Below are 55,678 nucleotides of genomic sequence, written 5' to 3' on the forward strand. Positions count from 1 at the left end.
CTGATCCACCCCGAAGGGCTTCACCGTTCGACTTGCATGTGTTAAGCACGCCGCCAGCGTTCGTCCTGAGCCAGGATCAAACTCTCCGTGAATGTTTACTCGGCCCCGCAATCAAGCAGAGCCGGTCCACACTCGCGTTGAGCGGCACGGCAACCACCGGAATAGGGTGATCCCGCGCACTGCGTCCTCGCTAGTGTTTGTTTCAAAAGGAATCTCCAACCCCAGTCGCAATGACCGAGGCCGGGGATGTCAACATATCTGGCGTTGACTTTTGGCACGCTGTTGAGTTCTCAAGGAACGGACGCTTCCTTCGGACTGCCTTCCAGCAGGCCCTCCGGGCTTCGTTCTTTCGTGTTTCCAGCTTATCAGATGTTTTCCGCTCCGTTTTCCGGAGTTTCATTCATCGGATTTCCCGAGCTAGCCGGGCTCGCTTTCGCGACGTCCACCACATTAGCGCATTCCGAGTTTCATTCGAAATTCACTCCCGCTCCTGTTGGCGGCTACGCCAACGACCCCATCTTCATGGGGATCAGAGTGAGAGTTGGTCTTGCTGAATGGGGTGGCCGCTCCAGCGACTCGTTCAACACTAGGCCACCCGGACGACATCGTCAAACGTCGAGGGCCGGATCTGTCCAGATCCGGCCCTCGGAGCTCTGAATCACAGGTCAGAGCAGGTGTGTTTTGGCCAGGCATCAGCCTGACCGGTTCATCGACCGGTCAGCCGGCGGTGACCAGTTCCACCGCCGCGAGGTTTCGCTTGCCGCGCCGCAGCACGAGCCAGCGACCGTGCAGCAGGTCGGCCTCGGTCGGCGCCGCCTCCTCGTCCGTCACCTTGACGTTGTTGAGGTAGGCGCCACCCTCCTTGACCGTCCGGCGGGCGGCCGAGCGGCTCGGCGAGAGACCAACGGCGACCAGCAGGTCGACCACCGACTGGAGTTCGGACACCTCGGCCTTCGGGACCTCGGCCAGGGCTGCCGCCAGGGTCGGGGCCTCCAGATCGGCCAGGTCGCCCTGGCCGAACAGCGCCCTGGACGCGGCGACCGCGCGCTCGTACTGCTCCGCACCGTGGACCAGCGTGGTGAGCTCCTCGGCGAGGGCGCGCTGGGCGAGACGAGCAGCGGGGCGCTCGGTGGTCTCGCGCTCCAACTCCTCGATCTCCTCCTTCGAGTGGAAGCTGAAGATCCGCAGGAAGTTGGGGACGTCCCGGTCGTCCGCGTTCAGCCAGAACTGGTAGAAGGCGTACGGGGTGGTCAGCTCGGGGTCGAGCCAGACCGTTCCGGACTCGGTCTTGCCGAACTTGGTGCCGTCGGCCTTGACGATCAGCGGCGTGGCGAGCGCGTGGACGGACTTGCCGTCGGCCTTGCGGATCAGGTCCGCACCGGCGGTCAGGTTGCCCCACTGGTCGCTGCCACCGGTCTGCAGGGCGCAGCCGTAGCGGCGGTTCAGCTCCAGGTAGTCCATGCCCTGGAGGATCTGGTAGCTGAACTCGGTGTAGCTGATGCCGGCGTCGGAGTTGAGCCGTCGGGCGACGGCCTCCTTCGCGATCATGTTGTTGACCCGGAAGTACTTGCCCACGTCGCGCAGCAGGCTGATCGCCGACATCCCGGACGTCCAGTCCAGGTTGTTGACCATGCGGGCCGCGTACGGGCCCTCGAAGTCGAGGAAGCGCGAGATCTGGCCACGCAGGCGCTCGACCCAGCCGGCCACCGTCTCGGGATCGTTGAGCACGCGCTCGGCGGTGGGCTTCGGGTCACCGATCAGGCCCGTGGCGCCGCCGACCAGACCGAGCGGGAGGTTCCCCGCCTGCTGGATGCGGCGCATGGTGAGGATCTGGACCAGGTTGCCGAGGTGCAGGCTGGGGGCCGTCGGGTCGAAGCCGCAATAGAACGTGACCGGGCCGTCCGCGAACGCCTTGCGCAGTGCGTCCTCGTCAGTGGACAGGGCGATCAGCCCACGCCACCGCAGCTCGTCGACGATGTCCGTCACGGTCACGCTTCTCCTTCGATCGGGCGCCCGCCCGGCGACGGCCCGGTTCGATCGGGCCCCGGGTCGGTACGACTCCAGCCTGATAGAGCCTACGCGGTTCCTGCCAGCGAGTTTTCCCCGAGGCACCCCCGAGACAGTCGCAACGCGCCCCTTCGGACACCCCGTCCGCTCCCCCGGTCCCCTCTCCGATACCGGAAATTCCGTTGTTCGACGGCTGCGGGCCCATTCAGAGTGGTTCCACCGCCGTGCGGCGGCAGTGACGTGTGTGGAGACGGTCGTGCCGCCGTGGCACGCCCGCGGGAAGGGTGTGCCGAGTGCGCAACACGCTGGTTCTGAACGCGAGCTACGAGCCCTTGACGACGGTGTCGCTCCAGCGCGCCGTCGTCCTGGTGCTCCAGGACAAGGCGGTGGTGGAGCAGGCGCACCCGCTGCGCTCGATCCGCGGTACGGGCGTGGTCGTCCCGGTGCCACGGGTGATCAGACTGCAACGGTACGTACGGGTGCCGTTCCGACAACAGGCTCCGTGGTCGAGGCGAGGTGTCCTGGCCCGTGACCAGCACCTGTGCGCGTACTGCGGCCGGCGGGCCACCACGGTGGACCACCTCCAGCCCAGGTCCCGCGGTGGTGCGGACAGCTGGTTGAACACTGTGGCCGCGTGCGCGGAGGACAACCAGCGCAAGGCGGACCGCACGCCGGAGCAGGCGGGGATGAAACTGCTCCGCCGCCCGTTCGTACCGACGCCGCAGGCCAGCCTGATGCTGGCGCTCGGTCTGCGCGGCTCGGAGGTCCGGGACCTCGCCGACTGGCTGCCGGCCGTACCGGGCCGACCCGTCTCGGCGGCCTGAGGTTCCAGCGGGATCGAGAGTTCTCTCGACGTGATCGTGCTCTAGCGGTGAGAACGGCGGCGGGCGGGAAGGCGGTGGTGCGAGAAGGGCGGCAGGTCCGGGAGGCCGGACGGCCTCAGCCCTTCGCCTGGTAGCCCGCCGCCGTGCCGTAGTTGGCCGAGTGCTCGGGCACCACGACCACCTGGCCGCCGCCGATCAGCACCCGTCCGGAGATCAGCAGCGAGCCGGTGCCCGGCGGGAAGTTTCCGCCGGTCGCCTCCTCGCCGCCGACCAGGGGGAACCTGCTGAGGCGGGCGGGCTGGTCTCGGCGCTCGTCGGCGGCGAGCACCAGCGATCCGCCGTCGATGCCGACCGCCCGGGCGGCGCCCTTGGCGGCCGTCGGCGCTTTCCAGCGCTGCTTGCCGGTGTCCAGGTCGTAGCCGACCGCGGACACCGGTCCGCCGCCGCTCGGCGGGCCGATGGTGGTGACCATCGTGCGGCCTACGAAGTACACGCCGGGAGTGGCCGAAAACGCACCGTGCGCGACGTCCAGCCGGCCGCCGTCGACGGCCACGGGGATCTCGGCGGCCGGGTCGCCGGCCGCGCCCCAGGCGAACACCCGGTCGTTCTCGGGCTTCTCCCCGGTGGTGAGCACCACGGCCGGCTCGGCGGAGAGCACCGTCACCGTCTTCGGCTGGTTGTTCAGGCCCCGCCACCAGCTGACCTTGCCGTCCGCGACGTTCAGCGCGACGGCCTGGTCGGCGGGGGTCGAATCGGCACAGGAGGAGGCGACGAGCACGGTCTTGCCGCTGACGCCCCCGGAGAGGGTGCAGAACTTGCCCTGCCCGGTGTACTGCCAGACGTCCTTCCCGTCCGTCGCCTCCAAGGCCAGCGCCCGGTCGTCGCCGATGGCGACCACCTTGTCCTCGGTGACACCCACTCGGGCGGAATAGGTGCCCTTGGTGTCCGAGAGGGTCTTGGTCCATACGGTCTTGCCGGTCTTGGTGTCCACGGCGGCCAGCAGCGTGCAGGGGGTCTTCGGATCGGCCTGCGGACGGAACAGCGCCGCTCCCAGGCCCGCCTGGTTCACCCCGGCCGACAGCCCGCACGGGACGGCCCCGGCCGCCGGCGGCTCCACCGACCAGGTCGGCTTGCCGTTCTCCCGGTCGTACGCGTGCACCCCGGAGCCGTCGGCCCGCACCACGGCGTCGGCCAGCAGCCAACTGCCGATCAGCGTGTCGTCGCCCGCGGACGCACCGGCCGCGGCGGGCTGCGCGGCCCACGCCCGGTTGTGCGCCACCGCGAAGCCCGGCTCGCCGCCGCTGCTCGCCGCCGCGCTGCCGCCGCTCTCGGCACCGACCATCAGCCCCGCTCCCACCAGCACGCCCAGCGCGGCCACCCCGGCGCCGGTCCGCACCAGCAGGGCCCTGCGACTGGGCACGTGCTCCCCGGTCAGCACCGCGTCGGCGGCCTTCCGGGCCGTGGCGGAGAGCGATGAGCCGGAACCGGAACGCGAGCGGGAACCACCGTCGGCACCTCGCCGAGCAGCGGCCCGCGACGGCGCGACGGGCTCGGCCGGGAGCCCGGAGGGCTGCTCCGGAGACGTCACCTCGGGCTTCTCCGGACCGGGGGCGGACGCCGCCCCGACCTCCTCGATGCGCACGTAGCCGTCCGCCGAGTACTCCGCGCCCTCCGGGAGGTACAGGCCCTCCCCGGCCGGCTGCCCGGAGCCGACGTACGGCGCGTAGGGCTGGTTCTGCTGCCCGTGGTCCGGGTACTGCGGATACGGCTGGTACTGCTCCTGGCCGACGTACTGGTTCTGGACGTGGCCGCCCTCGGCATAGCCCGTCCAGCCGTATCCACTCTGGTCGTAACCGGCCTGGTCGTAGCCGGTGTACCCGTGTCCGTGGACGTCTTGGCCGTACGGCGGCAGCTGCTGCTGCCCGTACTCGACCGAGTCGTAGGCCGACTGTTGCGGCCACTGCGTCGACTGCTGCGGTGTCTGCTCCTGCTCGGAGTGCCCGCCGTATCCGCCGTGCTGCCAGTCCGGGTGGCCTTGAGACTGCCCCGTCTGCTGGGAGTGGGCGTCTCCGAAGGGCTCCTGCGCCATCCGTTCCGTCCCTCCCGAACCCGCCAGTCTGCCTGCCGATGCGGCAGTCAGCATCTCACGCCCACCCGAAGGCGCGGGCCCGGCCCTCCACCGTACGGTCCACAGCTCTCGGTCGGACCGCGTCAGACCGCCGACTCCGCGTGCAGGGCCTCGTCGATCCGGGCGGCGAGAGTGAAGTCCAGACCGGTGAGGCCGCCGGCGCTGTGGGTGGACAGGACGAATCGCAGCGTGCGCCAGCGGATGTCGATGTCGGGGTGGTGGTCGAGTGCCTCGGCCTGCTCGGCGACGGCGACGACCACCCGGATCGCCGCCGGGAAGTCCGGGGCGTCGGCGTCGCGCGAGATGCTGTCGCCCTCCCGCGTCCACCGGGGCAGTGCCGCCAGGGCCGCCGTGATCTCGTCCTCGTTCAGCCGTGCCCTGCTGCTCATCTCCGCGCTCCTGGTGGCTCGTCGGTCAGGGGGCCAGGACTCCCGGGTGCTCGGAATTCCTGGGTCAGGCGGCCTTCCGGCGCGGACGGGCCACCAGCTCGCCTCCGCAGTTGGGGCAGGTGGCGGCCATGGCTTCGGTGCAGTCCGGACAGAAGGTGCACTCGTAGGAACATATCGAGGCGGGGCTTTCGGCTGTCAGCGACACCGCGCAGCGCTCGCAGGTCTCACGCATCTCCAGAGCCATGACGCATTCCTCCGATTCCCAGCCAGGCTGACAGTCGTTCAATTCACCACCAGCTTGGTGACGGCCGCGAGGCCGACCACCACGATGACAACGCGCAAGGCGGTCGGCGGGAGACGACGGCCGACCTTGGCGCCGACCAGGCCGCCGACCAACGAGCCCGCCGCGATCAGGCCGGCCGCGGCCCAGTTCACGGTCGACGTGAACAGGAAGAAGAGCGCGGCAACGCCGTTGACGATCATCGCCAGGGCGTTCTTCACCGCGTTGATCCGCTGGAGGTCCTCCTGGAGCAGCATGCCCATCAGAGCCATCAGCAGCACGCCCTGCGCGGCGCCGAAGTAGCCGCCGTAGATGCCGGTGAGGAACACCCCGACCAACAGCACCGGGCTGCCGTCCGGGTCCCTACCGGGGCGGCGACGGGCGGCGACGGCCTTGGCCACCCGGGGCTGGATCATCACCAGGACGAGCGCGAGCAGGATCAGCACCGGGACGATCGCGTCGAATGCCCCGTTCGGCAACTTGATCAACAGCAGCGCGCCGACCAGTCCCCCGAGCAGCGACGCGCTGCCCATGCGCAGCACGCGGCGACCCTGACCGGACAGCTCACGGCGGTAGCCGATCACACCGCTGAGCGACCCGGGCACCAGACCGAAGGAGTTGGAGACGTTGGCCGTGACCGGCGGGATGCCCACGGCGAGCAGAACCGGGAAGGTGATCAGAGTGCCGGAGCCGACGATCACATTGATCATCCCGGCGCCGACACCGGCCACCAGAACGGCGATCGACTCCCAGAGCGTCATGGGTCACCTCTCCTCTCGGTCCTGTCCGAGGGGATCATGCCGGACCGCCCGGCGGGCCGACCAGAGCCGCCCACGTTTCGGGACACACGCCACAGTGCCCCGGCCCGTGCGCTTCGGCACCGCGAGAGGCCGAGGGCCCGCCACCTCTCGGCGACGGGCCCTCAACGAAGCACGATCCGAACGATCACTCCGGGTCGATCTTCGGGTATTCACGCACCGGGTCCACCCGGGGGCGGGCGGCACCCTTCTCGGTGTCGACCGGACGCGGGCCGGACGCCGGGTCGAGCGGCACCTGGGTGGCCGCCGGGGCCGTCTGCGGCACGCTGGGCGCGGCGACCGCGCCACCGTTCATCCCGCCGTTGCCGGTCAGGCCGGTGAACGCGCCACCGAGGCCCTTGAGCGCGTCGCCGACCTCGCTGGGGATGATCCAGAGCTTGTTGGAGTCTCCCTTGGCCAGCTCGGGCAGGGTCTGGAGGTACTGGTAGGCGAGCAGCTTCTGGTCGGCGTCGCCGTCGTGGATGGCCTCGAAGACCGTACGGATCGCGGCCGCCTCACCGTCCGCGCGCAGGACCGCGGCCTGCGCCTCACCCTCGGCCTTGAGCACTTCGGCCTGCTTCTCACCTTCGGCCTTGAGGATCTGGGCCTGGCGCTGACCTTCGGCGGTGAGGATCGCGGCGCGCTTGTCCCGGTCGGCGCGCATCTGCTTCTCCATCGAGTCCTGGATGGAGGTCGGCGGCTCGATCGCCTTCAGCTCGACGCGGTTGACCCGGATGCCCCACTTGCCGGTGGCCTCGTCCAGGACGCCGCGCAGACCGGCGTTGATGACCTCGCGCGAGGTCAGGGTGGACTCGAGGTCCATCGAGCCGATGATGTTGCGCAGGGTGGTGACGGTCAGCTGCTCGATCGCCTGGATGTAGCTGGCGACCTCGTACGTCGCGGCCCGGGCGTCGGTCACCTGGTAGTAGATGACGGTGTCGATATTGACGACCAGGTTGTCCTGGGTGATCACCGGTTGCGGCGGGAACGGCACGACCTGCTCGCGCAGGTCGATCCGGTTGCGGACGCGGTCGATGAACGGGACGACGATGTTCAGCCCTGCGTTGAGCGTCCGGGTGTAGCGGCCGAAGCGCTCCACGATCGCGGCGCTGGCCTGCGGGATGACCTGGATCGTCTTGATCAGCGCGATGAAGGCCACCACGACCAGGACGACCAAAACGATAAGGACGGGTTCCACGGACTCTCCCCTAGACGACCAGGGCGGTCGCGCCCTGGATTTCGACGACGTCGACCTGCTGCCCAGGTTCGTACACCTGGCCCGGGTGGAGCGCACGGGCCGACCAGATCTCGCCGTTCAGCTTGATCCGCCCGCCCTCCCCGTCGACGGTTTCCGCGACGACCGCGGTGGCGCCCTGGAGCGCCTCGATGCCCATCTTGACCTGCGGACCCTTCTCCAGCTGCCGGCGGGCGATCGGGCGGACGAAGACCACCATCGCGGTCGAGACCGCGACGAAGGCCAGGGTCTCCAGGACCACTCCGCCACCCAGTGCCGCCACGCCGGCGGCGAACAGAGCGCCGACCGCGAACATGGCGAACTCCGGCACGGCGGTGAGCACCAGCGGTATGCCAAGCGCTGCGGCGGCCAAGAGCCACCAAATCCAGCTGTCCACACGTCCATCCTAGGGAGCGAAGGCCTTCGAAGCGGACAGTTCCCGCAGGTCGAGCGGTGGAAACCGGTCGCGCGTGCGACCGGCTTCCGACAGCCTTCCGAATGCCGGGCGGACTGGGCCTCAGCCCAGCGGCAGGCCCTGGGCCGACCAGCGGTCCCCGTGCCGCTCCAGGGTGAGCGGCAGTCCGAAGCACTTTGAGAGGTTCCGGGCGGTCAGCTCGGTGTCGATGGGACCGGCCGTGAGCACCTTCCCCTGGCGAATCATCAGGACGTGAGTGAAGCCCGGCGCGATCTCCTCGACGTGGTGGGTGACCATCGCCATCGCCGGGGCGAACTCGTCCTGGGCGAGCGCGCCGAGCCGGCGGACCAGGTCCTCCCGGCCGCCGAGGTCCAGACCGGCGGCGGGCTCGTCGAGCAGCAGCAGCTCGGGGTCGGTCATCAGGGCTCGAGCGATCAGGGTGCGCTTGCGCTCGCCCTCGGAGAGGGTGCCGAACTTGCGGCCAGTGAGATTGGCCATACCGAGGCGGTCGAGCAGAGCGAGGGCGCGGGCCTCGTCCGACTGCTCGTAGCTCTCCTGCCAGCTGACCGTCATGCCGTAGGCCGCGGTGAGCACGGTCTGGAGCACCGTCTGCTCGGCGGGCAGCTTGTCGAACATGGCGGCACCAGCCAGACCGATCCGGGAGCGCAGTTCGAAGACATCGATCTCACCGAGCTTCTCACCCAGGACCGTGACCTTGCCCGAGGTCGGGAACAGGTACGACGAGGCGATCTGCAGCAGCGTGGTCTTGCCGGCGCCGTTCGGGCCCAGAATGACCCAGCGCTCGCCCTCGGAGATGGACCACGAGACCTGGTCGACCAGCGCGCGCCCCTCCCGGACCACGGATACGTCCACCAGCTCCAGCACGTCGCTCATGCCTATGCCTTCCCCAAAAAACAAGATTCTCGGCCGTCGGTGCGGGCGGCGAGCCTACTCCGGCAGCCGGTGGGCACGGGGTGGGTGCGCCGCACACGCATGGGCAAACCTACGCCACGCGGATGACCGCCGATTCCGTAGGCTGGCCGGATGCTCGCGACTCCTGCCGACAATCCGTACGAAGAGCCCCGTTCGGGGCGGCTCACCGCATGGGGCAACGCCCTGCTGGCAGGTCTGGTGCCTCCGGACGACGCCGCTACGGCCGTCTTGGGCGGGGACGAGTCCCACCGGGTGGCCGGGCTGCCGGGTGACGAGCCCGGCGACCGGCATGGGCTGACCTGGGCGCTGGGGCGGCTTCGGGTGCTCGGTGTGAAGGGCCTGCGTCTCGCGCTGCCCTCAGCCGGGCATCCCCTCGGGCTGACCGGCCCGCAGGCCTTCAACGAGCGGGCCATGGGTTCGGGCGAGGCCGTCCTGGCCGTGGGCGCACCGCTCGGGCTGGTGCCGGAGGTGGAGGTGTACGGCCCGGTCGGCGATCGCTCGGCCACCGTGCTGTGGCGCTGTTACGAGGTCAACGACACACCGCCGGCCGATGTACCGTCGCTGCACGAGGCCGAACGTGAGCTGGCGGACGGGCTGCGAGAGGCAACCGTCATGCTCACCCGTCTCGACGTGGCCGGTGCCGGGCCCGAGGCCCTGCGTGCCCTCGACGCTTACCGCCGTCGAGGCCACAGCGAGCTGCTCGCCCCCGGCTACCCGCCCCGGGCCGTTCGCGTCCTGGAGTCGGCCCGTCAGGTGGCCGCCTTGCTGTCGATCGCCTCCGGCGGGCACGGGGCTGCCGTGAGCGCCTCCGAGATGGCGGCCCGCCAATCCGCCCTGGCCCCGCTGCGGCGCACCGCCCGGCGCGCACAGGTGGCCGCCTACAACGCCCTCGTCGACGAGCGAGACGACCGCTGAGAGCTGCTGGGGCCCGGCGTCGGCGGCGAGCGCGATGACCTCCGCGCGTTCGTACCTGCCGTCGGGGCCGGCGGTCAGGTCTCCGTGCACCGTGGCGGCCGACAGCCGGCACCGGGACCACCCCGGGATTCCGGCTGTGTCCGCCGCCGAGTAGCTCTCCGCAAGCCGCCGCTCCAGAGCCTCGGCCGCAGCCCGCGCCGTCGCTGCGGCCTTGCGCACACGCTCCATGACGACATGCTCCACCGCGGTGTACGGGACAGCGGCCAGGGCCTCCCGGCTGTACGTCGGCCAGCCGCGGTATCCGCCGCAAGGACGGAGTTCTCCTGCGGCGGCGAGCCGCCTGACGTCCTCGGCGATCACCAACAGGCCGGTGGTGTGGCCCAGTACCGTGGCCGCTTTGACCGCGCCCACTGGCGGGACAGCCCCTAGAACGCGGATGATCTCCTCAGCGCGAGCGTTCAGCTGGACCTCCACGACCGCTGACCACGCACCGCTGTCGAGGTCCGGCTCGGGGATCAGTTCACGCTCCCTTGCCAGGTTGAACTGCCAACGCCGCATCCGCAGTCGGCGCCTCAACAGCTCAGGCCCATAGGACTCCCGGTCCTGGACTGTCTCCCGAGTCGATCCCGCCCGACACTCGATGCCCTCCGCTGCACGGACATCGGCTCCCGCCTGCCGGCATCCGGGCAAGGAGCCGTCGGGCCCCAGCCCTCCGCCCCCGGCAGGAGCTTTGGTGCTGGGCCTGGGCATTGGGGGTTCGTCGAACAGTCGGCACGTCAACTCAAGCTCGTCGGCCAGCACGGCAGGCCCGCACTCACGGCGCATCGCGTTCACTCGGCCCTCCCTCGGGATCGGTGTCGGCAGTCAGCCTGACACAGCCGACTGACGGCACATCACCATAATTCGGACCATCCCTGCCGAACGGCACATGCCGGACTGCCGTTTGGCGCCCGCCACGACCGAAAACCTGCCAATCGGCACGGCGTGCGCACCGGCTTTTCGCGCCCCCAGCGCACTACCCCTCTCGGGTCTCCCCGTGGCGAACAGCCCAGAGCGCCGCCTGGGTTCGGTCGGCCAGGTCCAACTTCATGAGGATGTTGGACACATGGGTCTTCACCGTCTTCTCGGAGAGGTTCAGGCTGCGCGCGATCTCCCGGTTGGAGCGGCCGTCGGCGATGTGGCCGAGCACCTCGCGCTCACGCTCGGTGAGGGTGCCGCCGCGACCCTGCGGGGCGCGCGGGCCTTCGTCCGAGAGCAGGGCTTCGGCCAGCTCGGGCTGGAGCAGGACATGGCCGGCGTGAACCGAGCGGATCGCCCCGGCCAGCGCTTCCGGGTCCACGTCCTTGTAGACGTAACCGGCCGCACCGGCCCGCAGAGCGGGGACCATCGTGCGGTGCTCGGTGAAGCTGGTGACGATGAGGATCCTGGCCCGGCTGCCCTCCCCTTTGAGCGTGCGCAGCGCCTCGATGCCGTCGACGCCCGGCATCTTGAGGTCCATCAACACGACATCGGGGTCGAGCTCACGCGCCCGCTCGACGCCTTCTGCCCCATCGGCCGCCTCCCCGACCACCTCGATGTCGTCCTGGACCTCCAGGAAGGTGCGCAGCCCACGCCGGACCACCTGGTGGTCGTCGACCAGTAGGACGCGGATCGACGGTGTGCTCTCAGGCACCGGGGACCTCCATCTCGACGAGCGTCCCCCGGCCGGGGGCCGATTCCAGGGTGAGCGTGCCGCCGACGGCGGACGCGCGGTCGCGCATCGAGGCCAGGCCCAGATGGCGGCCGGCTCGACGAACGGACTCCGGATCGAAGCCACGCCCGTCGTCGTGCACCCGCAGCACTGCGCCGCGTGTGGGCGTCCCGGACAGGGTGACGATGACCCGTCGGGCGTCGGAGTGCCGCAGCGCGTTGTGCAGCGCCTCCTGCGCGACCCGTAGCAGTGCGGCCTCCTGGGCGGGTGGCAGCGCCCGGACGCCGTCGGCGGTGAAGGTGACGTCGGCGGCGTGCGCCCGGTCGAGGACCTGGACCTGGGAGGCGAGGGTGGCGCTCAGCCCGTCCTCCTCCAGCGCTGCGGGACGCAGCTCGACAACGACGGCACGTAGTTCGTCGGCGGCCTCCGCGGCCAGCCTGGCGACTTCGGCGAGTTCAGCGCGTGCCCTGGCCGGGTCGCGGTCGACGAGCTTAGCGGCGGCCTTGGCGGTGAGCCGGAGCGAGAAGAGTTTCTGCGAGACGGCGTCGTGCAGATCGTGGGCGATCCGGGCGCGCTCACCGGCCAGTGTGAGTTCGCGGCTGCGTTCGTACAGTCGGGCGTTGGACAGGGCGAGAGCAGCGTGCGCGGCAAGGATCCGCAACAGCTCTTCGTCGTGGTCGGTGAAGAGGCCGCCGCCACGCTTGTTGGCGAGGTAGATGACGCCCATCACCTGTGGCTCGTCCTCGGCCGCGTCGGTGTCCAGGATCGGCATGCCGAGGAAGGCGTCCATGTCCGGGTGGGCTTCGGGCCACCCTTCGAAGGCGGGTGCCGTGCGGACGTCCACGAGCCGGGTGGGCCCGGTCTCGTGCAGCATCGCGGCGAGGACTCCGTGTTGCCTGGGCAGTGGGCCGATCGCCCGCCACTGCTCGTCGGTGACGCCGTCCACCACGAACTGGGCGAAGCCACCGTGGTCGTCGGGCACGCCCAAGGCCGCGTACTCGGCGCCGAGCAGGCCTCGGGCGGAGGCGGTGATGCGGCGCAGCACCTCGCGGACCTCCAGGTGCCGGCTCATGGCGAGCAGCGCCTGGCTGACGGCCTCGATCCCCGCCAAGCAGGGTTCGCAGGCGGGCAGCGGGCCCTGGTAGGCCCGGTGGTCTCCGGTGGTGCTGGACATACCGCCAAACTACCGCCGCCGCGAGGACCGCCGCGTCCGTCCACGGCCGCCCCGGGCCCAGGTCCGGGGACCTAGGCCGCAGGGCCCGCCCGGAGCGGTACGAGACCACCCGAACGCCGAGGGGCGGCTCTCCCCGGTGGGAGAGCCGCCCCTCGGACCGACGTAGAAGCTCAGCCCTTCTGCATGACCTCGGGCTCGTGCCGACGCTGGAGCCGGGTCACGACGACGCCGATGACGACCGAGATGACGACCAGAACGCCCGCGTCGATCGCCCACTGGGCGACGCTGTGATTCCAGAGCGGGTCGTAGTTGGGATTCTGGAAGTCCTTGTTCCAGGGCCCCATGAGCGTGGACAGGTCGAGCGTGGTGGCGACGATGCCGGTGCCCCAGCGGGCCGGCATCAGCCACGCGCCCTGCTCCAGCCCGGGCTTGCTGAAGATCTGGAAGAGGCAGCCGGTGAAGACGACCTGGATGATGGCGAACATGACCAGCAGCGGCATGGTCTTCTCGGCGGTCTTCACCAGGGCCGAGATCATCAGGCCGAACATCATCGCGGTGAAGCTGAGCAGGATCATGCCGATGGTCATCTCGATGACCGGCAGGTTCTTCACGATCAGGCCGGTGTCGGGGAGCTTGCGCGGCAGGAAGCCGACGGCGGAGATGATGGCGCCCTGGATCACGCTGAAGAAGCCCAGCACGATGACCTTGGACATCATGTACGCCGAGCGGGAGAGCCCGGTGGCTCGTTCTCGCTCGTAGATCGCCCGTTCCTTGATCAGTTCTCGGACCGAGTTGGCCGCTCCGGAGAAACAGGCACCGATCGCGAGGATCATGATGATCGTCGCGGCCCCGCTGTTGAGATGGAGCTGTGTCTTGGGATTCGGCGCGAGCCCTGCCTCGTTCGGCACGAGCACACTGACCGCGCCGATGACGGCGGGAAGCAGCACGGACAGCGCGAGGAAACCGCGGTCCGAGGCGAGCACCGACATGTAGCGGCGCATCAGCGTCCACAGCTGCGAGCCCCAGCTCTGCGGCTTCGGCGGCCTGACGGCCTCCTGGGCGACCTGGGCGTGCTGCACCTCGCCCGCGTCCACGGTCGGCGCGGAGTACTGCTGGTAGTGCACGGAGCCCCGGTAGCGGCCGGCCCAGTCGTGGTCCGGGTAGTTCTCGAAGGCCTGGAAGACGTCCGCCCAGGTCTCGTACCCGAAGAAGTGCAGCGCCTCGTCCGGCGGGCCGAAGTAGGCCACCGAGCCGCCCGGTGCCATCACCAGCAGCCGGTCGCAGAGTGCGAGTTCGGCCACCGAGTGGGTGACGACCAGGATCGTGCGGCCGTCGTCGGCGAGGCCGCGCAGCATCTGCATGACCTCTCGGTCCATGCCCGGGTCGAGGCCCGAGGTGGGCTCGTCCAGGAAGATCAGCGAGGGCTTGGTGAGCAGTTCCAGGGCGACCGAGACGCGCTTCTGCTGGCCGCCGGAGAGCGCGGTGATCTTGTTGTCGGCGCGCTTGTCCAGGCGCAGCTCGTACAGCACCTCGTCGATCCGGGCGTCGCGCTCGCGGGCCTCGGTGTCGCCGGGGAAGCGCAGCTGGGCCGCGTACTTGAGGCCCTTCCGAACGGTGAGCTCGCGGTGCAGGATCTCGGACTGCGGCACCAGGCCGATGCGCGAGCGGAGCTCGGCGAACTGCTTGTAGAGGTTGCGGCCGTCGTAGAGGACCTCGCCGCGGTCGGCCGGGCGGTAGCCGGTGAGGGCACGCAGCAGCGTGGACTTGCCGGAGCCGGACGGGCCGATGACCGCGACCAGGGACTTCTCCGGGACGCCGAAGCTCACGTCGTTGAGCAGGATCTTCTTGCCGCCCTTGTGCTCGACCTCGACGGTCAGGTGGCGGGCGGAGAAGGAGACCTCGCCGGTGTCGACGAACTCCTGGAGCTGGTCGCCGACCAGGACGAAGCCGGAGTGGCCGACGGTCAGCCGGTCCTGCGGGCCCATCAGCTGGCGCTGCACCCGCTGGCCGTTGAGGAATATGCCGTTGTGGCTGCCGAGGTCGACGATCTCGTAGCGGCCGTCCGGGAGCTGACGCAGCTCGGCGTGGTGGCGGGAGACCTGGAGGTCGGACACCACGATGTCGTTGTCGAGCGCACGGCCGATCCGGACGGTGCGCATGGCCGACGTCAGGCTGCGGATGATGGTCGGCTGCGGCCCCCCATCGCCACCGTGCTGCGGCGGCGCCTGGAAGCCCTGCTGCGGGAAACCGCCGTGCTGGGGCTGCTGCGGCGCCGGCTGGGCCTGCGGTGGCGCGTACTGCTGCTGCGGGAACGCCGGCTGGGCCTGCGGCTGCCCCTGCCACGCCTGCTGCGGCTGCTGCTGGTGCTGCGGCTGGTACGGATCGTGCTGCGGCCAGCCCTGCTGCGGGGCGGGCTGCTGGGGCGTGGGCACCGGGCCGCGGCTGGTGACCGCCTCGTGCATCGGGGTGGCCCGCGGAGCACCGGCCTGCGGGGCGGCGACGTGCGCGGGTGCGGAAAAACCGAGCCGGGGGCCGTTCTCCGGGTTGCCGAGGTTGACCACGGCACCGGGGAACAGCTGGGCCTGCATGGTGCGGGCGCCGGCCACGTACGTGCCGTTGGTGCTGCCGTGGTCGTCCAGCTGCCAACCGCTGCCGTTGAAGCTGATGGTCCCGTGCTGCCAGGAGACCCTGGCGTCGTCGAACAGGAAGTCCGACTGCGGGTTGCGCCCGATGGTGTAGGACCGCCCGGGCTCCAGAGTCCGCTGCTGTCCGTTGATCTCTATGACGAGTTGCGGCACTGCTCGCCTGCCCCGCTCTCTCGGTTCCCCCGAATTGTGGCCCCCGGCCGGGGGTGCGCTGTTCCTCTGACTGACGGGGGGAATCATTCCAGCCTGCCGACCACCGATGAAAGTCACCCCGGGTGACTGTGACCAGGCTGCTACCGACCCTGGAGCCCCCTCGTCCCGCGAGGTGGGACGGGTGCTCCCGGGCCGCCGGGCGCCCGGTAGCGTGGGAGGCACCATGAACGCATCGCCCCTGGCCGCTGAGCCCCTCCCCGCCGCCCAGCACCGGACCGCGGACGAGCGCACCCTGCTCGTCAAGGTGTTCGGCAAGGACCGCCCCGGCATCACCGCCGGCCTCTTCGCGACGCTGGCCGGTTTCGGCGTCGACGTCATCGACATCGAGCAGGTCGTCACCCGTGGCCGCATCACGCTGTGCGCCCTGGTCACTCCTCCCCCCGCACCCGGCGCCGAGGGTGGGCTGCGCGCCACCGTCCACCGCTGGGCCGACGAGCAGAAGCTCCAGGCCGAGATCCTCTCCGGTATCGGTGACAACCGGCCGCGCCGCGAGGGCCGCTCGCACGTCACGGTGCTCGGCAACCCGTTGACCGCCGCCGCCGTCTCGGCGCTCACCTCCCGGATCACCGCTTCCGGCGGCAACATCGACCGTGTCTTCCGGCTCGCCAAGTATCCGGTGACGGCGGTCGAGCTGGCCGTCTCCGGTGTGGCCACCGACGAGCTGCGGGCCGCGCTGGCCCAGGAGGCGGCCACGCAGCGGGTGGACGTCGCGGTGGTCGCCGCCGGGCTGGAGCGCCGGGCCAAGCGCCTGGTGGTCATGGACGTCGACTCCACTCTCATCCAGGACGAGGTGATCGAGCTGTTCGCCGCCCACGCGGGCTGCGAGGAGAAGGTCGCCGAGGTGACGGCGGCGGCGATGCGCGGCGAGCTGGACTTCGCCGAGTCGCTGCGGGCCCGCGTGGCGCTGCTGGCCGGGCTGGACGCCTCGGTGACCGAGAAGGTGCGCGCCGAGGTCCGCTTCACGCCGGGCGCGCGCACCCTGATCCGCACGCTCCAGCGCCTCGGCTACCAGGTCGCGGTGGTGTCCGGCGGGTTCACCCAGGTCACCGATCACCTGGTGGAGCAGCTGGGACTGGACTTCGCGGCCGCGAACACCCTGGAGGTGGTGGACGGCAGGTTCACCGGCCGGGTGGTCGGCGAGATCGTGGACCGGGCGGGCAAGGCCCGTTGGCTGGCCCGCTTCGCCGAGCAGGCGAAGGTGCCGCTGGAGCAGACGGTGGCGATCGGTGACGGCGCCAACGACCTGGACATGCTGAACGCGGCCGGGCTCGGGGTGGCGTTCAACGCCAAGCCGGTGGTGCGCGAAGCCGCCGACACCGCGGTGAACGTGCCGTTCCTGGACACCGTGCTGTACCTGCTGGGCATCACCCGCGAGGAGGTCGAGGCGGCCGACGCGCTGCACGGCACCCCGACCGAATAGAGCCGGATCGAAGCGGGACCCTCCCGAGAGGGCTCGCCCCGGTCAGGGCCGATGGAGTGAGGCCCGCCCGAGAAGGTGCCTGCGGACAAGCCCGAGGGGCGCGCGGATTCGATCCGCGCGCCCCTCACGGACGTTCCCGGGCCCGCCCCTCGTGAATGTGCCCGGGCCCGGCCCTCACGGATGTCGCCGGGATCAGTCCTGCGGTGTGTGGTACGAGACCAGCTCGGCCACGCCCGGTTCGACGCCCTTCCAGGAACCGTTGAAGCTGAGCACCGCGATCGCCGCCGTCGGGAAGCCCCCGAGCCGCAGCCGCTCCAGCGCGTCCGGGTCGCCGGCGTCCCCGGCCAGCACCTGGGTCAGGCCCAGCACGCCCGGGTTGTGGCCGACCAGCACCAGGTCCGAGTACTCCTCCGGGGTCTCCTGGAGCACGGCGATGATCTCGCCGGGGCTGGCCTCGTAGACCCGGTCCTCGTACACCGTCTTGCGGGCCCGCTTGGGCAGCTCGTGCGCCGCCAGCTTCCAGGTCTCGCGGGTGCGCAGCGCGGTGGAGCAGAGCACGTAGTCGGGGTTGATGCCGGAGTCGACCAGCCAGCGGCCGGCGTCCGGGGCCTGGTGGCGGCCCCGGTCGGCCAGCGGCCGCTCGTGGTCGTCCACCCCGTTCGGCCAGTCGGCCTTGGCATGGCGGAGAACGATGATCCTGCGGGGTGTGTCGGCGCTCATACCCAGCAAGCTTGGCAGAAAAGCGGCCCGGGGGCGCGATGCTCCCGGATGCCGCCACTCCATGGGGCGACGAGTGCCATCACGCCCCCGTTCGGCAAGGCGTCAGGCGGCGTACGGGCCAGGTACGTACAGGCCGGCTACGTACGGGCCGGGTGCCGTACGGGCCGAGCGGCGTACGGGCCGGGTACGACAGGCCAGGCGGCGTACGGGCACCCGTCAGCCGATCGAGGAGGCGACGGTGGCGATGATCGACACCAGCACCGCGATGGCGACGATGGCGAGGGCGATGCGGCCGAGCTGCTTGCGGCCGTCGGTGGGGTTGGGATCGAGAACGGGCATGTCCGGGATTCTTCCATCCCGAACACGCCCGCCGTCCGCTGGCCCCGCCGCCTTGGCAGGGCCTTGACCTTCGCCGCCGGGCCTTGACCTTCGTTGTCAGGTCCCGGCCCTCGCTGTCAGGCCTCGGCCCTCACCATCGCGTCCCGCCCGTCGGCGTCACGCCTTCGCCGGCTCCACCGGGTGGACCGCCTCGTCCTCGATGTGCCGGGCCCGCGCCGCGCGCAGGCCGAACAGCATCTGCGGCACCAGCAGCAGTGCGAGGAAGCCCAGCGGCCAGTACCACTGACCGGTGGCCTGGTACATCCGGCCGATCAGGATCGGGCCCGGGACGGAGATCAGGTAGCCGACGCCCTGGGCGAAGACGGACAGCTGCGCCACCCCGCCCGCGGTCCGGGCACGCAGCCCGATCATGGTCAGCACCAGCGGGAAGGCGCAGTTGGACAGGCCCACGAGGACCACCCAGACCCACGGCGCAGCGGCCGGGGCGAGTGCCAGTCCGGTGTACCCGGCGATGCCGCAGGCGGCCAGCACCACCACGAACAGCCGCTGGTCGCCACGCCGGGCGGCCAGGTTGGGCAGGACGAAGGAGACCGGCACGCCGATCACCATGGTGACCGCGAGCAGCACCCCGGAGGTGCCCTTGTCGACGCCCGAGTCCTGGAAGATCTTCGGCAGCCAGCCCATCACCACGTACGCGCCGGTGGCCTGGAGGCCGAAGAAGCCGGCCAGGGCCCAGGCCGTACGGCTGCGGGTGATCGGCAGCTTGACGGGGGCCGCGGCACCGTCGGCGCGCTCGCCGCGCTCGCGCTTGGCCATCAGCAGTGGCACCCAGAGCACCAGGGCGAGCGCGCCCAGTCCGGCCCAGACGCCCAGGCCGTAGCGCCAGTCGCCGCCGAGCGCGTTGGTCAGCGGGACGCTGACGAGGGCGGCCAGCGCGGTGCCGGCGGAGAGTGCCATGGAGTACAGGCCGATCATCGGACCGACCTTCTCCGGGAAGTACCGCTTGATCACCACCGGCAGCAGCACGTTGGAGACCGCCACGCCCGCCAGCGCGAGCGCGGTGAAGAGCAGGAAGACCACGGTGCCACCGGCGAAGGAGCGGGCCAACACGCCCGCGGTGATCGCGCCCATGCCGGCCGTGATCACGGCGATCGGGCCGATCCGGCGGGCCGCGGCGGGCGCGGCGAAGCCGAACAGCGCGAAGCAGAGCGACGGGACGGCGGTGAGCAGCCCGGCGAGCGTCGGGTTCATCCCGAGGCTGGCGCGGACCGGGTCGAGCATCGGCCCGAGGCTGGTGACCACAGGGCGCAGGTTCACGGCGGCGGCGGCGATCGCGACGGCGAACAGCACGCCCAGGTACTTGGCGGAGCCGGAGGCGGACCGCTCGGTCCGCGGTGGCGGGGTCTCGGTCCGGGAGGAGGAATCGGTGGTGTCAGCTGCGGGCATGAGGGTCATCATAGAATGATGGGATGAATTGATGCATCCTGGAATTGGCATGATGTGCCGACCGTTCTCCACCGGCCACCTTCCACCCAGGCCCCACCCGAGCCGTAGTCGCAAGGAGTCCCCCGTGGCGCTGTCCTCGCCGAGGCGCACCCCGCTGTCCGATCAGGTGATCGCACAATTGCGTGCCCAGATCACTTCCGGGGAGTGGCCGGTCGGCTCCCGCATCCCCACCGAGGCCGCGCTGGTCGAGCAGCTCGGCGTCGCCCGCAACACCGTCCGGGAGGCCGTCCGCGCCCTCGCCCACAACGGCCTGCTCGACATCCGGCAGGGCTCCGGCACCTACGTACTGGCCACCAGCGAGCTGGCCGGAGTGATGCACCGCCGCTTCGCCGACGCCGACCAGGCGCAGGTCGCCGAGCTGCGGGCGGCGCTGGAGACCTCGGCGGCGGGCCTCGCCGCCCACCGCCGCACCGCGCGCGACCTGGAGATGCTCGACGGCTCGCTGGCCCGCCGGGAGGCCGCCTGGCACTCCGGTGACGCCGAGGACTTCATCCAGGCCGACGCCGCCTTCCACCAGGCCGTGGTGGCCGCCGCCCACAACGACGTCCTGCTCGCCGTCTACGCCGACCTCGGCGAGGTCACCCGCGAACATCTGCGGCACGACGTGGGCCCTGAGCTGATCGCCGAGCGCTACATCGGCCACCACACCATCCTGGAGGCCATCCGGGCCGGCGACGCCCAGCGCGCCTCGGTCGAGGCCGGCCGGGCGATCGGCGCCTGTGCCACCGCCGAGGTCTGACCACCCACCCCCGGCCCACCCCCGGCGCAGGGCCGCACCCGGGCTCCTGGCTTCGTCCCCGGTGCCGGCACCGGCACCGGCACCGGCCGACGAAACACCGCTGCCCCGGCCCTCCCGCAAGGGAGCGCCGGGGCAGCGGTGTACGGGCGGAGCGTCAGGCGCCGATGGCGTGCAGACCGCCGTCGACGTGGACGATCTCACCGGTGGTCTTCGGGAACCAGTCCGACAGCAGCGCGACGATGCCGCGGCCGGCCGGCTCCGGGTCGCTCAGGTCCCACTTCAGCGGGGAACGGTGGTTCCAGGTGTCGGCCAGCTCACCGAAGCCCGGGATGGACTTGGCTGCCATCGAGCCGATCGGACCGGCCGAGACCAGGTTGCAGCGGATGTTCCGCTCGCCCAGGTAGCGCGCCAGGTAGCGGTTGGTCGACTCCAGGGCGGCCTTGGCCGGGCCCATCCAGTCGTACTGCGGCCAGGCGAACTGCGCGTCGAAGGTCAGACCGACCACCGACCCGCCGTCCTGCATCAGCGGCAGCAGCGCCGTGGTGAGCGACTTCAGCGAGTACGCCGAGACGTGCATCGCGGTGGCCACGGACTCCCACGGGGTGTCCAGGAAGCTGCCACCCAGCGCGTCCTGCGGCGCGAAGCCGATGGAGTGGACGATGCCGTCCAGGGTCGGCAGGTGCTCGCGGACCTGGTCGGCGATGCCGGCCAGCTGCTCCGCGTTGGACACGTCCAGCTCCAGCACCTTGACCGGGTGCGGCAGCTTCTTGGCGATCCGCTCGGTCAGGCTCGGACGCGGGAAGGCGGTGAGGATGATCTCCGCGCCCTGCTCCTGCGCGAGCTTGGCGGTGTGGAAGGCGATGGAGGACTCCATCAGCACACCGGTGATCAGGATCCGCTTGCCTTCGAGGATTCCACTCATGATCAGTGACCCATGCCCAATCCGCCGTCGACGGGAATGACGGCTCCGGTGATGTACGCGGCCTCGTCCGACGAGAGGAACCGCACGGTAGAGGCGACCTCGGCGGGCGCCGCGTAGCGGCCCAGCGGCACGCCCGCGACGATCTCCGCGCGGCGCTCGTCACTGAGCACAGCGGTCATGTCGGTGTCGACGAAGCCGGGGGCGACCACGTTGACGGTGATGTTGCGCGGGCCGAGCTCGCGCGCCAGCGACCGGGCGAAGCCGACCAGGCCGGCCTTGGAGGCGGCGTAGTTGGCCTGGCCCGGGGAGCCGGACAGGCCCACCACGGAGGAGATCAGCACGACGCGGCCCTTCCTGGCCCGCATCATCAGCTTGGAGGCGCGCTTGACCACCCGGAAGGTGCCGGTCAGGTTGGTGTCCAGGACGGAGGTGAAGTCCTCCTCGGACATCCGCAGCATCAGGGTGTCCTTGGTGATGCCCGCGTTGGCGACCAGCACCTCGACCGCGCCCTGCTTCTGCTCGATCTCCGTGAAGGCGGCGTCGACCTGCGCGGCGTCCGTGATGTCACAGCGGACCGCGAGGACGTCGTACTTGGCCAGCGCCTCGGGCACCTCGCCCGAACGGCTGGTGATGGCCACCTTGTCGCCCGCTTCGGCGAAGGCCTGGGCGATCGCGAGGCCGATGCCCCGGTTTCCTCCGGTGACGAGAACCGAGCGGCTCAACGATCCACCTCTCTCCGTGTCTGAGCACGTACGCAGGATCGCGTACGCAGTGTGACGCTATCGGGCGGTCGGCGGCGGCGGCGCATCGGGCTCCCACAGCGCCGCCCCGGCGGATCTGTCGCAATCCGACAATCCGCACCCGCCCGGGCCACCCCGGTGGCGGACATCGCCCAGGCCCGGGCGTTGCCCGGATCGGGGCGACTGTACGGGAACAACACGGACCGGCGCACCCGTTGCCCCCGTGGTGCTGGCCGGCCCGGGATCGGCCGTACCGATTCCCGACCATCCCGGCGAGCGACGAAGGCAGAGCGGATGACCAAGGCACGGCCCGGGAGCACCCACCGACGCGGACGACTGCTGGCCCTCACCGCCGTGGCGGCCGGCCTCGGCGCGGCCGCCTGGTCGCTGCGCGACCTGCCTGCGGCGTTCGGGCGGCGGCCGGACGGCGAGCGCGAGGAGCGGGTGCGCAACTCCCCGCAGTACCGCGACGGCGTCTTCCACAACGCGCCCTCCACGCTCGCCCGCACCGAGGGGGCGCCCGGCTTCGACGGCGCCACCGCCCGCCGGATGCTGTTCGAGCGGGCCGGCCGCGTCCCCGCCCACCCGGTGCCGACCGTCCGCCCCGCCACCCCGCCCGGTCCGGCCGCCGAGGGCGTCGAGGTCACCTGGTACGGGCACGCCTCCGCACTGGTGGAGGTCGAGGGCTTCCGGGTGCTGCTCGACCCGATCTGGAGCGACCGCTGCTCCCCCGCCGCGCACGTCGGCCCCAAGCGGCTGCACCCGGTGCCGGTGGAGCTGGAGGAGCTGCCGCCGGTCGACGCGGTGCTGATCTCGCACGACCACTACGACCACCTGGACATGGCGACGGTCAAGCGCCTGGTGCGCAGCCAGTCCGCGCCCTTCGCGGTGCCGCTCGGCATCGGCGCCCACCTGCGCCGCTGGGGCGTCCCCGAGCACCGGATCATCGAGCTGGACTGGGACGAGACCTGCACCCTGGGCGACCTGGTGCTCACCCTGACCGCCGCGCACCACTTCTCCGGCCGCGGGCTGACCCGCAACACCACCCTGTGGGGCTCCTGGGTGATCGCCGGCCCGCGCCGCAAGGTCTTCTACACCGGCGACTCCGGCTACTTCGAGGGCTACGCCCGGATCGGCGAGCAGCACGGCCCGTTCGACGCCGCCCTGGTCCAGATCGGCGCCTACGACGAGGCCTGGGCGGACATCCACATGACTCCCGAGGACGCCGTGCTCGCGCACCGGGACCTGGCGGCCGGCCTGCTGGTGCCCGTCCACTGGTGCACCTTCAACCTGGGCCTGCACCCGTGGTCCGAGCCGATCGAACGGCTGGTGAAGGCGGCCAAGGACCAGGCCGTCCCGCTGGCCGTGCCGCGCCCCGGCGAGCGGGTGGACGTCGACAACCCGCCGGAGCCGGACGGCTGGTGGGAGACCGTCGGCTGACGCGCCCCTCCCCCGCCCGGAGAAGGAGGAACCGACCGGAGCAGGAAACGGCCGGAGAAAGGAAACGGCCGGGGCAGGAAACGGCCGGGGCAGGAAACGGCCGGAGATAAGTGGGTCGGCACACGAACCGCACTCTCCGGAACCGCGGCGCACCGGTCGAAATGCGCTGGCCGGAAACCCGGTGGACGGGAAATGATGCGGTGCGGGCACCCCCGTGCGCCCGCACCGTCACCCTCCGCGACCTGGGAGCCCGATTGCCTCCGATCCCTCCGGCCGACAGCTCCGGCGCCCCGCACGGGCGCGCCGTCGACCCGCTGTTCCTCGCCCTGCCGCTGCGCTCCCTCGCCGACGCCGCCCTCACCCGGGCCCGCGAGCTGGGCGCGAGCCACGCCGACTTCCGCCTGGAGCGGATCCGCAGCGCCTCCTGGCGGCTGCGCGACGCACGTCCGGCCGGCACCTCCGACAGCGTGCGGCTCGGTTTCGCCGTCCGGGTGCTGCTGGACGGCGCCTGGGGCTTCGCCGCCGGCGTCGACCTCACCTCCGGCGGGGCGGCCCTGGTCGCCGAGCAGGCCGTCGCGGTGGCCCGGCTCTCCGGCGGGATCAGCCGGGCGGCCGGCTCCGCCCAGCGGGTCGAGCTGGCCGACGAGCCGGTGCACCGGGACGTCACCTGGGTCTCCGCGTACGAGCTCAATCCCTTCGAGGTGCCGGACGCCGAGAAGACCGCGCTGCTCGCCGAGCGCAGCTCCCGGCTGCTCGCCGCCGCGGGCGTCTCGCACGTCCAGGCGGCCCTGGAGACCGTCCAGGAGAACAAGTTCTACGCGGACACCGCGGGCACGATGACCACCCAGCAGCGGATCCGGGTCCACTCCGAGCTGGAGGCGACCTCGGTCGACGAGCGCACCGGCGCCTTCGACTCGATGCGGACCCTGGCCCCGCCGGTGGGCCGCGGCTACGAGTTCGTCTCGGGGGTCCGGGGGGCGTCCACCGACGGCTGGGACTGGGACGCGGAGATCGCCGAACTGCCCGTCCTGCTGGCCGAGAAGATGAAGGCGCCGAGCGTCGAGGCCGGCCGCTACGACCTGGTCATCGACCCGACCAACCTCTGGCTGACCATCCACGAGTCGATCGGCCACGCCACCGAACTGGACCGCGCGCTCGGTTACGAGGCCGCCTACGCCGGCACCTCCTTCGCCACCTTCGACCAGCTCGGCTCGCTGAAGTACGGCTCCGAGCTGATGCACGTCACCGGCGACCGCACCGCCGAGCACGGTCTGTCCACCATCGGCTACGACGACGAGGGCGTGGCCACCCAGTCCTGGGACCTGGTCAGGGACGGCGTGCTGGTCGGCTACCAGCTCGACCGCGCCATGGCCGGGCTGAAGGGCTTCGAGCGCTCCAACGGCTGCGCCTTCGCGGACTCCCCTTCGCACGTCCCGGTGCAGCGGATGGCCAACGTCTCGCTGCGGCCCGCGGCCGACGGCCCGGACACCGAGGGCCTCTTCGCCGGGGTGGAGAACGGCCTGTACATCGTGGGCGACCGCTCCTGGTCGATCGACCAGCAGCGCTACAACTTCCAGTTCACCGGGCAGCGCGCCTACGCCATCAAGGACGGCGAGCTCGCCGGTCAGGTCAAGGACTTCGCCTACCAGGCCACCACCACCGACTTCTGGGGTTCGATGGCCGCGGTCGGCGGCCCGCAGACCTACCGCCTCGGCGGCGCCTTCAACTGCGGCAAGGCGCAGCCCGGCCAGATCGCGGCGGTCAGCCACGGCTGTCCGTCGGCGCTGTTCCGGAACGTCAACGTGCTCAACACCCAGCAGGAGGCGGGTCACTGATGACCGCGAAGCAGCCCCACGAACTCGTCGAGCTGGCGCTCGGCCTCTCCCGCGCCGACGGCTGCGTGGTGATCGCCGACGAGGCGTCGACCGCCAACCTGCGCTGGGCGGGCAACACGCTGACCACCAACGGCGTCACCCGCGGCAGCAGCCTCACCGTGATCGCCACCGTGGCCGGCGCCCGGGGCACCGCCTCCGGTGTGGTCTCCCGCTCGGCCGTCACCGCGCAGGAGGTGGAGGGGCTGGTGCGGGCCGCCGAGGAGGCCGCTCGCGCGGCCGGCCCGGCCGAGGACGCCCAGCCGCTGATCGCCGACCGCCCCTCCTCTCCGGACTTCACCGAACCGCCCGCGCTGACCTCCATCGCGGTGTTCGACACCTTCGGCCCGGCCCTCGGCGAGGCCTTCGCCCGCGCCGCCGCCCAGGGCGAGCTGCTGTACGGCTTCGCCCGGCACGAGGTGACGTCCAGCTACCTGGGCACCTCCACCGGCCTGCGGCTGCGCCACGACCAGCCCACCGGCATGGTCGAGATCAACGCCAAGACCGCCGACCTGTCCAGTTCGGCCTGGGTCGGCGCCGGCACCCGGGACTTCGCCGATGTCGACGTCGCCGCCCTGCACACCGAGCTGACCAAGCGGCTCGGCTGGGGCGCCCGCAAGGTGGACCTGCCGGCCGGCCGGTACGAGACGCTGCTCTCGCCCTCGGCCGTCGCCGACCTGCTGGTCTGCCTCAACTGGGCCTCCGGCGGCCGGGACGCCCACGAGGGCCGGACGGTCTTCTCCAAGCCCGGCGGGGGCACCCGGCTCGGCGACAAGCTCAGCGGCCTGCCGCTGACGCTGCGCTCCGACCCGCACGAGCCCGGCCTGGAGGCCGCGCCGTTCGTGCTCGCCCACTCCACCGGAGCGGAGTTCTCGGTCTTCGACAACGGCCAGCCGATCGACGCCACCGAGTGGATCCGCGAGGGCGTGCTGAACGACCTGATCACCACCCGCCACGCGGCCGCCCTCACCGGCCTGCCGCTGCGCCCGGCGATCGACAACCTCGTGCTGGAGACGGCGGACCAGGGGTCGGCACCGACCCTGGACGAGATGATCGCCCGCACCGGGCGCGGTCTGCTGCTCACCTGCCTCTGGTACATCCGCGAGGTGGACCCGGCGACGCTGCTGCTCACCGGCCTCACCCGGGACGGCGTCTACCTGGTGGAGAACGGCGAGGTCGTCGGCGAGGTCAACAACTTCCGGTTCAACGAGTCCCCGGTGGACCTGCTGGACCGGATCACCGAGGTGGGCCGCACCGAGCGCTGCCTGCCCCGCGAGTGGAGCGACTACGTCACCCGCACCGCGATGCCACCCGTGCGTGTCGCGGACTTCAACATGAGTTCGGTCAGCCAGGCCTCTTAGCCGCTGACCTACGGGGGGATACGAGAGACATGATGGACGAGAAGCGCCTGGTCAGGTCGAGCAAGATGCTGTCGCGCGTCCTGCGGCACGAGCCAGCCCTGGTGGGGGTCACGCTGGACGGGGCCGGCTGGGTCCGGGTCGACGAACTGCTCGCCGGGCTCGCCGCACGGGGCAGACCGCTCACCCGGGCCGAGCTGGACCACATCGTCGCGACCAACAACAAGCGCCGCTTCGGCTACTCGCCGGACGGTCTCTCGATCCGCGCCAACCAGGGCCACACGGTGGCGGTCGACCTCGGTCTGGCCGCCACCGTGCCGCCGCCGGTGCTCTACCACGGCACCGCCGACCGGCACCTGGCGGCGATCTTCCGCGAGGGCCTGATCCCGATGGCCCGCCGGGACGTCCATCTCTCGGCGGACACCGAGACGGCGACCCGGGTCGGCGCGCGGCACGGCCGTCCGGTGGTGCTGACCGTGCACGCGGCGGCGATGACGGCGGCCGGCCACGAGTTCCGGGTCAGCGAGAACGGTGTCTGGCTCACCGACGCCGTGCCACCGCGGTACCTCTCCCGACGCTCCTAGCCCGGCCGGCCCGGCGGGCCGTGCCACCGTGCCACCTCGCCGGCGCCCGCAGCCGCAGGGCCTGTCCGCTCCGCCGGACAGGCCCTTCGCGTGCCCGACCGGGTGGGTCCGGCGCACCCGGTCTCGTCGCGGCCCGTGCCCGGGCGTACCGTGAGGAGGCCGCGCGGCCGGTCGCGCGGGTGCGCGACGAGGGCGGTAGGACACATGGGCAAGAGCGCCGACGGCGGGCGGGTCTTCCGGATCACGGGAGCGCGCAGCAGCCTCACCGAGGACGTCCGGGGGCGCCAGCGCCGCTACGTCATCTCGATGCTGGCCCGTACGGCCTGTGTGCTGCTCGCGGTGGTGCTGTGGGACGTCCAACGGGTACTGGCGTTCGCCGCCCTGGCGGGTGCTGTGCTGCTGCCGTACTTCGCGGTGCTGATCGCCAACGCGGGCCGCGAGCGGGCTCCGGGGCTGCCGAGCACCTTCGACATCCCGCTCGACACCCCGGTGATGCTCGGCCCCGGTGGGACGGGTGGGGCCGGTGCGAAAGCTGGTACAGGAGAGACAAAGGCCGCGGCCACCGATCCTTCACAGGACGTGAACTGACCGTCCTTTTCACACCAGTTCACCCCGATCTGACTCAACGAAAGCTCAAAAGAAGCTCAGATTAATCATGCAATACCTCCCCATCCGAGGGTCGTGGCGTGACATACTGCGTACGCGCTCCGCATCCCCCGTCGGAGCGACGGACCGACGCCGGGCGGCTCCCCCCGTGGCTGCCCGGCGTCGCCATGCCCGGCTCCGGTCACCCCGGGCGGTCGTGACAGACTGGCGGTGCAGACTCCCCCGCCAATTCGTTGAGGACGGCCCGATGGACACCCCGCAGACGCCGATCTGCTCCGCCAAGGGCTGCCGGGCGGACGCCGGCTGGGTGCTGGTGTGGAACAACCCCAAGCTGCACACCCCGGACCGCCGCAAGACCTGGCTCGCCTGCGACGGGCACCGCGAGCACCTGTCCCAGTTCCTCGGGGTGCGGGGCTTCCTCAAGGAGGTCGTCGCCTTCGCCGACTGGACCCCCGAGGCCGCCGAGTAGTCGGCCGGGCCCGCGAAGAGCCGACCGGGTCCGCGAGGAGTCGCTCCGGCCGAAGAAGCCGCTCTAGCCGCCGATCGCGGACATTGGCCGCCCGGGCTGGAGGAACTCCGGGTCGTCTATCCCGGCCCCGGCCTTCTTGCCCCACATCGCCGCCCGCCACAGCGCGGCGAGTTCGGCGTCGTTCGCGCCCGAGCGCAGCGCGGTGCGCAGATCGGTCTCGCCGGTCGCGAACAGGCAGTTGCGCACCTGGCCGTCGGCGGTCAGCCGGGTGCGGTCGCAGGCCCGGCAGAACGGCCGGGTGACCGAGGCGATCACACCCACCCGGCCCGGGCCGCCGTCCACCAGCCAGCGCTCGGCTGGTGCCGCGCCCCGCCGGGCGGACGGTTCCGGGGTGAGCGTGAAGCGGGCCCGCAGCAGGTCCAGGATCTCCGCGGCGGTGACCATCGACGCGCGGTCCCAGCCGTGCTGGGCGTCGAGCGGCATCTGCTCGATGAAGCGCAGCTCGTACCCCCGCTCCAGGCACCAGGCCAGCAGGTCGGCCGCCTCGTGGTCGTTGACCCCGCGCATCAGCACCGTGTTCAGCTTCACCGGCGCCAGCCCGGCGGCCTCGGCGGCGGCCAGCCCGTCCAGCACGTCCTGGTGCCGGTGGCGTCGGGTGAGGGTGTGGAAGACCTCGGGATCGAGAGTGTCCAGCGAGACGTTGATCCGGTCGAGCCCGGCCTCGCGCAGCGCGCTCGCGGTGCGGGCCAGTCCGATGCCGTTGGTGGTCAGCGAGAGTTCCGGGCGCGGTTCCAGTTCGGAGCAGGCGGCCACGACGGCGACCAGCCCGGGGCGCAGCAGCGGCTCGCCGCCGGTGAAGCGGACCTCGCGCACGCCGAGGTCGCGCACCGCGACGGTGACCAGTCGGACGATCTCCTCGTCGGTCAGCAGGTCCGGCTTGGCCAGCCACTGGAGGCCTTCCTCCGGCATGCAGTAGGTGCAGCGGAGGTTGCACCGGTCCGTGAGGGAGACCCTCAGGTCGACGGCCTGTCGTCCGAACGTGTCGAGCAGCACGTGCGTCCTTCCCCGAGATGCGGCCGGCCCGGCCACCGTCACGGCGGGCCGGGCCAGCATAGTCATCGAGGGACGATCAGTGGGCGCCCAGCCCGGTCAGGGAGCGGACCTCGAGTTCAGCGTACTTCGCCGGGTCGGGACGTTCCCTGGACAGCAGCGTGCCGAGCCAGCCGGCCAGGAAGCCGACCGGGATCGAGATCAGGCCGGGGTTCTCCAGCGGGAACCAGTGGAAGTCGGAGTGCGGGAAGAGCGAGGTCTTCGCGCCGGAGACCACCGGGGAGAAGACCACCAGCGTCACCGAGGTGATCAGCCCGGCGTAGACGGAGCTGACCGCGCCGACGGTGGTGAAGCGCTTCCAGAACAGCGAGTAGAGCAGGGTGGGCAGGTTCGCCGAGGCGGCGACCGCGAAGGCCAGGGCGACCAGGGCTGCGGTGTTGAGCTTGTCCGCGAAGAGGCTGAGCGCGATCGCCACCGCCCCGATCGCGACCGCGGCCCACTTCGCCGACGACACCTCCTCCTTCTCGGACGCCTTTCCGCGCCGGATCACGTTGGCGTAGAGGTCGTGCGCGAAGGAGGCGGAGGAGGCCAGGGTGAGCCCGGCGACCACGGCGAGGATGGTGGCGAAGGCGACCGCCGAGATCACCGCGAGCAGGATCGCGCCGCCGGTGGTCCCGGCGCCCCCGCCGAGCGCCTCGGCCAGCTGCGGGGCGGCGGTGTTGCCCGCCGCGTTCGCGGCCTTGATGGCCTTGGGGCCGACCAGCGCGGTCGCGCCGAAGCCCAGCGCCAGGGTCATCAGGTAGAAGACGCCGATGATGCCGATCGCCCAGAGCACCGACTTCCGGGCCGCCTTGGCGGTGGGGACGGTGTAGAAGCGGACCAGGATGTGCGGCAGGCCGGCGGTGCCGAGGACCAGGGCGATGCCGAGACTGATGAAGTCGAGCTTGGCGGTGCCGCTGCCGTACTTCTGCCCTGGTTGGAGGAACGCCTCGCCCTTGCCGCTGGCGCTCGCCGCCGCGCCGAGCAGCTCGGAGGGGTTGAAGTGGTACTTGGCCAGCACCAGGACGGTCATCAGCGCGGCGCCGGCGATCAGCAGCACCGCCTTGACGATCTGCACCCAGGTGGTGCCCTTCATTCCGCCTATCACCACATAGACGATCATCAGCGCGCCGACCCCGACGATGGTCCAGCGCTTGGCGGCGTTCCCCTCGGCCCCGAGCAGCAGGGCCACCAGGGTGCCGGCGCCGACCATCTGGGCGAGCAGGTAGAAGATCGACACCACGATGGTGGAGACGCCCGCCGCGGTGCGCACCGGGCGCTGGCGCATCCGGAACGCGAGCACGTCCGCCATCGTGAAGCGGCCGGAGTTGCGCAGCGGTTCGGCGATCAGCAGCAGCGCGACCAGCCAGGCGACCAGGAAGCCGATCGAGTAGAGGAAGCCGTCGTAGCCGCTGAGCGCGATGGTCCCGGCGATGCCGAGGAAGGAGGCGGCGGACATGTAGTCGCCGGAGATGGCCAGGCCGTTCTGGAAGCCGGTGAAGCCGCGGCCGCCGGCGTAGAAGTCGGCGGCGCTCTTGGTCTGGCGCCCGGCCCAGACCGTGATGCCGAGAGTGGCCAGGACGAACACGCCGAACAGGGCCATCGTCAGGCCGCGGTGCTCGGTGGCGGAGCTGGCGAGCAGGGTCATTCGGCGGACTCCCGGGGAGCGTGGGCGACGGAGCCGTGCGCCTCGCGGATCGCCGCGGCGGACGGGTCGATCCGCCGGTCCGCGTAGCGGGCGTACCAGGCGGCGATGGCGAAGGTGGTCGCGAACTGCAGCAGCCCGAGCACCAGGGCCACGTTGACGTGCCCGACGACCTTGGTGCGCATCAGTCCGGGCGCGTAGCAGGAGAGCAGGACGTAGAGCAGGTACCAGAGCACGAAGCCGATGGTGACCGGGAAGGCGAAGCTGCGGAACGAGCGCCGCAGCGTGCGGAAGTCCTCGCTCTCGTCGATGAGTCGGACGTCCGTGGCGGCGTTGGTGATCGGCGGCGAATCCACTCTCTCTCCTCGGCGTATGTGTCACACGGGGGACGGTCGAACGTGAGGGTCGTCACAGGCCTGGTGCGCGCCGCGCAATGCTAGGAGCGTCCTGCCCGCCCCGAAAGGGGTTGACCGTGATCAGTCGACCGTTCACCCCCTCGGACCATCCGATTGGCCGAAAAGCAGTCCATCGCGGCGACCACTCCGTCCACGACCGGGATCCGGCCGCCGCTTCCCGCCCGCCCGGAGAACGGCACCGGCCCGTGCCGCACCCCACGCGGGGCGGCACGGGCCGGTGCCGGGAGACCGGTGTCTCAGAACGTGATCCGCACCTTCAGCGCCGAGCGGTCGTCCATCGCGCGGTAGCCGTCCGGAACGCCGTCGAGGCCGACGGTGCGGTCGAACACCAGGCCCGGCTCTATCGCTCCCGAGAGCACGTCCGGCAGCAGCTCGGGGATGTACGCGCGGGCCGGGGCGACACCGCCGTTCAACGAGACGTTCCGGCCGAACATCTGACCGATGTCGACGCCCGCGCTGCCGCCGTGCGGCACCCCGACGTAGCCCACCGCGCCGCCGTCCCGGGCGATCGAGATGGCCGTGCGCATCGACTCCTCGGTACCGACCGCCTCCAGTACCGCGTGCGCGCCCTGGCCGCCGGTCAGCTCCTTCACCGCCTCGACGGCGGCCTCGCCGCGCTCCGCCACCACGTCCGTGGCACCGAAGCGACGGGCCAGCTCGGTACGGGCCGTGTGCCGGCCCAGCGCGATGATCCGGCCCGCGCCCAGCCGGTGCGCGGCCAGCACACCGCACAGCCCGACCGCGCCGTCGCCGACCACCGCCACCGTCTCACCCGGGCGCACCCGCGCCGAGACCGCGGCGTGGTGCCCGGTCGCCATCACGTCGGACAGCGCCAGCAGCCCGGGCAGCAGCTTCTCGTCACCCGCCGCCTCCTTCGGCAGCTTCACCAGCGTCCCGTCCGCGAACGGCACCCGCACCGCCTCGCCCTGGCCGCCGTCCGAACCGACCTGCCCCCAGAAGCCGCCGTGCGGGCAGGAGGTCTGGAGGCCTTCGAGACAGAAGTCACACTTCCCGTCCGACCAGACGAACGGCGCCACCACCAGGTCGCCCTTGGCGAAGCCGCGCACCTCGGCGCCGACCTCCTCGACCACGCCCAGGAACTCGTGCCCGATCCGCTGCCCGGCCACCCGCCGCGCCACCCCGCGGTAGGCCCACAGGTCGCTGCCGCAGATGCAGGCGTTGACCACCCGCAGCACCACGTCCGTCGGCTGCTGGATCACCGGGTCCGGTACGTCTTCGATCCGGATGTCGTTGGGGCCGTGAATCACGGTGGCACGCATGCGCTTTTCCTTAGCTGAAACGATCTCGACCAGGTGTACGACACCCCCGCCGACCACTCTATTCCGGTCGGTCGGTCGGAACACCGCGGCCGGAGTCCCCCGCACGGCCCCTTATCCTGTTGGACCATGCAACCGATCCAGCCCGAGACGTACGGAGTGCCGCGGACCGTCCCGGTTCCCGCCCAGCGCTCCGCCGCCCCCGCCGGGGGCTTCGCGGTCGTCGACGTCGAGACCACCGGTCTCGGCCGCTCCGACCGCGTCATCTCGGCGGGCGTCTACCAGCTGGACGCGGACGGCGACGTCACCGACCACTGGTACACCCTGGTCAACCCCGAGCGGGACCCGGGCCCGGTCTGGATCCACGGCCTCACCGCCGAGCTGCTCTCCTCCGCCCCGACCTTCCCGCAGATCGTCGACGATTTCGCCGCGCGGCTGGAGAACCGCGTCCTGGTCGCGCACAACGCGCTCTTCGACTGGAACATGATCTCCCGCGAGTTCTCCCGGGCCGGCCGGCGCGCACCGGTCGAGCAGCGGCTGTGCACCATGGTCCTCTCCCGCGACCTGCGCCTGCCGCTGCCCAACGGCAAACTGTCCTCGCTCGCCGCCCACTTCGGCGTCCGGCAGCGCCACGCCCACAACGCCCTGGACGACGCCCGGGTGCTCGCCGAGGCCTTCCGCCCCAGCCTGCACCTCGCGCGCGACGGCGGCGTGCCGCTGCCGCTCCAGAACTGCGTCGCGGTCACCGACCTCGGCCAGGACGAGCCCCCCGCCCCCGGCCGCAGCACCTGGACCGGCGCCACGTACCGCCAGACCAAGAAGCGCCCGCCCTGCCCGTACCCCAACCCGGGGCGCTGGGAGGACGGCAAGCCGCTGGTCCAGGGCATGCGGGTGGCCATCAGCGGCGACACCGCCACCGACCGCGAGGTCCTGGAGGACCGCGCGGTCGAGGCCGGCCTGCACATCGCCACCTCGGTGAGCCGCCTCACCAGCCTGCTGGTCACCAACGACCCGGACAGCTGGAGCGGCAAGGCCCGCAAGGCCCGTGAGGTCGGCACCCCGGTGGTCGGCGAGGACGCCTTCCTCCAACTTCTGCGCGAGGTCGCCCCGCACCCCGGTGCGTGAGCCCGTTGTGAGGTCGGCGTACCGTTCCCATGTGTACCGTTTTCTGCTGACCCGACAGTGGCTGATCACCATCCTGATCGCGCTGCTGTTGATCCCCGCGACGATCAAGCTGGGTTTCTGGCAGCTGCACCGCCACGAGGCGCGGGTGGCCCGGAACGAGCTGATCGGCAAGGCCCTCACAGACGCGCCGGTCCCGTTCGACACCCTGTCGCCGACGCCGGGATTCGCGGTCCCCAAGGACCTCACCTGGCGCGCGGTGACCGCCACCGGACAGTACGACGCGGCGCACGAGTTCGTGGTCCGCAAGCGGACCGACTCCAGCGGGACCATCGGCTACTTCGTGGTGACCCCGTTCCGGCTCTCCGACGGCAAGGGCACCGTCCTGGTCAACCGCGGCTGGGTCGCCTCCGGTGCCGGGGCCGCCGACTACCCGCCCGTCCCGGCCGCCCCCGCCGGCGAGGTCTCCCTCGGCGGCCGCCTGCGCGCCGAGGAGACCTACGGCGCCAGCGGCATCAAGGACCGCACCGGCCTGCCCGACCGCCAGTTCAACCTGATCAACACCGACGAACAGGCCCGGCGGACCGGCGCCCCGCTCCTCGGCGGCTACCTCGAACTCACCGGCACCACCCCGGCCCCGGCCGACCAGCCCCAGCTGATCCCCGAGCCCAACCACTCCGACATCGGCCCGCACATGGCCTACGCCGTCCAGTGGTGGCTGTTCACCGCGATGATCCCGGTCGGCGTCTGGGTCCTCGCCCGCCGGGAGGCCAGGGACCGCGCCAAGCAGGCCGCCGAGGCCGAAGTCCCGCTCGACGCCGTCCCCGCCGCCTAGGGTCCTGTCCGGTCGAGCTTGGCGGATCGGCCCGCGGCGAGATCGGCCGGACAGGGCCTCAGCTAGAGCACGTCCGCCAGCTCCCGCAGCAACCGCGCCTTCGCCCGCGCCCCCACCACCGACCGCACCGGCTGCCCGTCCCGGAACACCATCAGCGTCGGCATCGAGAGCACCCCGTACGCCGCCTGCGTCCGCGGGTTGCGGTCCACGTCCACGGTCACCACCCGCAGCCGGTGCGCCTCCTCCCGCGCGATGTCCGCCAGCACCGGCGCCATCATCCGGCACGGCGGGCACCAGTCCGCCGTGAAGTCCACCAGCACCGGCCCCCGCGCCGCCAGCACCTCCGTGTCGAACGTCTCGTCCGTCACCGCCGGCACGCCCGCGATCTCCACCACCGTCTACTCCTTCACCAGTTCACACAGGGGCGGTTCCTCGGCGGCGGCCAGCTCGTCCCGGGCCTTGACCGCCCGCTCGAACTGCCCCGCCACCCGCGACCGCACGTCCTGGAGCCGGGCGATGCACTCGTCCAGCTCCCCCAGCTTCCTGCGGTACACCTCCAGAGAGGCCGGACACGAGTCCCCCTCCGGGTGCCCCGCCCGCAGGCACTCCACGAACGGCCTGGTCTCCTCCAGCCCGAACCCGAAGTCCTGCAGCATCCGGATCTCCCGCAGCAGCCGCAGATCGCCCTCGTCGTACGCCCGGTACCCGTTGCCCGCCCGCCGGGCCGGCAACAATCCCAACTGCTCGTAGTACCGCAACGCCCGCGTGGTCGTCCCCGCCCGCTCCGCCAACTCCCCGATCCGCATGCCGAACCTCTCCTCCCGCACGTCCGTCCACGACGGTAAACCTTCCCCCCGGCGTCAACGCCAGCCCCGTCCCGGGGGCGCGCGGGACGGATCCCCGCACCCGTAGCCGCTCCCCGACCCGGCAAGATGTCCCTCATGGATCTCGGACTGAAGGACAAGGCCTACATCGTCACCGGCGCCACCCGAGGCCTCGGCCTCGCCAGTGCCCGTGAGCTCGTCGCCGACGGCGCCCGGGTGCTCGTCAGCGGCCGCACCGCGCAGGCCGTCGACGCCGCCGTCGCCGAACTCGGCACTCTCGGCACCGCCCGGGGCCTCGTCGCCGACAACGCCGCCCCCGACACCCCCGAGCGCCTCGTCGCCGAGGCCCGGCAGCACTTCGGCCGTCTCGACGGCATCCTGATCAGCGTCGGCGGCCCCAAGGCAGGCCCGGTCGAGACCGCTCCCGAGGACGCGTGGCGCGACGCCTTCGAGACCGTCTTCCTCGGCGCCCTCCGGCTCGCCCGCACCACCGCCGCCGCGCTCTCCGACGGCGGCGCGATCGCGTTCGTGCTCTCCACCTCGGTCCGCCAGCCGATCCCCGGTCTGGGCATCTCCAACGGCCTGCGCCCCGGTCTCGCCATGGCGGCCAAGTCCCTCGCCGACGAACTCGGCCCCCGAGGCATCCGGGTGCTCGGCCTGCTCCCGGGCCGGATCGACACCGACCGGGTCCGCGAGCTCGACGCTCTCGCCGCCGACCCCGATGCCGCCCGTGCCCAGGCCGGGGCCACCATCCCGCTGCGCCGCTACGGCACCCCCGAGGAGTTCGGCAAGGTCGCCGCCTTCCTGCTCTCCCCCGCCGCCTCGTACCTGACCGGTGTCATGGTCCCCGTCGACGGCGGCGCCCTGCGCCCGCTCTGATCCGTCCCCCCGCGGACCGGTCCGCCCCGGCTGGCCCGCCCCGGCCCGCCCCGGCCCGCCCGCCACCGGACGGGGCCGACGATCCGCCTCGCGCTACTCCACTCTCGACGGCCGCTTCCCCCGCCTCCCCCGCCGACCCCGTCCACGCCGGGGCTCGGCGGGGGTCGCCTGGAGGACCCGGATCCGCAGGTCGGCCGGCAGTTCGGCCAGCCGCAGACTCCCGCGGGCATCCGTCCGGGGCCCGTCCTCGAAGTGCTCCACCAACGCGGCCGGGTCCCCGCCCGGTCTCAACCGCACCGCACCGCGCAGCCGCGGGTGCCCCGGCGCGCGCACCAGCCGCACCCCGGCCCGCTCGACCTCCGGCAGCACCGCCGTCCCGTTCTCCAGCGCCTCCTCCAGCGCCCGCGCACCCACCCGCAGCCGAAGCCCGCTCACCCCCGGTGTCGGCACCACGATGCTCGACAGCCCGGTGCGCCTCAGCTGCGCCACCAGCCACCACGCCGCCCCCGCCACCAGCACGGCCAGCCCGCCGATCACCGTCGGCCACCACCACGAAGACGCCACCCACCGCCCCCGCGAGCGCCCGCTCACCACCGGCTGGTCCGGCGAGGTGAGCGGCCACCACCCCGGCGGGTGCACGCCCAGCCGCCGGTACAGATCGAGTCCGCCCACCAGCACCAGCACCCCGGCACCCAGCAGCGCCGCCCCCACCACCCCGAGCAGCACCCGGTTGACGACCGTCCGCCTCACCCCGCCACCCCCCGGTCCGACCCCGAGACGTCCCGCACCGCCGCGGCCCCCCGCACCGTCCGCACGTCCAGTCGCAGCGGCCGCCCCAGCCCCACCCGCGCCAACTCGTCCCGCAGCTGCCGCTGCACCAGCGCCGGATCCGCCACCCCTACCAACGAGACCCGGACCCGCCGCCGCCCGACCCGCACGCGCAGGTGGTCGATCCCGTCCAGCCCCGCCGCCCGGTCCACCAACAGGTGCCCGACCCCGGCCCGGTCGACGGCCGCGGTCGTCCCCCCGTACGGCCGCAGCACGAGCCACCGCCGCAGCCCGGGCGCGACGGCCAGCCACAGCAGCCACCCGCCGAGCGCGGTCGCCACTCCGGCTCCGACCAGCACCGCCAGGTCGTCCAGGTGCCGCGTCGCCAGCTCGTCCGCGATCTGCGCCCGCCACCGCCGGGCCGGGTGCCCCACCCGCACCGCGACGACGTCGTACAGGAACGCCCCCGTCACCACGAGCACCCCCGTGGCCACCAGCGCCGCCGCGGCCGTACGGGGCGCCCGCAGCCTCCGGGCCTTCCCCCGCCGACGGTCCGGCACCTCCTCCGGCTCGTCCCTCGCCCCGGAGGCCCGCGCCGTCACGAGGCGCCCCCCGTCACCAACTTCTCGACCACGACGACCACTCTCGACACCTTGGTCCCGGTCAGCCCCGCCACCCGCTCGGCGATCCGTTCCCGCACCGCCCCGGCCAGCGCCGCGACGTCCGACGGGAACGGCAGCTCGACCGCGACCCGGACGGTCACCGTGCTCCCCGGTACGGTCACCGAGACGTACGGCGGCGCCCCCTTAGCCCGCCCGGCGGGCCAGGCCTCGGCCAGCACCTCCCGGGTGGCCCGGGCCGCGATCCGCGCGTACACCCGGTCGGCCACGCGAAGCCGCCCCCGGCGCCCGGGCGCGGGGAGCGAGGCGAAAACCGGAGCGGGAACCGGAGCGGGTGCGGGGGCCGCCATCAGCGGCGCCGGTCGCGGCCGCGGAGCAGGTCTCCCAGGTCGCCCAGCTCGATGTCGCCCTCCAGCAGGCGCCCGGCCACGAAGCCGACCAGCCCGAGCGCGGCCACCAGGAGGAACGCCGCGAAGCCGCCGAAGTATCCGGCGAAGCCGAGGGCCATTCCCACCACCAGGCCGACGATGGCCAGGTTCATCCGCTACTCCCTCGTCTCCCGCTGCCTCGTCCGGTCCGGACTCGCCTCCCCTCCCCCCACCTGCCCCGCCCCGCCCCGCCGAACGCGCTACTTGAGCTTCGGCCGCTGCCCGGGCGGCGGCACCGGTTCCTCTTCCTCCTCGAACTCCGGTTCATCCGGGAGGTGGACGTCGTTGACCGCGATGTTGACCTCGACGACCTCCAGGCCGGTCATCCGTTCGACCGCGCGGATGATGTTCTCCCGCACCTGGCGGGCGAGTTCGGGAATGACCACGCCGTACTCCACGACAAGTGCGATGTCGATCGCGGTCTGCTTCTCTCCGACCTCGGCCTTGATGCCCCGCCCGACGCTGGGCTTGCCGCCCGGCACCCGGTCCCGCATCGCGCCGAAGGTCCGGGCGAACCCGGAGCCGAGCGCGTGGATTCCGGTGATCTCTCGCGCCGCCATCCCGGCGATCTTCTCCACCACGCCGACGGCCAGTGCGGTGCGGCCGCGCTCCGCCACCGGGGTGGCGCCGGCGGCGGAACCCTGCGGCGGACCGGACGTCGGCGCGCCGCCGCCACCGGAGTGCTTGTGCATGGTCGCGGGCGTCGGAGTGTCAGGCATGGGCACATCTCCCGTCGTACGGCTCCAGCTATATCGCAGACCTCCACAACTCTGACATTCCGCCACGATCCCTGCCCCCCGAGCGACGGCCGCCCACCCCGCGCAGCGCAAAGGGCCCGGCCCGGGGAATTCCCCCGGGCCGGGCCCCACGTCGGCGCCGTCCGGTCAGTCGCCGATCCCGGCGAGCTCCCGCAGCCGACGGGCCTGCGCCGCCCGTTCGGCCGAGCGCTGTTCGTCGAACGAGCGCCCGGAAGCCCCCTGCAACAGGGCCTTGGTCTCGATCACGGCCCCGCGCGGAGCGGCCAGCAGGGCCGCCGCGAGATCGCGGGCGGCGCCGTCCAGCTCCTCCCCCGGGACCGCCAGGTTGGCCAGCCCGATCGTGGTGGCCTCCTCGGCGCCCACCCAGCGGCCGGTCGCGCAGATCTCCAGCGCCCGCGCGTAGCCGACGAGCTCGGTGAGCGGCTTGGTCCCGGCCAGGTCCGGGACGAGGCCCAGCGAGGTCTCCTTCATCGCGAACCGGACGTCCTCGGCGACCACCCGCAGGTCGCAGCCGAGCGCCAGCTGGAAGCCCGCGCCGACGGCGTGGCCCTGGACCGCCGCGATGGAGATCAGGTCCGGACGGCGCCACCAGGTGAAGGCCTCCTGGTACGAGGCGATGGCGTCGTCCAGCTCGCGGTCGCCGGAGGCGGCGAGCTGGAGGAAGGTGGGCTCGCCCGGAATCCCCTCGGCGGTGAACATGGCGCGGTCCAGCCCGGCGGAGAAGGAGACGCCCTCCGCGCGCAGCAGCACCACCCGGACGCTGCCGGGCAGGTCACGGCCGGCGTCGACGAGGGCGCGCCAGAGCGCGGGCGACTGGGCGTTGCGCCGCTTCGGCTGACAGAGGGTGACGACGGCGAGTTCGCCGTCGATCTCCAGGCGGACGCCGTCCCGCTCCCAGCTCGGGGCCTGCGGGTCGATGGCGGGGGCGGTCATGCGGGGACCTCCGGTGGCGAGGGACTTGGCTACCGGAGAGTAACAAAACTCGACGCGCGAGGGCAGGGGCCTGGCCCGGAAAGATCGACGGGCCCGCCGGGCTCGATGAATGTGAAAGAAGAACGAACGGACAAGAGGTCTCGGGGGCGAACGGCGCCCCGGGCATGACGATCGGCGGCCGGCCCGCACGACCCGAGGGCGGACGTTCAGCCGATGACCGGCTGCCGTCTTCTCGGCCGGCGTCCTGCCGCCGCGCCATCCAGCCTATAAGCTGACGAACCGTCAGGAACCGGCCCCGGCAGTCGCCTTGTTCTTGCCCCGCGTGGCACCGCCGCGGCCCCGGAGGATCACTCCGGATTCGCTCAGCATCCGGTGCACGAAGCCGTAGGAACGACCGGTCTCCTCCGCGAGAGCGCGAATGCTCGCCCCGGAGTCGTACTTCTTCTTGAGATCGGCCGCGAGCTTCTCACGCGCGGCACCGGTCACCCGGCTGCCCTTTTTCAGAGTCTCGGCCACCCGTGCCTCCTCGTAGCGTTGCTCGGTCAGATTCCCATGATCACCCATCCCTCTCGTCCTGGCCACCCATTCGACAAGGTCGATGTCGCAAATGCGTGGTCCGCCGGTGGTGATCCGAGCGCATCAGGGCGCTCACACAGAGTGCACGCCCCCGGGCGGATACCGCCCTTCGCCGCGAAACGGCTGATCAGCAGCGTCGGCCCGACCACGATCGCGTGGCGGGCCGACGGAAAGTCCTTAAACGGAATCCAGGTCTACTTCATTCCCGGACACGCCGAAAGGACTAGATATTCTCGTTCGAAAAGCGGATGTTGCGTCTACTTCAGGTCAGGCCAGGGAGACCAGATCGGCGTAGGACGGGTTCCAGAGGTCCTCCACACCGTCCGGCAGCAGGATGATCCGCTCCGGGTCCAGCGCCTCGACCGCGCCCTCGTCGTGGGTGACCAGCACGACCGCCCCCGAGAACTCGCGCAGCGCGCCCAGGATCTCCTCGCGACTGGCCGGATCGAGGTTGTTGGTGGGCTCGTCCAGCAGCAGCACGTTGGCGGAGGAGACCACCAGGGTGGCCAGCGCCAGACGGGTCTTCTCGCCACCGGAGAGCACCCCGGCCGGCTTGTCGACGTCGTCGCCGGAGAACAGGAAGGAGCCGAGGATCTTGCGGATCTGCACCAGGTCGGTGTCCGGCGCCGCCGAACGCATGTTCTCCAGCACGCTGCGATCCGGGTCCAGGGTCTCGTGCTCCTGGGCGTAGTAGCCGATCTTCAGGCCGTGGCCCGGGATCACCTCGCCGGTGTCCGGCTGCTCCACCCCGGCCAGCATCCGCAGCAGGGTGGTCTTGCCGGCGCCGTTGAAGCCCAGCACGACGACCCGGGAACCCCGGTCGATCGCCAGGTCGACGTCGGTGAAGATCTCCAGCGAGCCGTAGGACTTGGACAGGCCGCTGGCGGTCAGCGGGGTCTTGCCGCACGGGGCCGGATCCGGGAAGCGCAGCTTGGCGACCTTGTCGTTCACCCGGACCTGCTCCAGGCCGGAGAGCAGCTTGTCGGCCCGGCGGGCCATGTTCTGCGCGGCCACCGTCTTGGTCGCCTTGGCGCGCATCTTGTCGGCCTGCGCGTTCAGGGTCGCGGCCTTCTTCTCGGCGTTGGCCCGCTCGCGCTTGCGGCGCTTCTCGTCGTCCTCGCGCTGCTGCTGGTACTGCTTCCAGCCCATGTTGTAGACGTCGATGGAGGAGCGGTTGGCGTCCAGGTAGAAGACCTTGTTGACGACCGTCTCGACCAGGTCGACGTCGTGCGAGATGACGATGAAGCCGCCCTTGTAGGTCTTCAGGAAGTCCCGCAGCCAGACGATGGAGTCCGCGTCCAGGTGGTTGGTGGGCTCGTCGAGCAGCAGCACGTCGGAGTCCGAGAAGAGGATCCGGGCCAGTTCGACGCGACGGCGCTGACCACCCGAGAGGGTGTGCAACGGCTGGCCGAGGATGCGGTCCGGCAGACCCAGCGCGGCGGCGATGGTGGCGGCCTCGGCCTCGGCGGCGTACCCGCCCTTGGTGAGGAACTCGGTCTCCAGCCGGGCGTACTTCTTCATCGCGTTGTCCCGGGTGGAGCCCTTGCCGTTCGCCATCCGGTCCTCGTTCTCGCGCATCTTCTTCAGCACGGTGTCGAGGCCCCGGGCGGACAGGATGCGGTCCTTGGCGAGGACGTCCAGGTCACCGGTGCGCGGGTCCTGCGGGAGGTAGCCGACCTCGCCCGAACGGGTGACGGTACCGGCGGCGGGCAGGCCCTCGCCGGCCAGCACCTTGGTGAGCGTGGTCTTGCCGGCGCCGTTGCGGCCGACCAGACCGATCCGGTCGCCGGCGGCGACCTTGAAGCTCGCGGACTCGATCAGGATCCGGGCACCGGCACGCAGCTCGAGGGCGTTGGCGGAAATCATGGCTGGGGACTACTCCTGGGACGTGGGCGGGCGGCCGGGCGGGACGGACCCGGGGCCGGTTCGGCGTGAGGGGGCTTCATCGGCGGTCGGCGCGGCCCTCGTGGCGCCGCCGCCCGCTATTGCCCGGAGAAAATAGCCATGGCGGCAAGTCTACCGGGCCCCGCGCTACCCCCAATGGAGTACCGTCCGCGGGCGACCGCCGGCCCGGCGCCCGTCGGCCGGCGCCCGCGGGGCGGTCGTGGCCGCCGCTACCGCGCGATCGGCCGGTCCCCGGCGGGGGCCCCGGTGTCCGCAGGGGTGTCCGGGGCGGTGGCGGTGCCTGGAGCGGTCACGCCGTCCGGAGCGGGGTCCGTGGCCGCCGGGGTCCCAGGCGCCGCGGCCGGCGCCTGGGGGGCCGGGTCGCCGGGGGCCGGGGCCGCCGCCGGGTCCGCGCAGCCGTCCTGCGGCCGGACCGCCGCGAACGGCGCGTCCACGCTGCCGCAGGCCGTCTCGGGCGCGGCCGCCTTGGTGTCGAACACCTTCGGCGGCATGATCGGGCCGTCGGTGATCTCCACCCGGCCGCGGTCCAGCACCTTGGCCGAGGCGGCCGGACCGGTGTTCATCACCCAGCCCCTGCTGTCCAGCCGGTAGCCGGTGATGGCCCCGGAGGCGGGCTGCCCGCTGCCGTTGGCGCAGGTGCGCGGAACGAGCACGGCGTAGTCGGTGTGGACGGTGCGCAGCGGGTCGAAGACGCAGCCGGCGGCGGGCTTGTCGTTGTAGCGCAGGTCGCCGTCGGCGTCGCGCAGGCCCATGGTCAGGTTCGGCGTCACCAGGGCCAGCCAGGGCGAGCCGTCCCGCTGGACGGTGTGCAGTGCGGCCGCGGCCCGCTGCTGGGCGAGCGCCTTGCGCTGGGCGTCGGTCCGCTTGTCCGCGCCGGGCTCGCCGTCGCCGCGCAGCCAGTCGGCCAGGCCCGGCACCGCGCGGTGCCAGCGCACCTCGTGGTCGCCCGGGCGCACCGAGGTGACGAGGCCGTCGTCCCAGACCACGATGGCGTTGTCCCCGGCCATCGCCAGGTAGAGCGCCTCGGCGCCCTCGCGGCGGTAGGACCAGGCCTGCTCGCCGGTCTGCTTGTGGAAGGCCTCCAGGCCCGGGCCGACCCGCAGGTCGAGGTCGGCCGAGCTGAGGGACTCGGAGTTCACCGGCGTCGCCCCCGCGTCGCCCGGCCCCGCCACCCGGTCGCCGAACGGCACCGGCTTGTTCGCGTGCGCCGCCGCTCCGGCCGCAAGGACCAGCACCACCGCCGAGGCAGGCAGGATCGAGCGGGGGGACAGTACACGCAGCGGCTTCCAGGACACGGCCGGAGCGTACCTTTCGCCGGGCACACGAGTCAGCCCGGTTCTCCCGCCGCTCCGTCCGGCCGAGCGCGTGCCCGGCCCCGCGCGCCCCGCCCGTACGACCGCCCGCCCACCTGCGCCGTCGGGGCTCCCGCCGCTCCGGCGGGCTTGCCGGAACGGGCCGGACGGGCCCGGCGGGACCGTTACGGATCTGTTACCCGACCGCCGGTCGCCGGCCACTGCGGCGGACGGCGTTCGAAGAGCGCCCACTTTAGGGTGACATCCGGCATTTTCCTCCTCCGACGGGCCTACTGTCGGCGAGCCGGGCGTCACGGTCCGTCCACGCCGAGACCGTGACGCCCCGCTCACGCGACGTCCGGAGGAGAGACCCATGCGAATCGGCCGCCTGTCGCTGGCCGCCGCCACCCTGCTGCTGATGGCCACGGCCAGCGTCCCGGCCGGGACGCCGTTCAGCCAGACCGAACGGCACACCCTCTCCGCGGACGCCGTCGAGCCGCACGTGACGCCCGCCCGCCCGCCGGTCCAGCGGCCGAAGCACGAGCCGCCGTTCGGCGCCTTCGTCGGGTCCTGGGACGACCGCATCCCACAGATCGGCCGGTACGCCCAGTGGCTGGGCGACGCGAACATGCAGGTCGGCCACACCTATCTGGCGGGCAACGGCTGGAGCGACATCGAGGGCGAGCCGGTGGTGCTCGGCCTGTGGTCGCAGTGGCGGCAGGCCGACCCGTCCCGGCTGCTGGTGCTCGGTGTGCCGATGCTGGCGCCCAGCGAGGCGGACGTGCCGGACGGCGAGGTCGCCGCACTGCTCGCCGAGGGGGCGCGGGGGGACTTCGACGCGCACTTCATCAAGCTCGCGCGCCGGCTGGTGACCCTGGGCGCCGCGGACACCGTGCTCACGCTCGGCTGGGAGATGAACGGCACCACCTACACCCACCGCTGCAAGCCCGACCCGTCCGCCTGGAAGACGTACTGGCGGCGGATCGTCGACGCGATGCGCTCGGTGCCCGGGCAGCGGTTCCGCTTCGACTTCGCGCCCAGCCGCGGCCTGGACGCCATCCCGTGGACCAGGTGCTACCCCGGCGACGACGTGGTCGACGTCATCGGCATGGACACCTACGACCAGCCCGCCGGGCGCACCTTCGACGACTACGTGCACGAGCCGTACGGGCTCCAGGACCAGGTGGAGTTCGCCGCCACGCACGGCAAGCCGGTCTCGTACCCGGAGTGGGGGCTGTTCCGCAACGGCGACAACCCCGAGTACGTGCGACGGATGGTCGACTGGATCCGCACCCACGACACCGCCTACCAGACCGTCACCGACTACTGCCCGCACGGCTTCTTCCAGTGCGACCGCAATCCGCGCTCGGCGTCGGCGTTCAAGCAGCTGATGTCCGGTTCGCGGGGGGCGCCGGCGCAGGCGCCCCCGGCGCCCGCCGGCGCGGTCGCCGGCGCGGTGGTGGTGCCGGGCCCGCCCGCGGTGCCGGGGCCGCCCAGCGCTCCGCCACCCGCGCCCGGCCCGACACCCGCCGCGCCGAGCCGGACGGTGGCGAACCCGCCGGCCCGGCCGACCGCACAGCCGTCGGCGGCCAAGCCGGCCGGCCCGAAGCACACCCGGCACTGAGCGGTCCGCCGCTCGGCCGGCCGAGCGGTCAGCCGAGCGGCCGACGCCGGCGGCGGGCCAGCAGCGCCTCCTTCAGACGGGGGAAGCGGGTGCGCAGCCGGTGCGCCACCGCCTGCCGGGTGCGCACCGCCGCGGCCCGGACGGCGGCGGCCGGTGCCGCCCCCGCCGGGCCGAGCAGCAGCCGCTGGTTGGGCAGCCGGTCCGGCCGCCAGCGCTGCTTGTACGGCTCCTGACCGCGCAGCAGGCCGAGCAGCGGGATCTCCGCGCCGACCGTCTCCTCCAGCGCCGCGCTGAACAGCAGCCCGGCGATGTCCAGCCGCTCGCGCAGCACCGGGTGCGCCCCGTACATGTACAGCCCGCCGAAGGACGGGCAGAGCAGCAGCAGGTTCACTGCGACCAGCTGGCCGTCCAGGTGGAACCGGTGGACGGCGGCCCTGCCGGTGGCGACCAGGCCGGTGGTGGACTCGGTCAGGTGCCGGGCGAACCGCTCGGTGCGGTGCTCGGGGGTGACGCCGCGCGCCTGCCACTGCAGGAAGTGCAGCCGCAGCAGCCCCTCCAGCGCCTGCGGCACCTCCGACGCCGGGGTCGAGCTGACCTTCACCCCGGCCTCCGCGATCTTGCGGAGCTTCACCCGGCTGCGCTGGGCGGTCTTGCCGGGCACCCGTTTGAGCAGCCGCTCCATCGGGACGGCCGGCAGGTACTGGCAGAGCGAGTCCTGGTGGCGGCGACGGCTGCCGTGCCAGTGCTCGTACACCCGTTGCACGGCCGCCTCGGGGTGCACCTCGCGCAGTTCCAGCCAGTGCCAGGGGCGGGTGAGCGGGAGGGCCGCGGCGAACTCGGCGGCGGCCCGGTCGGCGCACTCGTCGTCGAGCAGGACGTCGGTGTAGTCGACCAGCCCGCCACCGAGGCCGGTCAGGCCACCGAGCGGACCGCCGCGCCGCCGGAACGCCCCCGCCCCGACCAGCCGGCCGTCCCGGCGGACCAGCACGACGAGCAGGCGGCCGGGGCGGCCGTAGTGGCGCCACCAGGAGCGCTGCCAGTCGGCGGCCTGGAAGAAGGTCGCGGTCCGGCAGCGGGCGGCCAGGGCGTCCCACTCCTCGGCGAGGACGTCCAGGGCGTCGTCCTCGACGCGAAGCTCGGTGGTCCAGGCCGGGGCCGTCGTCTGGGCGGGCAGGGCGGCTCTGCGGGCCTCGGTGCTCATCGGCCGCTCCCGGCGGCGGTCTTCTCCTTGGCGGTGGGCTGGTCCTTCGCGGCGGGCTGGGCCTTGGTCGCGGACTTCGGCTCGGGAGCGGACTGCCCCTCGGCGGGGGTCCGCTCCGCCGCCACGGGCCGCGCCGTCGCGGCGGGCTCGGCGGCGGGCTCGGCGGCGGGCTCGGCGGCGGGCTTTCGGCCGGTCTTCGGATCGGTCTTCTTGTCGGACTTCTGCCCGGCCTTCGTACCCCCGGGCTCGGTCGCGCCCCCGCTCCGGGCCTCCGCCCTGGGTGCGGCCTTGCCCGTGGGCTCGGCCTTGGGCTCGGCCCTGGACTCGGCCCTGGCCGGCTCCCCGCTGCGTGGGCGCGGCGCCGTAGGGGCCTTGGCGGGCGTCGGAGCGGCGGGAGTCTTCGCCGCGGGCGCCGAAGCACCGGGGACCTCCTCCGCGACGACCGGTGCCTGCGCCACCACCGGCGCCTGCGGCGCGTCGGGGCTCCCGGCGTCCTCCGGCGCCCCGGCCGCGCCCCGGCGGCGGCGGGTCATCATCGCGAGCGAACCCAGCAGCAGCCCGGCCGCGGCGCCGACCGCGACGTCCAGCTTCCCGGACGGCGTGGTCGGCTTGTCCGGTGCGGCGGCCTGGGCCAGGGTCACCAGCCGGACGTTGGTGTCCCTGCTGCTGGTGTCGGCGAAGGCGACCAGCGAGCGGGCCACCGCGTCGGCGGTCCGGGCGGCCTCCTCCGCGCGCCGCCCGGTGCCGGTGATCTCGATCATCGGAGCGTCCGGGGAGGTCGTCCCGTGCACCAGGGACTCCAGTTCGGACCGGGTGCGGCCGATCTCGGCGGCCGCCACGGCGAGCACCTGCGGCCGGCCGGCCAGCCGGCCGTACGCCTGGGCGAAGTTGGTCGCGAGCGCGGCCTCCCCCGGGTTCTGCGCGACCACGAGGACGTAGGCGTTGGCGGTGTAGGAGGGAGGCGCGACGACGGCGTACCCGGCGCCGGCCGCGGCGCCCAGCGGAACCGCGAGCGCCACCGGCCACCAGCGGCGGACCAGGCGGCGGGCGCTTCGGCGCGGTGTGGTCATGGGTGTGGCTCCTTGGGTCTGGTACGGCGGTTCCGGCGGTGGCGGGCGGTCAGACCCGGGCCAGCCGGTCGTAGAGGGCGCCCAGGTCGGCGGCGACCCGGACGATGTCGTAGTGGCCGACGGCCGGGGGGTGCGGCAGCGGGTCGGCGGTGTGCCCGCTGAGCGGCCGCAGGTCGCGCAGCGCGGCGGCGTAGGCGGCGGGCTCGGAGGGGATGCGGCGGGCCTGCGGGGCGGCACCGGGCGGCAGTTCGTCGAGCGCCGGGCAGGCGCTGTGCCGCACCGGCAGCCCGGCGGCGAGGCCCTCCAGGACGCCGAGGCCGAAGGTCTCCGTGGCGGAGGGGGCGGCCAGCACGTCCAGCGCGGCGAGCAGTTCGGGCACGTCGTCGCGCTCGCCGGCGAACACCAGCCGCTCCCGGACACCGAGTTCGCCGGCCCGCCGTTCCAGCGCGGCGCGCTCCGGCCCCTCGCCGACCAGCACCAGCCGGGTGGCCGGGTCGAGGTCGGCGAGCGCCTCGACCAGCACCTCGAACCGCTTGCCGGGGACCAGCCGGCCCACCCCGCCGACCACCCAGCTCCGCTGCGGCAGACCGAGTTCGGCTCGCAGCCGCCCGCGGGCGGCTGCCCGTTCGGCGGGCGGGAGGAGGTAGCGGGAGACGTCGAGGCCGTTCGGGATCAGCTCGATCCGGGTCGGCGGGACTCCCCAGGAGCGCAGCGTCTGGGCGACCTGGCGGGAGACCGCGACGGTGGTGCTGCCGAGCCGTTCGGCCGCCAGGTAGAGGCCCTTGACGCCCCGGGTGACCGGTCGGCCCTCGATCACTCCGTCGTGCAGCGAGTGCTCGGTGGAGACCACCGCGCGCACTCCGGCCAGCCGTGCGGCCAGCCGGCCGTACAGCTGTGCCCGGTAGAGGTGGGTGTGCACCAGGTCGTACCGGCCGGCCCGGACCACGCGGACCAGCCGGGGCAGCGCGCCGAGGTCCCGGTTGCCGCGCATGCCGAGGTGGTGGACGGTGACGCCGTCGGCGCGCAGCGCGGCGGCCACCGTGCCGGGGTTGGTCAGGGCGAGCACCTCGCACCGCTGGTGGGCGGGCAGGTGCCGCAGCAGCAGCTGGAGCTGGCGTTCGGCGCCGCCGGAGGCCAGGCCGGTGACGATGTGCAGCACCCTCATGGCCGGTGCCCCTCGCGCGCGTGGCGCAGCTCGGTGACAGCGTCGCGCAGCCGGTGCCGGGCCTGCTTGGCGCGCAGCCGCCAGGCGCCGTCGCGGTCGCCGACGTAGCACCGGGGCAGGGCGAAGCGGCCGGTGAGCGGGGAGTGGGCGATGGCGCAGGCGTAGTCGTACCCGGCGTCGCGCACGGCCAGGGTGGCGGGCCGGTCGACGGCGCCGTAGGGGTAGCAGAACCCGGTGACCGGGCCGCCGACGGCCTCCTCCAGCAGGCGCCGGCTCTCCCCGGCCTGGCGGGTGAGGGCCTCGGCGGGCAGGCCCGGCAGCGCCTGGTGGCCGAGGCCGTGCGAGCCGATCTCCCAGCCGGCGGCGGCGAGTTCGGTCACCTCCTGGACGGTGAGCAGCTGCTTGCGCGGGCCTTCGGCGTCCCAGCCGTTGTCCCGGCCGAGCAGGTCGGCGACGACGTACGCGGTGGCGGTGAAACCGTACGCCTGGAGGATCGGCACCGCGTACCGGGCGAAGTCGGCGTAGCCGTCGTCGAAGGTCAGGCCGACCAGCCGGTCGTCCCGGCCGAGCGCGCGGGCCCGCATCAGCTCGCGGACCGAGACGCCGCGCCGTCCGCGCCGGTGCAGCCAGGCGATCTGTTCGGCGAACCGCTCGGGGCTGACGGTGAGCCGGTACGGGTCCTCCTTCTCGACCGCCACCGAGTGGTACATCAGGATCCACGGTGAGGCGGAGCCGGGGACCGGTGGTTCGCCGGCCGGGCGGCGGCTCCTGGGCAGTCGTGCCCGGTGCGGCGGTGCGTCGCTGACGCTCGCCTGGGCCGAACGGACGGTGCCCCGTTCATTGTCCATGGGGACGCTTCCCTTCTTCGGCGACGGTTGCCGGGTTCCGGACGGGCTTCAGGGCCCGGGCGACGGCGAGGACCGGGCCGCGCACCTCGCGGGCGCCGAGCCCGGTCCCGAGGGCGGCGAAGGCCAGCGCCACGGTGAGGCCTCCGAGGAGGGTCGAGAGCAGCGGGTCGGCGGTCAGTGCGGCGGTGGCGGTGCCGAGCAGGGTGGCCCCGGCGGCGGCGGCCACCAGTCGGGCGTGGCCGCCGAGCACCCGGCGCAGCCGCAGCGGGATGCCGCGCAGCACCAGGCCGTGCAGCAGCAGGGCGGCGACGGCGGTGATGCCGGCCGCGTTGCCGGCCGCGAGTCCGAGGGCGCCGAAGCGGGGTGTGGCGAGCAGTCCGGTGGTGACGGTGACGCCGAGGCCGAGCAGCATCGCGGCGACCGGGTACCAGTCCAGCAGCCGGCGGCGGCCGTCCTCGTCGCCCGGGTCGTCGGCGCGGCGGACCACCGGGCGCAGCGAGAAGTACGGGCGGATCATCACACCGATCAGTGCCTGGGCGGGCAGGCCGAAGCTGTACACCCGGATGACCTCGGCGGTAGCGGCGGTGTCGTGCGGGCCGAAGGCGCCGCGTTCGAACAGCAGTGAGACCACCGAGGGGGCGCAGGCCATCAGGCAGGCGGTGCCGAGCAGGACGACGGCGGCCGCCTGGCCGAGGTCCTTCTCCACCCGGTCGCGGGCGGCGGTGAGGTCCCCGGCGGCGAGCGCCCGGGCGACCAGCGGGAAGGTGACGGTGCAGATCAGGATGCCCGCGGTCATGGCGAGTTGGGAGACCTTGGCGGCGTAGTTGAGGTGCGAGATGGTACCGGGGGGCAGCTCCGAGCCGAGGTAGCGCTCGACGAAGACCTGGGACTGGCGGGTGAGGGTGAAGGCGGCCACCGGCAGCAGGGCCAGCGGCATCAGCACCAGGGCCCGGCGCGAGCGGCGGCCTCGGCCGGTGCCGGTGTTGGTGCCCGTTCCCGTGCTGGTGTTGGTGCTGGTGCCGGGCGGGCCCTGGCGCAGTCGGCGCAGGAACGGGCCGACCAGCAGACCGGCCATCAGCAGGCTGCCGGCCGCCACGCCGAGGGCGGCGGAGCGCACGCCGAGAAGGGAGTGGAGGCAGAGCAGCACGGCGAGGATGCCGAGGTTGTGGGCGACGTAGATGCCGGCCGGGGCGGTGAAGCGGTGGTGGGCGCGCAGCGCGGCGGCCAGGTAGCCGGCCACGCCGAAGGGCAGCACGGTGATCGCGGTGATCCGGGTGCAGGTGACGGCGAGGCCGGGGTCGGGCAGGCCGGGGGCGATCAGTTCGACCAGTCGCGGGGCGCCGAGGGCGGTGGCCAGGGCGAGGCAGCCGAGCGTCATCAGCAGCCAGGGCAGGGTGGCGCGGACCAGCTGGCGGACCGGGTCGGGGGCGTCCGGGTCCTCCTCGCGCAGCACCAGGGCGAGGGCGAAGGCGGGCACCATGAGGAAGGACATGGCGTCCTCGATCAGCAGCGGAGCGGCGGTCTCGGGGACGGTCCAGGCGACCAGGAAGGCGTCGGTGCCCTGGTTGGCGCCGAAGTAGCGGGCCAGCAGGAGGTCGCGCAGCAGGCCGAGGCCGGAGCCGGCGGCGCTGAGGACGGCGGTGATGCCGAAGGCCTTGGCGAGGAAGCCGCGCCGGGGCGCCGGGTGGGGCTCGGCGGCCGGGCCGTCGCCGGGGGCGGCGCTGCGCGGGGCCGGGACGGAGGAGGCCAGGGCGGCCGGCTGGTCGGTGGTCACCGGGCCGCTCCGGTGGGCGCCGCCGCGGCGTCGTCGCGCCGCTCGGGGAGGGGGGCGGCCTCGCGGGCGGCGTGGCGCTCGGGGCCGTCCTCGGCCGCGCGGGCGGCGAGGCCGAGGACGACGGAGGTCAGCACCGTGGTGGTGCCGCCGATGTCGGCGTACAGGAAGTCGACCAGCACCCAGGTGAGCAGGGCGAGCGCGGCGAGCCCGGGGCCGCGGCGGTGGCGCAGGCAGCCGAGCAGGAGGGCGAGGAAGAGCGCGGCGTACGCGGTGATGCCGATCAGGCCCTGTTCGCTGAGCACCAGGAAGTACATGTTGTGCGGGGAGAGCAGCGGTTCGCGCTGGAAGCCGATGGTGGCGTCGGCGGCGTCGCTGCCGGAGGACAGCCGCAGCGGGGCGTGGCTGTCGCGCAGTTGCTGGAAGGCCTTGGGTCCGGCGCCGTGGACGGGGTGGTCCTGCCAGATCCGTCCGGCGGTGGCCCACAGGTCGTAGCGGTCGGAGACGGACTGGTCGGGGGCGGCGGAGACGGAGCCGATCGAGCTGAGCCGCTTGGTGACGCCGGAGCCGCCGAGGCCGAGGCCGCCGACCAGGACGACCGCGGCGGCCAGGCCGAGGACGGCGCCGCGCGCCAGCAGCCGGGCGTCGGCGCGCAGCAGCAGCACGGTGGCGGTGAGGCCGGTGGCGATCCAGCTGCCGCGGCTGAAGGAGACGGCCAGCGGGAAGGTGAGGAAGGCGGCGGAGGCGAACATCGCGCGGCGCAGCCGGGCGTTGCCGCCGGGTCGGCGCTCGGCGAGGGCCAGGGCGAGGGCGGCGAGCAGTCCGTAGCTGACCACGCTGGACATCGCCATGATGTCCAGCGCGCCGAAGGTGCCGACGGCCCGGATCGGCTGGCCGGTGTAGGAGGCGCCGGTGTGGGTGAGGTACTGCTCGGCGCCGACCGCGCCCTGGATCAGCGCGGCGAGGACGAAGGAGCCGAGGACCAGCCGCTGGTCGGTGCGGTCGCGCAGTGAGCAGAGCACGGCGGCGGGTACCAGGACGAACACCTGGGTGAGCCGGACGAAGCCGGTGACGCTCGCCGCGGGGTCGGTCGAGCCGATGGTGGCGACGGCGGCGGCGACCACGACGGCGCCGAACAGCGCGCAGGTGGTGCGGCTGATCGCGGGCAGCCGACCGCGCAGCAGGTTGAGCGCGGTGAGGGCGACCAGGGCGAGCGAGGCGAGGTCGGCGGCGGTGACGTGGACGGCGGCGGCGACGTCCTTCTCCCCGGTGGGCACGCAGACCAGCAGGACGGTGGCGGCGGCCAGCGGGCTGGTGCGGTCCGCGAGTGCGGGCAGTGCCTTCGGTAAGGCGGGGCGGGGGAAGGCGGGGAGGGTCAGGGCCACGCGGGGTCAGCTCCCGTCCGGGCGGAGCACCAGGACCGCGGTGCGGCACAGGATCTTGATGTCCTGCCAGAGGCTCCAGCTCTCGATGTAGCGGTTGTCGAACCGGGCGCGGTCCTCGATGGAGGTGTCCCCGCGCAGGCCGTTGACCTGGGCCAGGCCGGTGAGGCCGACCGGGACGCGGTGGCGGTCGGTGTACTCGGGGTAGGCCTGGCCGAACCGCATGACGAAGTACGGGCGTTCGGGGCGGGGGCCGACGAGGCTCATGTCGCCGCGCAGGACGTTCCACAGCTGTGGCAGTTCGTCCAGCGAGCTCTTGCGCAGCAGCCGGCCGACGGCGCCCATCCGGTGGTCCTGGGAGATGTTCCAGCGGGTGGCGGACTCGTGCTCGTTGTTCGGGCGCAGGGTGCGGAACTTGAGGACGGTGAAGACCCGGCCGTCCAGCCCGGTGCGCTGCTGGCGGAAGAGCACGCCGGGGCCGGTGTCGAAGCGGACGGCGAGGGCGCAGAGCGCCAGGACGGGGGCGAGCAGCAGCAGGCCGAGCGCGGCGGCGGTGACGTCCAGGGCGCGTTTGACGGCCCAGCCGGGGCGGCGCCTGGCCGGGCGGCCGACCCGCAGGCAGGGGAAGCCCCACAGGTGGTCGGCGCCGGCGATCGGGGTGACGGGCAGCGAGCCGTACTCGCGCAGCGCGGGCACCAGCCAGACCTGGCAGCCGAGCCGGGCGGCGTCGCGCAGGGTGGCGGCGGTCTCGGCCTCGTCGGCGCCGCCGGTGGTGGCGATCACGTGCTGGACGTGGTGCCGGCGCACTTCGCGTTCCAGCGCCTCCCGTCCGCCGAGCACGGGCAGGTCGGTCTCGCCGGGCAGCAGTGGCGGGTCGGCGTCGAGGAACCCGACCGGGCGCATCCCGTACTCGCGGCGCTCGCGCAGGGCGGCGGCGACCCGGCGGCCGAGCCGGCCGGCGCCGAGCACCAGGACGGCGCCGGGGTGGCCGCGGCGGATCCGCCGGACGAGGCGGTAGAGGACGGCGCGGCCGACGGCGGCGATCAGCAGCTGGGCGCCGAGCAGGATGGTGAGCCGGGCCGGGGTGGCCGGGCCGCAGTCGGGCCAGCGGCCGCCGAGGCAGCCGGAGAGGGTGACGGCGAAGGCGGTGGCGACCACGGCGCGGGCGGCCAGTGCGGGCAGTTCGTCCAGGACGGACAGGGTGAGCCGGGTGCGGTACAGGCCTCCGGTCAGGTTGAGCAGGAGCAGCAGGGGCAGGATGGCGGGGACGCCGAGCAGGGGGTCGAGCGGGGCGGCCGGGTCGAAGGCGCGGTTGGCGATGCCGCCGGCGGAGCACAGTGCGATGGTGTCGGCCTGAACCAGGGCGAGCGACAGGGCCAGCCGGGCGCCGACCGTCCCACGGGGCCGGCCCTGCGGCGGGACCGCGCGGGAGCGCGCCGTTTCCGCCGGGCGGTCGAGCAGCCCGGTGCCGGGCCGGCGGGGGCCGAAGAGGGGCCCGCCCGCCCGCGGCACGCTGTCGTGGTCAATGGTCATCAGCGCACGATCTCCCCTGCTGTGTGCCCGGGGTGACGCTGCCCCGGCACCGGTTGGCGCGGGGCGGCCGTCCCGGTTCGATGGGCGCGGTCCTGACAGCACCTGCTGCCGCTGATCGCTTTCGGACGTCCGGTGACGGGACTGATCGCGGCGGGACCGGCCGCGAAGGAATCGGCCATGGAGGAATCGGTCGCGAGGGGCTCAGCCGTGAATTTCCGGCATGGAATCCGAACGAAGCGGGCAAAATCCGACAATACCGAACCCGGCCGTGCAGGACGGAAGTTGACTTGCCGTTTCATTCCAGCCGCCCATTAATAGGTATTTCGGATATGACTCCTCGCCCCATATCCGGCCGAGGGCGCGAATACGACAGCGCCGGAAACGGCGGTCATTCACGGCATGTGAAACGATCAGATCCGCTCCGGGACACGGGCCCGGCGCCGCCCCGCCGCCGGGCCGGCGCCCAGCAGGTGGCGGTAGAGGACGTCCACCTGTTCGACCACGGTGCGCACGTCGTGGCGGTCGGCCACGTGGTCGCGCAGCCGGGCGCCGCGCCGCTCACATTCGATCGGATCGGACAGCGCGTCCCCCATTCGGGCGGCGAGGGCCGCCGGGTCCTCGGGCGCCACCACCGCGTGCGCCAACTCGGACGGCGGCAGGCACTCCCGGGCGCCGGGCACGTCGGTCAGCAGCACCGGACGGGCCGCCGCCATCGCCTCCAGCGGGGCCAGCGCCATCCCCTCCCAGCGCGAGGGCAGCACCACCAGGTCGGCCGCCGCCAGCCACGGGCGCGGGTCCGGCACGTCCCCGACCAGCCGGACCCGGCCCGGCCCGGCGCTCCCCCGGGCCAGCTGCGCGATCCACTGCTCCTCCGGGCCACCGCCGACCAGCGCCAGCCGGGCCCGCGGCACCCGGCGCAGCACCTCCGGCCAGGCAGCCAGCAACACGTCCTGGCCCTTCTGCCGGCACAACCGCGCGACGCACACCGCGAGCGGGGCGTCCAGGTCCAGGCCGAGCGCGATCCGGGCGGCGCGGCGGTCGGCCGGCGCGTAGTGGCGCACGTCCACACCGTTGGGCACCACCGCCCAGTCGGCGTGCACCCCGGCCGCCACGCCGTCGGACCGCTCCTGGACGCTGACGCACAGCACCCGGTGCGACCAGCGGGCCGCGAAGCGCTCCCAGCGCAGGGTGGCGGCGGCGAGCGCGCCGTCGACGGCGGCGAAGGACCAGGCGTGGGGCTGGAAGACGGTCGGCACCGCGCCCCGCAGGGCGAGTCGGCCGGCCAGGCCGGCCTTGGCACTGTGCAGGTGGACCACGTCGGGCGCGGCCGCCCGGACGATCCGGCGCAGCCGCCAGGCC

Annotated in this window: 53 protein-coding genes and 1 rRNA gene (1 of these 54 cut by a window edge); 14 read left to right on the top strand and 40 right to left on the bottom strand. The window is 72.8% G+C overall.

Features of this window, described 5'->3' with window-relative positions; genetic code table 11:
• A 16S ribosomal RNA gene (locus ACFRAR_RS03335) occupies window positions 1-92 on the bottom strand; the annotation flags it as partial.
• Window positions 93-717: 625 nt separating this feature from the next.
• Window positions 718-1,986 (bottom strand): tyrosine--tRNA ligase, encoded by a 1,269-nt coding sequence (gene tyrS / locus ACFRAR_RS03340; protein ID WP_380694489.1) that lies wholly within the window; start codon window positions 1,984-1,986, stop codon window positions 718-720.
• Window positions 1,987-2,300: 314 nt separating this feature from the next.
• On the opposite strand from tyrS, the gene ACFRAR_RS03345 reads away from it, so the two are divergent.
• Window positions 2,301-2,831, top strand: a complete 531-nt coding sequence (locus tag ACFRAR_RS03345; protein WP_380694234.1) for an HNH endonuclease — start codon at window positions 2,301-2,303, stop codon at window positions 2,829-2,831.
• Window positions 2,832-2,946: 115 nt separating this feature from the next.
• On the opposite strand, the gene ACFRAR_RS03350 is transcribed toward ACFRAR_RS03345, so the two are convergent.
• From ACFRAR_RS03350 to ACFRAR_RS03380, 7 genes are all read right to left on the bottom strand, one after another.
• A complete protein-coding gene (locus ACFRAR_RS03350; protein ID WP_380694236.1) occupies window positions 2,947-4,920 on the bottom strand; it encodes a PQQ-binding-like beta-propeller repeat protein in 1,974 nt (657 codons plus the stop codon).
• Between the two features lie 122 nt (window positions 4,921-5,042).
• Window positions 5,043-5,348, bottom strand: a complete 306-nt coding sequence (locus tag ACFRAR_RS03355; RefSeq protein WP_380694238.1) for a 4a-hydroxytetrahydrobiopterin dehydratase — start codon at window positions 5,346-5,348, stop codon at window positions 5,043-5,045.
• 64 nt (window positions 5,349-5,412) lie between these two features.
• A complete protein-coding gene (locus tag ACFRAR_RS03360; protein WP_380694241.1) occupies window positions 5,413-5,592 on the bottom strand; it encodes a DUF1272 domain-containing protein in 180 nt (59 codons plus the stop codon).
• Window positions 5,593-5,630: 38 nt separating this feature from the next.
• The gene (locus ACFRAR_RS03365) at window positions 5,631-6,389 is read right to left on the bottom strand and encodes a sulfite exporter TauE/SafE family protein (RefSeq protein ID WP_380694243.1); all 759 of its coding nucleotides are present in this window, start codon (window positions 6,387-6,389) and stop codon (window positions 5,631-5,633) included.
• A 184-nt stretch (window positions 6,390-6,573) separates the two neighbouring features.
• Window positions 6,574-7,623 carry an SPFH domain-containing protein gene (locus ACFRAR_RS03370; RefSeq protein WP_380694245.1) on the bottom strand — a complete coding sequence of 350 codons (1,050 nt, stop codon included), beginning with the start codon at window positions 7,621-7,623 and terminating at the stop codon, window positions 6,574-6,576.
• A 10-nt stretch (window positions 7,624-7,633) separates the two neighbouring features.
• The gene (locus ACFRAR_RS03375) at window positions 7,634-8,056 is read right to left on the bottom strand and encodes an NfeD family protein (RefSeq protein ID WP_380694247.1); all 423 of its coding nucleotides are present in this window, start codon (window positions 8,054-8,056) and stop codon (window positions 7,634-7,636) included.
• Between the two features lie 120 nt (window positions 8,057-8,176).
• A complete protein-coding gene (locus tag ACFRAR_RS03380; RefSeq protein WP_316526946.1) occupies window positions 8,177-8,968 on the bottom strand; it encodes an ABC transporter ATP-binding protein in 792 nt (263 codons plus the stop codon).
• A gap of 150 nt (window positions 8,969-9,118) precedes the next feature.
• On the opposite strand from ACFRAR_RS03380, the gene ACFRAR_RS03385 reads away from it, so the two are divergent.
• Window positions 9,119-9,922 carry a hypothetical protein gene (locus ACFRAR_RS03385; protein WP_380694250.1) on the top strand — a complete coding sequence of 268 codons (804 nt, stop codon included), beginning with the start codon at window positions 9,119-9,121 and terminating at the stop codon, window positions 9,920-9,922.
• A 1,015-nt stretch (window positions 9,923-10,937) separates the two neighbouring features.
• On the opposite strand, the gene ACFRAR_RS03390 is transcribed toward ACFRAR_RS03385, so the two are convergent.
• The 3 genes from ACFRAR_RS03390 to ACFRAR_RS03400 all read right to left on the bottom strand — a co-directional run bounded on the left by ACFRAR_RS03390 (window position 10,938) and on the right by ACFRAR_RS03400 (window position 15,584).
• A complete protein-coding gene (locus tag ACFRAR_RS03390) occupies window positions 10,938-11,594 on the bottom strand; it encodes a response regulator (protein WP_380694253.1) in 657 nt (218 codons plus the stop codon).
• Window positions 11,587-12,684, bottom strand: coding sequence for a GAF domain-containing sensor histidine kinase (locus ACFRAR_RS03395; protein WP_380694490.1), 1,098 nt, complete (start codon window positions 12,682-12,684; stop codon window positions 11,587-11,589). Before ACFRAR_RS03395 ends, ACFRAR_RS03390 begins: the two co-directional genes overlap by 8 nt.
• Window positions 12,685-12,956: 272 nt before the next feature.
• Complete coding sequence (locus ACFRAR_RS03400) at window positions 12,957-15,584, bottom strand: FHA domain-containing protein (RefSeq protein ID WP_380694255.1); 2,628 nt, start codon at window positions 15,582-15,584, stop codon at window positions 12,957-12,959.
• Between the two features lie 223 nt (window positions 15,585-15,807).
• On the opposite strand from ACFRAR_RS03400, the gene serB reads away from it, so the two are divergent.
• Window positions 15,808-17,064 carry a phosphoserine phosphatase SerB gene (serB, locus tag ACFRAR_RS03405; protein WP_380694257.1) on the top strand — a complete coding sequence of 419 codons (1,257 nt, stop codon included), beginning with the start codon at window positions 15,808-15,810 and terminating at the stop codon, window positions 17,062-17,064.
• A gap of 192 nt (window positions 17,065-17,256) precedes the next feature.
• Here serB and ACFRAR_RS03410 read toward each other — a convergent pair whose 3' ends face one another.
• The 3 genes from ACFRAR_RS03410 to ACFRAR_RS03420 form a co-directional block, all read right to left on the bottom strand.
• Window positions 17,257-17,784, bottom strand: coding sequence for a SixA phosphatase family protein (locus ACFRAR_RS03410; RefSeq protein WP_380694259.1), 528 nt, complete (start codon window positions 17,782-17,784; stop codon window positions 17,257-17,259).
• Between the two features lie 216 nt (window positions 17,785-18,000).
• Window positions 18,001-18,123 carry an SGM_5486 family transporter-associated protein gene (locus ACFRAR_RS03415; protein WP_380694261.1) on the bottom strand — a complete coding sequence of 41 codons (123 nt, stop codon included), beginning with the start codon at window positions 18,121-18,123 and terminating at the stop codon, window positions 18,001-18,003.
• A gap of 156 nt (window positions 18,124-18,279) precedes the next feature.
• Window positions 18,280-19,569 (bottom strand): CynX/NimT family MFS transporter, encoded by a 1,290-nt coding sequence (locus tag ACFRAR_RS03420; RefSeq protein WP_380694263.1) that lies wholly within the window; start codon window positions 19,567-19,569, stop codon window positions 18,280-18,282.
• Window positions 19,570-19,693: 124 nt separating this feature from the next.
• Between ACFRAR_RS03420 and ACFRAR_RS03425 the strand changes: the two genes are divergently transcribed.
• Window positions 19,694-20,368: a FadR/GntR family transcriptional regulator gene (locus ACFRAR_RS03425; protein ID WP_380694265.1), complete on the top strand. Its 675-nt coding sequence runs from the start codon at window positions 19,694-19,696 to the stop codon at window positions 20,366-20,368.
• A 154-nt stretch (window positions 20,369-20,522) separates the two neighbouring features.
• Here ACFRAR_RS03425 and fabI read toward each other — a convergent pair whose 3' ends face one another.
• Window positions 20,523-21,290 (bottom strand): enoyl-ACP reductase FabI, encoded by a 768-nt coding sequence (gene fabI, locus ACFRAR_RS03430; RefSeq protein WP_380694267.1) that lies wholly within the window; start codon window positions 21,288-21,290, stop codon window positions 20,523-20,525.
• 2 nt (window positions 21,291-21,292) lie between these two features.
• Entirely contained in the window at window positions 21,293-22,012 is a 720-nt protein-coding gene (gene fabG, locus ACFRAR_RS03435; RefSeq protein ID WP_380694269.1) for a 3-oxoacyl-[acyl-carrier-protein] reductase, read from the bottom strand.
• A 312-nt stretch (window positions 22,013-22,324) separates the two neighbouring features.
• On the opposite strand from fabG, the gene ACFRAR_RS03440 reads away from it, so the two are divergent.
• The 6 genes from ACFRAR_RS03440 (at window position 22,325) to ACFRAR_RS03465 (ending at window position 28,358) form a co-directional block, all read left to right on the top strand.
• Entirely contained in the window at window positions 22,325-23,470 is a 1,146-nt protein-coding gene (locus ACFRAR_RS03440; RefSeq protein ID WP_380694271.1) for an MBL fold metallo-hydrolase, read from the top strand.
• Window positions 23,471-23,724: 254 nt separating this feature from the next.
• Window positions 23,725-25,305 (top strand): TldD/PmbA family protein, encoded by a 1,581-nt coding sequence (locus ACFRAR_RS03445; protein ID WP_380694273.1) that lies wholly within the window; start codon window positions 23,725-23,727, stop codon window positions 25,303-25,305.
• Window positions 25,305-26,702: a metallopeptidase TldD-related protein gene (locus ACFRAR_RS03450; RefSeq protein ID WP_380694275.1), complete on the top strand. Its 1,398-nt coding sequence runs from the start codon at window positions 25,305-25,307 to the stop codon at window positions 26,700-26,702. Before ACFRAR_RS03445 ends, ACFRAR_RS03450 begins: the two co-directional genes overlap by 1 nt.
• A gap of 32 nt (window positions 26,703-26,734) precedes the next feature.
• On the top strand, window positions 26,735-27,283 hold the full coding sequence (locus ACFRAR_RS03455) for an RNA 2'-phosphotransferase (RefSeq protein WP_380694492.1): 549 nt from the start codon (window positions 26,735-26,737) through the stop codon (window positions 27,281-27,283).
• Window positions 27,284-27,487: 204 nt separating this feature from the next.
• Window positions 27,488-27,871, top strand: a complete 384-nt coding sequence (locus tag ACFRAR_RS03460) for a DUF3099 domain-containing protein (RefSeq protein WP_380694277.1) — start codon at window positions 27,488-27,490, stop codon at window positions 27,869-27,871.
• A gap of 265 nt (window positions 27,872-28,136) precedes the next feature.
• Window positions 28,137-28,358, top strand: a complete 222-nt coding sequence (locus ACFRAR_RS03465) for a hypothetical protein (RefSeq protein WP_380694279.1) — start codon at window positions 28,137-28,139, stop codon at window positions 28,356-28,358.
• Between the two features lie 63 nt (window positions 28,359-28,421).
• Here ACFRAR_RS03465 and moaA read toward each other — a convergent pair whose 3' ends face one another.
• From moaA to ACFRAR_RS03485, 4 genes are all read right to left on the bottom strand, one after another.
• Entirely contained in the window at window positions 28,422-29,471 is a 1,050-nt protein-coding gene (gene moaA / locus ACFRAR_RS03470) for a GTP 3',8-cyclase MoaA (protein WP_380694494.1), read from the bottom strand.
• A 16-nt stretch (window positions 29,472-29,487) separates the two neighbouring features.
• On the bottom strand, window positions 29,488-31,095 hold the full coding sequence (locus tag ACFRAR_RS03475) for a cation acetate symporter (RefSeq protein WP_380694281.1): 1,608 nt from the start codon (window positions 31,093-31,095) through the stop codon (window positions 29,488-29,490).
• Window positions 31,092-31,448, bottom strand: coding sequence for a DUF485 domain-containing protein (locus tag ACFRAR_RS03480; RefSeq protein ID WP_380694283.1), 357 nt, complete (start codon window positions 31,446-31,448; stop codon window positions 31,092-31,094). Before ACFRAR_RS03480 ends, ACFRAR_RS03475 begins: the two co-directional genes overlap by 4 nt.
• 296 nt (window positions 31,449-31,744) lie before the next feature.
• Window positions 31,745-32,788, bottom strand: a complete 1,044-nt coding sequence (locus tag ACFRAR_RS03485; RefSeq protein WP_380694285.1) for a zinc-dependent alcohol dehydrogenase family protein — start codon at window positions 32,786-32,788, stop codon at window positions 31,745-31,747.
• A gap of 126 nt (window positions 32,789-32,914) precedes the next feature.
• Between ACFRAR_RS03485 and ACFRAR_RS03490 the strand changes: the two genes are divergently transcribed.
• Together ACFRAR_RS03490 and ACFRAR_RS03495 are read left to right on the top strand one after the other, a co-directional pair.
• Window positions 32,915-33,910 carry a DEDDh family exonuclease gene (locus tag ACFRAR_RS03490; RefSeq protein WP_380694287.1) on the top strand — a complete coding sequence of 332 codons (996 nt, stop codon included), beginning with the start codon at window positions 32,915-32,917 and terminating at the stop codon, window positions 33,908-33,910.
• A gap of 31 nt (window positions 33,911-33,941) precedes the next feature.
• On the top strand, window positions 33,942-34,742 hold the full coding sequence (locus ACFRAR_RS03495; RefSeq protein ID WP_380694289.1) for an SURF1 family protein: 801 nt from the start codon (window positions 33,942-33,944) through the stop codon (window positions 34,740-34,742).
• A 62-nt stretch (window positions 34,743-34,804) separates the two neighbouring features.
• Here the strand turns inward: ACFRAR_RS03495 and trxA are convergent, their stop codons facing one another.
• Both trxA and ACFRAR_RS03505 read right to left on the bottom strand, forming a co-directional pair.
• Entirely contained in the window at window positions 34,805-35,137 is a 333-nt protein-coding gene (gene trxA / locus ACFRAR_RS03500) for a thioredoxin (protein ID WP_380694291.1), read from the bottom strand.
• A gap of 3 nt (window positions 35,138-35,140) precedes the next feature.
• Window positions 35,141-35,548, bottom strand: coding sequence for a MerR family transcriptional regulator (locus tag ACFRAR_RS03505; protein WP_380694293.1), 408 nt, complete (start codon window positions 35,546-35,548; stop codon window positions 35,141-35,143).
• A gap of 135 nt (window positions 35,549-35,683) precedes the next feature.
• On the opposite strand from ACFRAR_RS03505, the gene ACFRAR_RS03510 reads away from it, so the two are divergent.
• Window positions 35,684-36,445, top strand: coding sequence for an SDR family oxidoreductase (locus tag ACFRAR_RS03510; RefSeq protein WP_380694295.1), 762 nt, complete (start codon window positions 35,684-35,686; stop codon window positions 36,443-36,445).
• Window positions 36,446-36,538: 93 nt separating this feature from the next.
• Here the strand turns inward: ACFRAR_RS03510 and ACFRAR_RS03515 are convergent, their stop codons facing one another.
• From ACFRAR_RS03515 to ACFRAR_RS03555, 9 genes are all read right to left on the bottom strand, one after another.
• A complete protein-coding gene (locus tag ACFRAR_RS03515; RefSeq protein WP_380694297.1) occupies window positions 36,539-37,195 on the bottom strand; it encodes an alkaline shock response membrane anchor protein AmaP in 657 nt (218 codons plus the stop codon).
• Window positions 37,192-37,815, bottom strand: a complete 624-nt coding sequence (locus tag ACFRAR_RS03520) for a DUF6286 domain-containing protein (protein WP_380694299.1) — start codon at window positions 37,813-37,815, stop codon at window positions 37,192-37,194. The genes ACFRAR_RS03515 and ACFRAR_RS03520 overlap by 4 nt, the downstream gene beginning before the upstream one ends.
• Complete coding sequence (locus ACFRAR_RS03525) at window positions 37,812-38,102, bottom strand: hypothetical protein (RefSeq protein ID WP_380694301.1); 291 nt, start codon at window positions 38,100-38,102, stop codon at window positions 37,812-37,814. The genes ACFRAR_RS03520 and ACFRAR_RS03525 overlap by 4 nt, the downstream gene beginning before the upstream one ends.
• Before the next feature lie 80 nt (window positions 38,103-38,182).
• Window positions 38,183-38,374: a hypothetical protein gene (locus ACFRAR_RS03530; protein ID WP_063349611.1), complete on the bottom strand. Its 192-nt coding sequence runs from the start codon at window positions 38,372-38,374 to the stop codon at window positions 38,183-38,185.
• Window positions 38,375-38,461: 87 nt separating this feature from the next.
• Window positions 38,462-38,980, bottom strand: coding sequence for an Asp23/Gls24 family envelope stress response protein (locus ACFRAR_RS03535; RefSeq protein ID WP_380694303.1), 519 nt, complete (start codon window positions 38,978-38,980; stop codon window positions 38,462-38,464).
• A gap of 165 nt (window positions 38,981-39,145) precedes the next feature.
• Window positions 39,146-39,952 carry an enoyl-CoA hydratase/isomerase family protein gene (locus ACFRAR_RS03540; protein WP_380694305.1) on the bottom strand — a complete coding sequence of 269 codons (807 nt, stop codon included), beginning with the start codon at window positions 39,950-39,952 and terminating at the stop codon, window positions 39,146-39,148.
• Window positions 39,953-40,234: 282 nt separating this feature from the next.
• A complete protein-coding gene (locus tag ACFRAR_RS03545; protein ID WP_030059940.1) occupies window positions 40,235-40,468 on the bottom strand; it encodes a helix-turn-helix domain-containing protein in 234 nt (77 codons plus the stop codon).
• A 327-nt stretch (window positions 40,469-40,795) separates the two neighbouring features.
• A complete protein-coding gene (locus ACFRAR_RS03550) occupies window positions 40,796-42,394 on the bottom strand; it encodes an ABC-F family ATP-binding cassette domain-containing protein (RefSeq protein ID WP_380694307.1) in 1,599 nt (532 codons plus the stop codon).
• A gap of 248 nt (window positions 42,395-42,642) precedes the next feature.
• Window positions 42,643-43,728, bottom strand: a complete 1,086-nt coding sequence (locus ACFRAR_RS03555) for a hypothetical protein (RefSeq protein ID WP_380694309.1) — start codon at window positions 43,726-43,728, stop codon at window positions 42,643-42,645.
• Between the two features lie 370 nt (window positions 43,729-44,098).
• Here ACFRAR_RS03555 and ACFRAR_RS03560 point away from each other — a divergent pair, with 370 nt between their 5' ends.
• Window positions 44,099-45,349, top strand: a complete 1,251-nt coding sequence (locus tag ACFRAR_RS03560; RefSeq protein ID WP_380694311.1) for a glycoside hydrolase family 26 protein — start codon at window positions 44,099-44,101, stop codon at window positions 45,347-45,349.
• 28 nt (window positions 45,350-45,377) lie between these two features.
• On the opposite strand, the gene ACFRAR_RS03565 is transcribed toward ACFRAR_RS03560, so the two are convergent.
• The 8 genes from ACFRAR_RS03565 to ACFRAR_RS03600 form a co-directional block, all read right to left on the bottom strand.
• Window positions 45,378-46,550 carry a GNAT family N-acetyltransferase gene (locus ACFRAR_RS03565; protein WP_380694313.1) on the bottom strand — a complete coding sequence of 391 codons (1,173 nt, stop codon included), beginning with the start codon at window positions 46,548-46,550 and terminating at the stop codon, window positions 45,378-45,380.
• A complete protein-coding gene (locus ACFRAR_RS03570) occupies window positions 46,547-47,620 on the bottom strand; it encodes a Wzz/FepE/Etk N-terminal domain-containing protein (RefSeq protein WP_380694315.1) in 1,074 nt (357 codons plus the stop codon). Before ACFRAR_RS03570 ends, ACFRAR_RS03565 begins: the two co-directional genes overlap by 4 nt.
• Before the next feature lie 49 nt (window positions 47,621-47,669).
• Window positions 47,670-48,785, bottom strand: a complete 1,116-nt coding sequence (locus tag ACFRAR_RS03575; protein ID WP_380694317.1) for a glycosyltransferase — start codon at window positions 48,783-48,785, stop codon at window positions 47,670-47,672.
• A complete protein-coding gene (locus ACFRAR_RS03580; RefSeq protein WP_380694319.1) occupies window positions 48,782-49,633 on the bottom strand; it encodes a polysaccharide deacetylase family protein in 852 nt (283 codons plus the stop codon). Before ACFRAR_RS03580 ends, ACFRAR_RS03575 begins: the two co-directional genes overlap by 4 nt.
• Window positions 49,623-51,407 (bottom strand): lipid II flippase MurJ, encoded by a 1,785-nt coding sequence (locus ACFRAR_RS03585; protein WP_380694321.1) that lies wholly within the window; start codon window positions 51,405-51,407, stop codon window positions 49,623-49,625. Before ACFRAR_RS03585 ends, ACFRAR_RS03580 begins: the two co-directional genes overlap by 11 nt.
• On the bottom strand, window positions 51,404-52,789 hold the full coding sequence (locus ACFRAR_RS03590; RefSeq protein ID WP_380694323.1) for an O-antigen ligase family protein: 1,386 nt from the start codon (window positions 52,787-52,789) through the stop codon (window positions 51,404-51,406). The genes ACFRAR_RS03585 and ACFRAR_RS03590 overlap by 4 nt, the downstream gene beginning before the upstream one ends.
• 6 nt (window positions 52,790-52,795) lie before the next feature.
• Complete coding sequence (locus tag ACFRAR_RS03595; RefSeq protein WP_380694325.1) at window positions 52,796-54,319, bottom strand: sugar transferase; 1,524 nt, start codon at window positions 54,317-54,319, stop codon at window positions 52,796-52,798.
• 410 nt (window positions 54,320-54,729) lie between these two features.
• Window positions 54,730-55,678, bottom strand: partial view of a glycosyltransferase gene (locus tag ACFRAR_RS03600; protein WP_380694327.1) — the 3' portion only. 206 nt of this gene lie beyond the right edge of the window; 949 of the gene's 1,155 nt are visible here — the last part of the coding sequence; its start codon lies off the right edge, out of view — the gene reads right to left on this strand; the stop codon is at window positions 54,730-54,732.

This window comes from Kitasatospora sp. NPDC056651 (assembly GCF_042792155.1).
Lineage (GTDB): Bacteria > Actinomycetota > Actinomycetes > Streptomycetales > Streptomycetaceae > Kitasatospora.

What these genes read in the sequence shown, in the direction of transcription:
- ACFRAR_RS03350 (WP_380694236.1), bottom strand. Translation starts at nt 4,920, where the DNA reads ATGGCGCAGGAGCCCTTCGGAGACGCCCACTCCCAGCAGACGGGGCAG.
- ACFRAR_RS03355 (WP_380694238.1), bottom strand. Translation starts at nt 5,348, where the DNA reads ATGAGCAGCAGGGCACGGCTGAACGAGGACGAGATCACGGCGGCCCTG.
- ACFRAR_RS03360 (WP_380694241.1), bottom strand. Translation starts at nt 5,592, where the DNA reads ATGGCTCTGGAGATGCGTGAGACCTGCGAGCGCTGCGCGGTGTCGCTG.
- ACFRAR_RS03365 (WP_380694243.1), bottom strand. Translation starts at nt 6,389, where the DNA reads ATGACGCTCTGGGAGTCGATCGCCGTTCTGGTGGCCGGTGTCGGCGCC.
- ACFRAR_RS03380 (WP_316526946.1), bottom strand. Translation starts at nt 8,968, where the DNA reads ATGAGCGACGTGCTGGAGCTGGTGGACGTATCCGTGGTCCGGGAGGGG.
- ACFRAR_RS03385 (WP_380694250.1), top strand. Translation starts at nt 9,119, where the DNA reads ATGCTCGCGACTCCTGCCGACAATCCGTACGAAGAGCCCCGTTCGGGG.
- ACFRAR_RS03395 (WP_380694490.1), bottom strand. Translation starts at nt 12,684, where the DNA reads ATGAGCCGGCACCTGGAGGTCCGCGAGGTGCTGCGCCGCATCACCGCC.
- serB (WP_380694257.1), top strand. Translation starts at nt 15,808, where the DNA reads ATGAACGCATCGCCCCTGGCCGCTGAGCCCCTCCCCGCCGCCCAGCAC.
- ACFRAR_RS03410 (WP_380694259.1), bottom strand. Translation starts at nt 17,784, where the DNA reads ATGAGCGCCGACACACCCCGCAGGATCATCGTTCTCCGCCATGCCAAG.
- ACFRAR_RS03415 (WP_380694261.1), bottom strand. Translation starts at nt 18,123, where the DNA reads ATGCCCGTTCTCGATCCCAACCCCACCGACGGCCGCAAGCAGCTCGGC.
- ACFRAR_RS03420 (WP_380694263.1), bottom strand. Translation starts at nt 19,569, where the DNA reads ATGCCCGCAGCTGACACCACCGATTCCTCCTCCCGGACCGAGACCCCG.
- fabI (WP_380694267.1), bottom strand. Translation starts at nt 21,290, where the DNA reads ATGAGTGGAATCCTCGAAGGCAAGCGGATCCTGATCACCGGTGTGCTG.
- ACFRAR_RS03440 (WP_380694271.1), top strand. Translation starts at nt 22,325, where the DNA reads ATGACCAAGGCACGGCCCGGGAGCACCCACCGACGCGGACGACTGCTG.
- ACFRAR_RS03450 (WP_380694275.1), top strand. Translation starts at nt 25,305, where the DNA reads ATGACCGCGAAGCAGCCCCACGAACTCGTCGAGCTGGCGCTCGGCCTC.
- ACFRAR_RS03455 (WP_380694492.1), top strand. Translation starts at nt 26,735, where the DNA reads ATGGACGAGAAGCGCCTGGTCAGGTCGAGCAAGATGCTGTCGCGCGTC.
- ACFRAR_RS03460 (WP_380694277.1), top strand. Translation starts at nt 27,488, where the DNA reads ATGGGCAAGAGCGCCGACGGCGGGCGGGTCTTCCGGATCACGGGAGCG.
- ACFRAR_RS03465 (WP_380694279.1), top strand. Translation starts at nt 28,137, where the DNA reads ATGGACACCCCGCAGACGCCGATCTGCTCCGCCAAGGGCTGCCGGGCG.
- moaA (WP_380694494.1), bottom strand. Translation starts at nt 29,471, where the DNA reads ATGCTGGCCCGGCCCGCCGTGACGGTGGCCGGGCCGGCCGCATCTCGG.
- ACFRAR_RS03475 (WP_380694281.1), bottom strand. Translation starts at nt 31,095, where the DNA reads ATGACCCTGCTCGCCAGCTCCGCCACCGAGCACCGCGGCCTGACGATG.
- ACFRAR_RS03485 (WP_380694285.1), bottom strand. Translation starts at nt 32,788, where the DNA reads ATGCGTGCCACCGTGATTCACGGCCCCAACGACATCCGGATCGAAGAC.
- ACFRAR_RS03490 (WP_380694287.1), top strand. Translation starts at nt 32,915, where the DNA reads ATGCAACCGATCCAGCCCGAGACGTACGGAGTGCCGCGGACCGTCCCG.
- ACFRAR_RS03505 (WP_380694293.1), bottom strand. Translation starts at nt 35,548, where the DNA reads ATGCGGATCGGGGAGTTGGCGGAGCGGGCGGGGACGACCACGCGGGCG.
- ACFRAR_RS03510 (WP_380694295.1), top strand. Translation starts at nt 35,684, where the DNA reads ATGGATCTCGGACTGAAGGACAAGGCCTACATCGTCACCGGCGCCACC.
- ACFRAR_RS03530 (WP_063349611.1), bottom strand. Translation starts at nt 38,374, where the DNA reads ATGAACCTGGCCATCGTCGGCCTGGTGGTGGGAATGGCCCTCGGCTTC.
- ACFRAR_RS03535 (WP_380694303.1), bottom strand. Translation starts at nt 38,980, where the DNA reads ATGCCTGACACTCCGACGCCCGCGACCATGCACAAGCACTCCGGTGGC.
- ACFRAR_RS03540 (WP_380694305.1), bottom strand. Translation starts at nt 39,952, where the DNA reads ATGACCGCCCCCGCCATCGACCCGCAGGCCCCGAGCTGGGAGCGGGAC.
- ACFRAR_RS03550 (WP_380694307.1), bottom strand. Translation starts at nt 42,394, where the DNA reads ATGATTTCCGCCAACGCCCTCGAGCTGCGTGCCGGTGCCCGGATCCTG.
- ACFRAR_RS03560 (WP_380694311.1), top strand. Translation starts at nt 44,099, where the DNA reads ATGCGAATCGGCCGCCTGTCGCTGGCCGCCGCCACCCTGCTGCTGATG.
- ACFRAR_RS03565 (WP_380694313.1), bottom strand. Translation starts at nt 46,550, where the DNA reads ATGAGCACCGAGGCCCGCAGAGCCGCCCTGCCCGCCCAGACGACGGCC.
- ACFRAR_RS03570 (WP_380694315.1), bottom strand. Translation starts at nt 47,620, where the DNA reads ATGACCACACCGCGCCGAAGCGCCCGCCGCCTGGTCCGCCGCTGGTGG.
- ACFRAR_RS03575 (WP_380694317.1), bottom strand. Translation starts at nt 48,785, where the DNA reads ATGAGGGTGCTGCACATCGTCACCGGCCTGGCCTCCGGCGGCGCCGAA.
- ACFRAR_RS03580 (WP_380694319.1), bottom strand. Translation starts at nt 49,633, where the DNA reads ATGGACAATGAACGGGGCACCGTCCGTTCGGCCCAGGCGAGCGTCAGC.
- ACFRAR_RS03595 (WP_380694325.1), bottom strand. Translation starts at nt 54,319, where the DNA reads ATGACCATTGACCACGACAGCGTGCCGCGGGCGGGCGGGCCCCTCTTC.